We start from the raw sequence: 57032 nt of genomic DNA, 5'->3' as shown, positions 1-57032 counted from the left end.
CATCAACAGCGGGCCGGTGACTGCGTAATAGAGGCCGTAGGCCCAACCGGGATCAGCCACGTTCCAGAATACGTCGTCATCGCGCAGGTCGATGGCGTATTTCATGTAAACGTAGAACGCCAGCAACGCCTTGGCGGGCACGGCTACACCTTTGGCCTTGCCAACGGTACCGGAGGTAAACATCTGCAGGAACGGATCGTTGCCAGTGATCATTACCGGCTCGCACTGGTCTGACTGCTCCGCCAACACCGCATCGAAATCGCGCACATCCGCACCGGTGGCCGCCGCGTTCAGGCACAGTACCGGCGGGCAGTTTTTGACTTCTTCCAGCTTGGGGTAGTTATCTGGATCGGTCACCACCAGCCGGGTGCTAGCCTTCTCCAGGCGATACTCGATAGCGCCGGAACCAAAGGCGGTGAACAGCGGCTGGTACACGGCGCCCAGGCGCAGGGTTCCGGCAATCACAATCAACAGCTCCGGCCCCCTGGGCAGAAGGCCGGCTACCCGGTCACCTTTGGTGACTCCAAGAGACTTCAGGTAGTTGGCGAAACGTGCAGACGCGGCTTTGAGCTCAGCGAAGGTCAGGGTTCCGTCACCGCCGCCGATTTTTTCGTAGTAGAGCGCAACCTTTTGCGGATCAACGGCCCATCGGTCACAAATTTCGTGGCATACGTTCAGGCCACTCTCCAGGCGTCCGTCCAGGATGTCCGCTTCCAGTGCGGCCGCATCAAACTGGTTGTACACGTCATTGTATTGCGGAAGGCTCATCGTACACTCCGTTTGTTGTCGTTGTTGGTTGTACAAACTTCAATCAGGTTTAGCACAGCCTTCACTTTACGTAAAGGTAAACTTTTGGCTAAAGGACGACCAACAAACGGAAGTCTCCGACGGAAACTAATCCCTGTTTTAGATTATGAGCTGCGATTGAGGCGGATAGCCAAATCTCCTGGATTTGGTCGGCATCTGCCTGTTTATTATTCTCGAATCATATGACTGCCTCCGGAGAGGCTCATATGCCTTAGGTGTTTTTTGTCCAGGTGAACTCCATCTGATGCGCTGTCTTCTCCGCCAACTCAACACTGTGCAACCTGCTCACCAGATGCAGGCTCATATCAATACCAGCGGATATGCCGCCAGAACTTACAATACGACCCTCATCAACCCACCGAACACCCTCAAGCACATCGAGTTGGCCGAACAATCTTCTGAGCTCCGGAATGTCTTCCCAGTGCGTCGTCACCTTGCATGACAAGGACTGAACGGCATTGGCCAATAGAAAGACGCCGGTACAAACGGTAGCCATAGTCTCGACGGACTCAGCTTGGCGCTCAATCCAGTTGGCCACCGTCTTATTTTTCATTTCTGAAGTATGAACACCGCCAGAAATAATCAGTACATCCAGCGGCGGGTGATCTTTGATTGAATAATCTGGAAGGACCTTGTAGCCACCGCGGGCCGGTACGGCTTCGCTGCTCTCAGCAATCAAATAGACAGAAAACGGCGCTTCCGCCCCACACAGGCGCGACGCTGTTGAGAAAACTTCGAATGGTCCGGAAAAGTCCAGAACTTCAGCCTCAGGGTAGATATAAATGCCAATATTCACTTAGTTCTCCAAAACACAGAACGCCGGATGTTGGATGGTGCATTCCGCTGAAGGCTTACATGTGTTGGAAGCCGGACGTGTTGAGCCCGTTAATTTCCGTCATGATCCTTTCAATAACCTGTGTTCGCACCGCAGGTTTGATCCTTTCTTCTGGATAACACCTGACCAGATCAATATGACTTACGCCCTCGTGCGCATGGAACATGTGGTTTTCGACCCGTTGCGTTGCACTGCTCCCGAAAGCCTCGTTCATTTGGTGACTTTGGTCGCACCCGAGCAAGTCTCCCTGCGAGAAGAAATTAAGGCACACATCAACATTTGTCGGTACGTTACGAGGATCAAACCCCCACCGTCCGGGGAATACTCGCCCCAGCCCTCCTGCGGCGATGCTGACGAGCAGGGCAATCTCCACACCTCGTCGCTCAAGCTCGCGTGCAACCTTGACCGCATGAAACCCGCCCTGACTATACCCGAGAATCACGAGCTTCCGCCCCTCGCGACGTGATGCTTGCAATTCATCTGATATCGAATCAACCGAGTGCAGGTGGCCGTACATTGTCACGTCTGACAACCCCTTGCTTCTGAGGTAACGCAGCAGGTTGCGCTGCATCAGTCGTCGGGCCATGAAGCCGTGAATCACCGCAACTCGCGGACCAGCGTAGCCGCTGTTTGTCTTTGGTCGGTCAGGGATCTGCAACCGTTGAACTAAGCTCAGAAGTTTACTATCCAAGAAGCGTCACCTTGCATGCCTAACGCCCGCAATCGAGCGCTTGTCGCGTGGATTGATTTGTTATGCCACCTGAACCAAAATATACCAATTATTGGTACTAGCGAGATAGCATCATGCAAAAGAACACCAGCATCACTCTAGGCCAACATTTTGATGCGTTCATTGCGGAACAACTCAAAACTGGCCGATACAGCTCAACCAGCGAAGTTGTTCGTGCAGGATTGCGCCTGCTTGAAGAGTCCGAAACCCGCCTGACTACGCTCCGCAAACTTCTTAAGGAAGGCGAAGATAGTGGCTTTGAAGACTACTCTTATGACTCTTTCATTCGCGAACTGGACAACGAAGAGCGCTAATGCTGAATTTCAAGCTTTCCAGGAAGGCCAAAGCTGATCTCAAATCTATTGCACTGTACACGGAGCGTAAATGGGGCCGAGATCAACGAAACCACTACATTCTCCAGTTTGACCAGTGCTTCCACCTACTGGGCGAAAACCCGAATCTGGGGCAAACCTGCGATGGGATCCGCGCGGACTACCGACAGTATCCCCAAGGAAGTCACATCATATTCTATCGGGTAGCGACCGACAGTGTCGTTGAGATTATCCGTATTCTACACAAACGCATGTTACCAGATGGGCATCTCCTTTAGGGCATAACGCCCGCCAGGGTTCGCTGGCGCACGCCTCACCTATCGGCTTTAATTATCTGAGTTACTCATTCACAACAGCCAGGCGGTACTTGCCTGCCGGAGTTTTGGCTCTGGTGTATGTCAGCAAGGTGTGGGCATGACAGGAGGTCATTACCATGAAGCGCATCGCCATTTGCTTTGACGGCACCTGGAACCGGCCAGAGGAAAACATCGGCGAGGATTTCCCCACCAATGTTCTGCAGTTTGCCCGGGCTATTCGGCCCACGGATGACCAGGGCGTGGAGCAGGTGGTGTTTTACGATTGGGGCATTGGCTCTTATCACGACCAGCTTCGGGCCGGTGCGACGGGCAAGGGGCTGGAGAAGAATGTGATGGATGGCTACCGGTTTCTGGTTCACAACTACGAGCCGGGTGATGAGATCTTTCTGTTTGGTTTCAGCCGCGGCGCCTACACGGCTCGCAGCCTGTGCGGCATGATCAATAACTGCAGCATTCTGAAGAAGGTTCACGCCAATCAGATTGAAAACGCGTTCAAGCTGTACAAAACCAAGAAGCATCCCGCCAATGGCGAACATGCCATGGCCTGGAAGAAGACACATTCGTTAGAGCTGCGCACTCCTATCAAGTTTGTGGGTGTGTGGGATACCGTAGGTGCCCTGGGGCTGCCGTTTACCTTTTTCGGGCTGATTAAGGATAAAGACCTGTTTTATGACAGGGAGATTGGCAGCAACATCGCAACGGCCCGGCACGCGTTGTCTCTGGATGAGCAGCGGGAGGATTTTGAACCCACGCTTTGGGAGCCGAGGAACGGCACAGACATCCAGCAGGTGTGGTTTGCCGGGGTGCACTCGGATGTGGGCGGCGGCTACGGCCCGGACAAGTCGAATCAGATTCTGGCAGACATTCCGCTACTCTGGATGGCAGACGAGGCAAAGAAACAGAAACTGTTGTTCAATAACAATCTGCCCTCCCAAACCCATGTAACGGCCGAGCAGCACAATGAATACAAGGGCAAGTACCGGCTGCTGGGTAAGCTGGTTCGCACCATCCCCGTACCCGAGGCCAACCTGACCTACGTACACCCCAGCGTTAAGACGCGCTACAGCAGCGGTTACCGCAGCGAGCCGATTGAGCAGTACATCAAAAGCCATGGCCAGTGGCCACCACTCTGGGGCGGGTGATCAGCCCTTTGTGTTTCGTGCTAGTCTGGTGAGATTAACTGGAGCCCCAAGTTGGTTAATTAAAGCTGAGACCCACGCAATGCATCTTCCATTCTGGCTGACAACGGCCCTATTGTTTCCGGTATTGCTGTACCAGGGGAAACGCACCCGGCGTACCACGCCCCGATTACCGGAGGCCTCTGGCTCTCCGTGTGGGCAGTTTGGCGAGGGCGAGCCCGCCAGGCGCGTTCTGGTGATCGGAGAATCCACCGCCGCCGGCGTGGGTGTTGATAACCACGAACAGGGTCTGGCCAGCCAGTTGGCGAAGCAGATCCATGAACGCACCGGCCAGGCCATTGCCTGGCATACCTTTGGGGTGAACGGTATTCGCCTGGGAGCCTTGAACAAGCAGCTCGCGAAGGCGGACCTGCCAGAAGCAGACCTGGTGATCCTGAGCATGGGGGTGAACGACACTACCGGGTTTACCCCGAGGTATCGTTTCCGCCAGCAATTACTGGAGTTACGAGATTTACTCGGTACACGTTACCCAGCGCCGTTGGTGCTGCTCAGTGTTCCGCCCATGCACCTGTTTACCGCACTGCCCGCGCCGTTGCGGCACGTTATCGGGTGGCGGGCACGGTTGCTGGATCACCTGTACAAGACACTTGCCAGCGAAACGCCGGAGCGGTTCTCTTACGCTCACTACCCTGTCATTTCAGACCCGGAATTGCTGGCCAGTGATGGCTATCACCCCGGGGAGAAAGGTTACCGTTACATCGCGCAAGCCCTGGCAGCCCTTCCTTAGGAGTTTCATGGCAACACAATCCACGCCGTCATCCGATAAACACACCAAGTCACCTTCCGAGCGGGACCTGTACTTGGATGCCCTGCGTGCCGGTGCTTTGCTGGTGGTGGTATTCGGGCACTGGATAGCCACCCTGCCCCGGTTTGATGGTGGCCTGGAAATTCAAACAGAACACCTGCTAAAGATCTGGGAGCCATCAGGATTTATCACCTGGTTTGTGCAGGTGGTGCCGCTGTTCGTGTTTGTATCTGCCACCGTCAGTGCCGATGGTGTGGCGCACCGGATGGCTCAGGGGCACCGGCAGATGCATTGGTGGGCAGGGAGAGCGCTGGCGCTGGCCAGGCCTACGGTGACGTATCTTGCCGCCATTACCCTGATTGCCCTGCTTTCACTCTACACCGGCGGCCGGGTGTTGGGGCCGTTTAACCAGTCGCTCACCATACATTTATGGTTTCTGATCATGCTGCTGGCCGTGCAGGCGCTGTTGCCCCTGAGCGTGGAGGCCGACAGGCGCTGGGGCCTGGGGGCGGTCGTTGGGCTGGTTGTGGCAGCCGCGGTGGTGGATGTTGTGCGGGCCATGCCCGGCTCAGCGGCGGATATTCTGCGCCTGGGACACCGGGTAACGGATTCGGCAGACAGCATCGGCTGGATCAATGCCGTGCTGGTTTGGCTGTTACCCCAGCAGCTGGGCATCGCCTGGAAGCGGGGTCGCTTCAGGGGCGTGTGGACGGGTCTGTTTTTCCTGGTGCTGGGCGGCTTCTGGCTGGTGGCTGCCCTGGCCAGTGGATATCCCATCGGCATGGTAGGGCGGGATTTTCACGGCGACAGCAACATGCTGCCCCCCACACTGGCGCTGGTGGGCGTAATGTGGCTTCAGGTTGGCGCGGTTCTGTTCTTCGAGCGGCCGGGGCGCTGGCTGCTGGACAGGCGCAGAATCAGCGGGGCGGTCACCATGCTCAGCGCCCTGAGTATGCCCCTGTACCTCTGGCACAAACTGGCAGAACTGCCGGCCGCCTGGCTGGGCGACCGTTTCGGGTTGCCTGTCGACGCCGGTTTGCCCGGTGAACCCGGCTTCTGGATGGGGCGATTCTGGTGGATTGTTCTCTGCAGCCTGATGGTGGTGCCGGTCATCGCGCTGGTGGTGGCTTTTGAAATGCGACGCAAGCAAGGCGTTGTGACAACCTCCAGGCCCCGAATCATCCTGGCCGGCGGCTTCTCGCTGATGGCCGGGCTGGTTGTCAGCCTGGCACTCGGTGCGCTACCGGGCGCCCTGATTGGTCTGCTCGGAGTTGCGGCTGCGTCCTGGCTGTTGCGGGTGCATCCCCAGCCAGGACGATAACCGGATCGTTACAGCGCCGCCTTACAAAGCTGAGCCGCTCAGTCCCCCTTGTAGAGCCGGAGGATGCTGGAAAAATCCAGCTCACCATTACCCTGCCCCGCATGCAGCTGGAACAGGTTGCGGGCCAGTGAGCCCATGGGGATAGACGCCTGGTTCTTCACCGCGTTATCAAATGCCAGGCCCAGATCTTTCGTCATCAGGTTTACCAGAAAGCCACCCTGGTACTCTCGCGATGCCGGCACGCCCTCCATCACACCCGGCCAGGGGTTGTACACGTTCAGCGCCCAGTTGCCGCCAGAGCTCTGCTTCATGATTTCCGACAGCACCGCTGGGTCCAGGCCGTTCTTGGCGCCCAATGCCAGCGCCTCGCTGGTGCCTGCCATCAGGATGGCCAGCATCATGTTGTTGCAGATCTTGGCCACCTGGCCGGCGCCGTGGGGGCCGGCGTGGAAGATGTTTTTTCCCATGCCTTCCAGGACAGGTTTGGCGCGATTGAAAGTGTCTTCTTCGCCACCGCAGATGAAGGTGAGGGTGCCGGCTTTGGCACCGCCTACGCCACCGGACACCGGGGCATCGATGAACGCCAGGCGCCGTGCTGCAGCGGCTTCCGCCACGGCGCGGGCAGTCTCCGGGGCAATGGTGGAGGAATCAATCACCAGGGTGCCTTCCGGCAAGGCTGAGAGCAGGCCGTCCTCGCCCAGGTACACCGCTTCCACATGTTTGCCGGCCGGCAGCATGGTGATGATGCACTCTGCCCCTTCGGCCGCGGCCTTGCCGGAATCCGCGGTGCTGGCACCTTCGGCCACCAGCGCCGCAACGGCGGGCTGTGACAGATCGAATACGGTCACATCATGCCCGGCCTTGAGCAGGTTAGAGGCCATGGGCGCGCCCATGTTGCCCAGGCCGATAAAGGTAATCTTCGCCATGTTGCTTCTCCTTGTTGTTGTAGTGAAGCCAAGGGGCAGTGGTTAGCCCTCGGCTTCCTGGCTGAAAAACTCGTCTACCCAACTGTTGTCGATTTCCCCCAGCGAGGCGTAGCGCCAGCGGGGTTGCATGTCTTTATCAATCAGCAGGGCGCGGATGCCCTCGGCAAACTCACCTTTTCTCAGGCATTGCTTCGCCATGACCAGTTCGTTGTCCAATACCTGGGCCAGGCTTTGCAAACGGCTGCGGTGGTAATGCTGCCAATGCAGCGCCAGCGACGTCGGGCTGGCCGAGGCCAGGCCTTTCACAGATTTGCCCAGCCAGTCGTTGCGGCTGCCGAATTCCTGCAGGCGACCAACCACCTGTTCCAGGGAGTCAGCATCGGTGGCTTGCTGGATCTCGTCGTAATGCTGCCGCACCGGTGATTCCAGCACAGCATCCTGGCTTTGCTGCTCGTACCTGCGCAGTACCTGACTGACCACGGCGTGGCTATCGGCACCTTGCCAGTCGGCTGCAACCAGGGTGTCGACCACCTGCGCTTTAAGTTCCTGCTTCACGAATTGGTCCGCCATGCCGGTGAACAACGCGTCGGCAGCGTTCATCCGGGCGCCGGTCAGGCCCAGGAACAGGCCGATTCGCCCGGGCATGCGATTGAGGAACCAGCCGGCGCCGATGTCCGGGTACAGGCCGATGCTTACTTCCGGCATCGCCAGTTTCGAGTGCTCGGTAACCACCCGGTGGGAAGCGCCCACCATCAGGCCGATGCCACCGCCCATCACAATGCCGTGGCCCCAGCAAATGATCGGTTTCGGGAAGGTGTGAATCTGGTAGTCCAGCTCGTACTCTTCGGTGAAGAACTGGTCGCCCTCGCCGAGTTTTCCCGGCTCGGTCATGCTGCGGTACAGAGACACGATGTCTCCGCCGGCGCAAAAGGCCTTGTCACCCTCGGCTTCCAGCCAGACCGCGCACACCCTTTCGTCTTCCGCCCAGCGGGTCAGTTGGGGTTTAAGCAGGCGGATCATCTCCATAGACAACGAGTTGAGGTTGCGCGGTGTGTTCAGCCGCGCCACGGCAATCAGCTCACCACCGGTGGTTGTCCACTCTTCAAAAATAATGGGTTGCTCGCTCATAGCAGTCTCAACGGTTATTGGTTCTTCCAGGCTGGCTTGCGCTTTTCCAGGAAGGCATTCACGCCTTCTTTCTGGTCATCGGTGTGGAACAGTTCTACGAACAGTTCCCGCTCCATGCGCCAGCCGTCGCTGTGGCTGCGACCGTCACGGGCACTCATCACCAGTTGCTTGCAGCGCGCAATGGACGACGGGCTTTGCTTGCAGGCGCCTTCCGCCAGCTTCAGGGCCGCTGCCAGCCCCTCGCCGGAGGGCACGACTTCTTCCACCAGGCCAATCTGCAGGGCTTTCTGGGCGTCCACCCGTTCGCCACACAGGATCATGCGCTTGGCCCAGCCTTCACCCACCAGCCAGGGCAGGTTCTGGGTGCCGCCAGCACAGGGCAAGAGGCCAACGCTGGCTTCCGGCAGGGCCATCTGGGCGTGCTCCTCGGCAATACGGATATCGCAGGACAACGCACACTCCAGGCCACCGCCCATGGCGTAGCCGTTGATGGCGGCGATAGACACGCCCCGGAAAGCGGTAAGCGCGGCGAAGGCTTCGCCAAAACGCTGGGCCATGTCGTTGGCCCGGGCAAGATCCCCGTCGGCGAAGGTTTTCAGGTCCGCCCCGGCGGAGAAGAACTTTTCGCCCTGGCCGGTGACGACCAGGGCAAAGATGTTGCGGTCCTGGTTGAGTTCTTCCACCAGTTTCGCCAGTGCTGCCAGGGAATCCGCCGTCCAGGTGTTGGCCGGTGGATTGGCGATGGTCAGGATGGCAATGTGGTCGCGTTTCTCAAGTTGAATCAGGTCACTCATGATCGGTTCCTTGTTTTGTCTCTGGCCGGTTACTGGATGGCTTCTACCACGCCATCCTCCAGCAGCCGGCGGGCGATAATCAGGCGCATGATTTCGTTGGTGCCTTCCAGGATCTGGTGCACCCGCAAATCCCGCAGGTAGCGCTCGAGCGGATACTCACGGATATAACCATAGCCGCCGTGCAGCTGCAGGGCCTCGTTGGCCACGTCAAAACAGGCGTCGGTGGCGAAGCGTTTGGCCATGGCGCAATGCAGGGTGGCTTCCGGGTCGCCGCTGTCCAGCTTGAAGGCCCCCAAACGTACCATTTGCCGGGCCGCTACCAGGTTGGTGGCCATATCCGCCAGCTTGAACTGCAGGGCCTGGAACGCCGCCAGGGGTTTGCCGAATTGCTGGCGTTCATGCATGTAGTTGCGCGCCCGCAACAGGGCCGCCTGGGCGCCGCCAAGGGAGCAGGTGGCAATATTCAGGCGACCGCCGTCCAGCCCTTTCATGGCGATGGCAAAGCCGTCGCCTTCCTCACCCACCCGGTTACTGGCGGGAATGCGCACATCTTCCAGGGTGACCATACGGGTTGGCTGGCTGTGCCAGCCCATTTTCTCTTCGTTCTTGCCGTAGGAAATGCCTTCGGCATCGGCCGGAATCACGAAAGTCGAGATACCCTTGGCGCCGCTGTCGGCATCTCCGGTTCGGGCCATCAACACCAGAATATCGGTGGCACCGGCACCGGAGATAAACATCTTGCTGCCGTTGATCACATAGCTGTCGCCGTCTCGCACCGCACGGGTACGCAGGCTGGCGGCATCGGAGCCGGCCCCAGGCTCGGTCAGGCAATAGCTGGCCAGCCATTCGCCGCTGGCCAGTTTGGGCACAAACGCCTGCTTCAGATCGTCCGAGGCAAAGCTGGCTACCATCCAGGTGGCCATGTTGTGGATGGTGATAAACGCAGCGGTGGAGGGGCAAGCCATGGCCAGCTCTTCCACGATCACCGAGGTATCCAGGCGGGACAGCCCCATGCCGCCCAGGGCTTCGGGCGTGTACATGCCCATAAAGCCCATCTCACCCGCCTGCTTCATCACCTCCACCGGGAAGATGTGTTCGGCATCCCATTGGGCCGCGTGCGGTGCCATGGATTTCTCGGCGAAGGCACGGGCGGCATCGCGGAAGGCCAGTTGGTCTTCGGTCAGGTTGAAGTCCATTACCCGGCTCCTCCTTTAGCGAAGCTGAATTGAGAAGTTCGCCTCGGATGAGGTGGCTTCGCTGGAGAACCACCGGGATGTCACGGTTTTGGTTTCGGTGTAGAAGCGAACCGCCTGCTTGCCATAGGCGTGCTGATCGCCGTAGAAGGAACCTTTCCAGCCGGTGAACGAGAAGAACGGCAGGGGCACCGGAATCGGCACGTTGATACCCACCTGGCCCACATCAATCTCATGCTGGAACCGGCGCGCGGCGCCACCGTGGTTGGTGAAGATAGAGGTACCGTTACCGTAGGGGCTGTTGTTGATCAGCGCGATGGCTTCGCCCAGGTCGTTGGCGTTCATGCAGGTCAGCACCGGCCCGAAGATTTCCTCCTTATAGATATCCATCTCCGGAGTCACGTTGCCAAAGAGGGTTGGCCCAACCCAGTTGCCGTCGGGCAGGCCGTCCACGGTGCAATTCCGGCCGTCCAGCAGAAGTTGCGCACCCTGCTTCTCGCCGGTGGCAATCAGTTGCTCAATACGCTCCTTGGCCTTGGGGCTGATGACCGGGCCGTAGCTGGCACCGGAATCGTTCCAGGCACCGGGGCGCACTTTCGCCATGGCCTCTTTCAGTTCCGGAATCCACTCCTGCGCCGCGCCCACGAATACCGCGACAGAAATGGCCATGCAACGCTGACCGGCGGCTCCCACGGAGGCGCCTACCAGGGCATTGATCACTTGCTGTTTGTCGGCATCCGGCATGATCACCATGTGGTTCTTGGCGCCCGCAAAGCTCTGTACCCGCTTCATGTGGCTGGTGCCGGTTTCGTAGATGTAACGCCCCACCGGCACCGAGCCGACGAAGGAAATGGCTTTGATGGCCGGGTCTGTGAGCAAGGTATCCACTTGCTCTTTCGCGCCATGCACTACCTGTAGGACGCCCTTCGGCGCACCCGCCTGCTCGAACAGCTCGGCCAGGCGCATGGGGGTCATCGGGTCTTGCTCGGAGGGCTTCAGGATAAAGGTGTTACCGCAGGCGATGGCCATGGGGAACATCCACAGCGGGATCATCGCCGGGAAGTTAAACGGAGTGATGCCCGCACACACGCCCAGAGGCTGAACCCAAGAATGGGTATCCACTTCGCGGGCTACGTTCTCTACCGTCTCCCCCATCATCATGGAGGCGACATTGGCAGCGTGCTCCACCACCTCAATACCGCGCCAGACATCGCCCTTGGCGTCGTCAAAAGTTTTGCCGGTTTCCTGGGACAGGATTTCGGCAATCTCATCGTGGTGTTCTTTCAGCAGTGCCTGGTAACGCAGCATCACCCGGGCACGCTCGGACACCGGGGTTTCTTTCCAGCTCTTGAACACTTCCCCGGCGTTATCGATGGCCCGGCGCATTTCGGCTTCGGTGGCACAGGGCACCTGGGCGATCACTTCGTTGGTGGCGGGGTTGGTGACGTCGATCCAGTTTTCGGTCTGGCTCTGCGCAAATTCACCGGCGATGTACTGAGGTATCTTCTTCATGCTGATAATCCCTGTTTGTTGTTATGCGGGAACGCCGTTTCCCATCTGGAAGCGGCACGATATGAAAAGAGCGTAGCATGGGGTTTGGCAAAGGGTGATTGACTAAATTTCGCCCATGATGGATTATTTTTCGATGCCACAGGAACCGAGAACCCCGAAAACCACCCAAACCTCGCAATGGCCGGTGCCGCCAGACAGCGTGCGCTATGTGGTGCCGGAACCAATTGTGCGCTTGCTAGCCAAGCACCCATTAACCCGCGAGCTGTACCCATTGGCTTTTGGCCACTACCGCAGGGCCGCTGGCCATCACATGCACCGGGAACACCATCGTGACAATCTTTTGATCTATTGCACTGAAGGCCAGGCCTTCCTGAATGTCGCGGGCGAGCCCCTGACGGTTAACGCGGGGGATCTTCTGCTGCTACCCGCCGGTGCCAGCCATCGCTACACCGCCGCACCGGACAACCCATGGACCATTCACTGGGTGCACTACACCGGGCCGCTGGCAGAAGAGTTCAGAAACTACATGGGGTTTGATGGCAACAACCACGTTCGCCATCTGGGCCGGCAACCGAGGCTGCTGGTGGATTTCAACGGACTGTTGTCGGTTCGCCAGACCGGGTTTCGCGCCCGGGGGCTGATTCACGCCAGCAACCGTTTGCGACAACTGCTGGCCGCCGTGCCCCTGAATGCCGACGAAACCGGCCTGGCGCAACAGGCGGAGCTGGAAACCATCCATAACTACATGCGGGAACACCTTGAGGAACGGCTAACGTTGCAGCAACTGGCGGAACTGTCCGGCTTGTCGCCGGCGCACTTTGCCACCCGCTATCGGGCGCAGACTGGCACCTCACCCATTCAGCACTTCCTGCACCTGAAGGTGGAGCGGGCCTGCCAGTTGCTGGACACCACCAGCCAGAGCTTCGCCGACATCAGCCGGCAACTGGGTTATGACGACGCCTATTACTTTTCCCGGTTGTTCAAGAAGGTGATGGGCAAGTCCCCGAGTGACTATCGCCACACGGCACGACATTGACAGCCACCGGGGAAAGGGGCGCTACAGAGTGTTCTTGTGGACACGCCCGCCTTTCATGATTAGTCGCAGATTGGTATTCGGATCATTCAGAAATTCCAGCCCTTGCTCCGGATTGCCATCCACCACCAACAGGTCCGCCAGCGCCTCCGGCTCCAGGGTGCCAAGCTTGCCCTGATAGGGGCTTCTTGGGCCAGACATGGCGAGTAGTTCACCATTACGGCCGGTCGCCATGGCCAGTGTAGTAAGCGAGTCGTAAAAGCGCGTGAGTTTGGCCAGGTGTCGCAACTGGTTTTTGGTGTTCTGGGGGCTGAAGAGTATATCGGTGCCCCAAGCTGTCTTGACGTCAAAGCGTTGGGCCATCTCGTAGGCCCGCACGGTGCCTTCGGCCACCATACGTTGTGATTCGCGGCGCGCGGCATCGGGATAGACATTGGAATCTTCATCCTGCAGGAAGGGTTGCAGGCTCCACCAGGCGCCCTCGCCGGCCATCATCCGCACGCTTTCCTCATCAGCCAGCTGGCCATGCTCGATGGACTTTACCCCTGCGCGCAAAGATCGCTGAATGCCCTTGGATGTGTAAACGTGTACGGCCACGTAGGTGCCCCAGTCGTCTGCTGCCTCTACGGCGGCGCGCAGTTCCCGTTCGGTAAACTGGGTGCTGTCCAGCGGGTCATAGGTGGAGGCCACGCCACCGCCGGCCATCAGTTTGATCTGGGAGGCACCCAGCATCAGCTGTTCACGGGTGCGCCGGAGCACTTCCGCTTCGCCGTCGGCAATCACGGCAACGCCCTGTTTTTCCTGCTCACTCAGAGGCGAGGCTGTCCCCCTCGGCACTTCGTGCCGCATGCGAAAATCGCCATGGCCGGAAGTTTGGGAAATCATGGCACCGGCCGGGAAAATTCTTGGACCATCCACAATGCCCTTGTCGATAGCGCGTTTTAGGGCGAACGAGGGGCCGCCTACGTCTCGAACCGAGGTAACACCACGCATCAGGGTGCGTTCGGCCTCTTTGGCTGCAACCAGATGCACGTAGCCTGGGTCTGCGGTCATGGCTTCCAGCTGGCTGATGCCCGCCAGCGTGGTGTGCCAGTGGGCGTCAATCAGCCCCGGCATGACAACACGACCGCCGCAATCAATGACCTCTGCATCACCGGCGTCTGTGCCGTTGGTTAGCAGGGCCTGAATACGGCCGTCCTGAATGCGAATGGCTACGCCGTCACGCAGTGGCCCGCCGCTGCCATCAAACAACCTCAGGTTTTTCAGCAGCATCGGCCGGTTATCATCTTTTGGCTGCTGGCTCAGTACGCTCGGGGCGTGCAATGCCGCAAACATCGCCATCACACCGGCCATACCTCCGATGAATTGGCGGCGACTGATGTCCGCCATCATGCGCTCATGGAACTGTGTCAATAAAGGTGAGCCACATTGGCAGGCGCCGTGGGCGTGGTGGTGATGCAACGGATGAAATTTAACGGCGTGGGGTGTCGCAGGCATCAGACAGCTCCTTGTGATTTGTACCCGATTATAGACAATCTGGGCTATGCTGCGAGCCGGCCTGGCCGCCTTTGAATCCATCTACACAGCGATCTCTGCATGCAGCCACTGGATAGTAAAGTTGTTGAACAAGCCTTGCACTGGTGTGATGAGGGGCATGACTTCTGGTTCTGTACGGTGGTGAGCACCTTTGGCTCCTCACCCCGAGCGCCGGGTTCCTGGTTGATCGCCCGGCAGGATGGTGCCCACTGTGGCTCGCTTTCTGGCGGGTGTGTGGAAGAAGATTTTCTGGCCCGCCTGCAGGACAACACCTTCAAAGGGCGCATTAATCGCATTCGCTACGGCGCTCCGGACGGCCCAAACAATCCCCGCGTAACCCTCCCCTGTGGCGGAGTACTGGATGTTCTGATTGAGCACTGGCCAGCATCTTCGGCTTCCCGAGAGCATTTTCTGGCGCTGCAGTCAGCACTATCGGGAGACGGGCCGATTGCCCGGGTGGTATCACTGGAAACCGGAGACATTCACCTGGAACCAGAGAGCGAGTTGGGCGCACGGGTTACCGAAGAGACAGACCGGGCCCGCCTGAGATTGCGTGTTGGCCCGGTTTCGCGATTGGTTATTGCAGGGTTGTCACCGGTTGCCACCGCCTGCGCAAGCTTTGCACACAGCTTGGGCTTTGAAGTCATTGTGTGCGACCCAAGGCCCGAGGAAGTTCGGCACTTCAACCTGGCGGACGTGACACTCCAACAGGAGCTGCCCTCGGTGTTTATTGCCCGTGAGGGCTGCCATCGCGCTACCGCAGTGGTCGCGCTCACCCATGACCCGCGCATTGACGATACCGCCATGATGGAGGCCGTGAAAACCGACGCTTTTTACATCGGCGTGATGGGGTCCATGAAAACCTCAGAAAAGCGGCGGGAACGTCTGGTGCGCATTGGCGGACTGACCGAGCAACAGATCCGCAGGATTCATATGCCCGTAGGTTTGAATATCGGCAGCAAAACGCCCGCAGAAATTGCCCTGGCGGTGATGGCAGATATTATTCGGGTGCGGCAGGGCATCTCGCGCCAACAACTTTGATCTTGCTTGTCTGGCCGTTGCATCGCTTCTACAGTTAAGCTCAAATGCTCTTTAGCCCCCTATTCAGCGAAGGAACCGATTGATGGTCAGAAACACAACCACGGCTCTCGTTATTACTATGGCGAGCGCGGCACTTGCCGGATGCAGCAGTTTCCAACCTGTTACCAGTGGTACGGAAGATCCCTGCGCTACCCTTCAGAACATAGTGGCGGATTATCCCACCGGCTTCGCTGATTACCGGGGAAGCAGCAGCAACTTCAATTCTGTGACCATCTACCGGGCAAAAGAGCAACTGATCAAGGGCCATTGCGAGATCTGGGCCTGGGGCAACGGAGACTCCGCCTATACCTGCACAGTGTCTGCTCCGGATAAGGAGGTTGCGGAAACCATGCACGCCCGTGCCGCAAGCGAACTGTCTGAGTGCCTTGGGCCAAATTGGCAAGCCGAAAAGGGCGTTCGAGAGCGTGATGGCAAGCCCGCGGGCGAGCGAATTCAGTTCACAAGTGGCGAGCCCAAGGCACCGGCTGTCGCCTTGCACCGGGTAGAAGACCACCGCCGACATTCCGTGTACCTGTTCATCGGGACCGACGCCCGCTCCCCGCAACAGACTGACTGAGGCGCGCATGTACTCTGACTCACATCAGCCAGACGCGTCTCCCGGCGCCAGTGACTACCTTAGCACTGATCAGGACGGCAGCTCCGGTATCACCCGGCTCCTGCACCGGGTTGCCCAGCAGGACCGAAAAGCGTTTGCCGAGTTATACGAAGCCACCGCCCCGAAACTTCTGGCCACCGTGCTGCGTATCCTCAAGGACCGGGCTTGGGCAGATGATGTGATTCACGACACCTATGTCAAAGTCTGGCATAAGGCGAACCAGTTCGATGCGGAACGTTCCTCACCGATCACCTGGCTTGCAGCCATTGCCCGGCATGGCGCTATCGACGAACTGCGGCGGCATCCGGCAAGGCGGGAGACCGCAAGCGACGAACTGGACAGTATTGCGGACCATTCGCCGACTGCCCATGAACAAATCTCAGATCAACAAACGGTAAAGCACTTGAACCATTGCATTGACCAACTCGAAAAAGATCGCCAGGACATGGTTCGTCTGGCGTATCTGAACGGTTGGTCCCGGGATCAGTTGGCGAAGCATTTTGACCAGCCGATCAACACTGTGAAAACCTGGTTGCACCGAGCTTTGAAACAGATCAAAAGGTGTCTTGAACCATGAACGAACGCGACGACCTGGATATGCTGGTTGCAGAGTTCGTTCTGGGAACTCTGCCAAAAGAAGAGCGGGATGCCTTGCAGGCTCGCCGTGCCCGCGAACCCGAGCTTGAAGCGTTGATTCAGCAATGGGAGGCCCGGCTGGCTGGCATGCTTGATGGGGTTGAACCTGTAGCGCCCGGCCCGGAGCTGTTTGCACGAATTCAGCGAACGATCGAGCAGCAACCATCCGCTCCCAAATCCCCAAGTGCGGTGCCAGACAATGTGATCAGTCTCCGGAAACAGCTGACCCGCTGGCGCTGGAGCACGGCCATTGCTTCGGCAGCGGCGCTGGTACTGGTTGCCGTGCTGGCCACCCAGCCGGAGCCGGACCCACAAGCGCAATCCTTCGTGGCGGTATTCCAGCACAACGATGAACAGCCTGCGTTCCTGTTGACGGTGGACCTGACCAGCCGCCAGCTGAATATCCAGCCGGTAACCGCCGAACCTCAACCAGACAAATCTTACCAGCTGTGGATGGTGGCAGAGGAGTATGGCCCCAACCCACGATCGGTGGGCGTGATCGGCGAAAACTTCACCCTGGACCAGGCTGCACTGCGTGATTACGACCCGGAAACTCTGCGTGGCGCCACCTTTGGCATCAGCCTTGAGCCGAAGGGTGGTTCACCCACAGGGCAACCGACTGGGCCGGCTATTCACGGCTTCCTTTATCCCACCTCTGCCGACCAAGGCAAAGGTCGCAACTAAATTGTGATGGCGCCTGAAACTTTTCAGGCGCCGCTCCGTAGCTGCTTGTACTCCCATCAAAAACAAGGTGATGGATGGGTACACCCGAACCTAAGGAGCACACAATGAAGAAGCACATCAAAACCACTGCATTCCTGGCGGCCGCCCTGGTTTCCGGCGCATTCGCCTCCGGCTCAGCGCTGGCGATGGATCACAGCAACAAAGTGGGTGTCTGGGGCGATGACCAATCTGTATCCGAAGGCACGGTAACCGCCAAGAAAGTGGTGACTGAAGAGAACGGCTGGCTGGTTGTGCACCGCACGGACGAAGCCATGAAGCCCGGCCCTGTGGTAGCCTACGCTCCCCTGAAGAAAGGCAAAAATATGGATGTCGCGGCCATCCTGACCGAAGAAGTCGCCAGCGGCGACAAGCTGATGCTGATGATTCACAACGAGGAAGGCGGCAGCAAGACCGGTATTTTTGAATACACCCTGGGTGCCAAGGAAGACGGCCCGATTCGCCGGGATGGCAAGCTGGTAATGACCGTGATTACTGCGAAATAACGGATTCAGGTCATCGCTTACGTTCCGATAAGGCCTGAAGAAAAGCCCCCGACAGCTTTCGCTACCGGGGGCTTTTTCATTTCACCTTAAGACAATGACCATCACGGAGTTGCTGGCTCATTCAGCCGGACAACCACCCGTGCCGGGTCCTGTCGGATCTCCTGCTCTGTGTAGGGGAACCGAATCCACTGTTTGTTGGAATAGGCTTCCGTCATATCCCGGTAGTAAGGCGATGCAGGATCGGTCGACTGGGAGTAAGTGACAAATCCCTCAGCAATCGGGTTGCCATCGTCACCCCAGGTCACCGTCTGGATGTAGCTGTTGCCATAGGTCACAGAGTAGCCCTGAGCTTCCTCCAGGTTGGAGTCTCGGCTGGACGCGATAGTAAACGCCCCCTCAGAGCTTTCACCGCCAAATACAGGAATGGCGGTACCCTCGTGAATCCCGGAACGCTGAAGGTCTCCCAAGCGGGCATCGAAGGGGATGCCGGCAGACTGAATCGCCTGAACCGCGCCTACGAAAGCCTGAATGGTGAGGGGGTCCGCCACGTTCAACATTCTGGGGGTGTTTACCGGATCGTTAGCATCAAATGGCACCAGCCACTGCAGGGGCGAAGGCACCGGCAGCGGGTTCAAACGTGCCCAGAACTCCCGCCAGATATGGCCACCCCGTGAATCCAGATTATAGGTGCCATCCCAGGCTTCGAGCGCGTCGCAGGCCTCGGCAATCCCGGTTTGGGTCACGCCGCTGAGCAAATCGGACACCGGGTTACAGTAGGCTGTGACAACTGACTCTCTGGCCAGTCGTTCCGACATCAGGCTGCTTTCCAGAACCACATCCTGAAGGTTGTCCATGTCGAACCCCAGGCTGCCAGAACGGCCATCAGTGCCGTCCAAACGTTCCTCTACATGCGCAATGCACAACCGGGTACGCAACGTTCTTGCTGTGCCCTCATCCCCGATGATGCTGGCAAAACCGGTCAACGGTTCATCGGGGTTAGTCAGCCAATAGCTGTCGTTACAGTTGTGCACCCAATCGTTCCGGGACAAGGTGGGCAGGTTGCCAGGGCCAAACACGCCAGGCGCCGGGGCGTCGGCATCTATCCCCCAGTCACAGTCTGAACGGCTGCCATCCAGTATCGGCAACCCCGGCATCAATGCGCCCAGAACCGGCGTAAGTGCGGTCGGGCACTGCATGGCCAACTCATCCGTTACGTTGGGAACCACCGTCAAGTCACCGTAATACGCGGGCTTGCCCGGGCCGGTAGCAATGGTGTTCACCCAGGGCACCCCCAGCACGCTGCGATGAAGCTCCACAAACTCCTCAAAGCTGGACGCCTGGTTCCACCGGAAGAACTGGTTCAGCAAGCGGTCGTTCTCGGCGTTGGCATCACGAAGGGTATACGCCTTCAACGGCGACCAGGACAAGACCGGCACACCGGACACAGCAAACTCCAGCATGGGGCCATAGTGCGAGTGGTAGAGCGTGCGGGTTTGCTCAGAAACCGCCCCATCCGCTTCAAGCACCTCCACGGTAATGTCCTCAGAGGTCATGTCTACAAATTCGCCGTCGAACAGGTATTGCGTGGGGTCTGCCGGGTTCAGAGTCAGCTCGTAGAACGAGAAACGGAAAGCGGTAGACACCGTGTGGCTCCAGGCGAAGTTCTCGTTGAAACCGATGAGCACCGCCGGCAAGCCGTACAGGGCAGCGCCCATGATTTCCGCCTGATCACCCACTTTGAGATGAGCGAGGTACAGTCGTTCGGTCTTCTCCCACGGGAAATGGGGGTTGCCGAACAGCAGGGACTGGCCATCGCGGGTGGTCTCGGAACCAAACGCGTACATGTTGCTGCCGATGCTCAACTCCCGTGAGAGCGGGAAAGGCAGAGGCCCTTCGAGGGTGTTTAGCAGGGTATCAATCAGCCCTTCATCCGGCCCGTCGCCACCAATGAAATCCAGGGCCGGAGGTTGGGCATTGGCAACGCCCTCAACAAACACCGACGAACTGGCCAGGACCGCAAGCCGGAAGTAGCGCCGGAACATGTCATCCAGGGTTAACGGCAACAGCCAGTCTGAATCACGGCATGCCTGGTGCCGCCCCGGGTGCTCGCCACGACGGATTTCATCAACGTAGCGATTGAATCCGTCCACATAGCCCTGGGATGCTTCGATCACCTCTGGATCACTGTTGCTGCGCTGTGATTCCAGAGCGGCGTCTGTGATGGCGGTGCGCCAGAAGAAATCGGCATCCACGTTGCTGGCCACGGCACCGTTGGCAGGAATGGTGTATTGCCCTTCCCCACCCAGGTAACGCGCGCGCAGGCCCCGAACCGTCAGGGTGTCCTCAGCCAACAGGCATAGGTTGTCCTCCGCCTGAACATAACCGTAGGCATAGCCCATGCTGGCGAAGTCTGGCGCTTCAATATGAGGAATACCGAAAGAAGTCCGGGTAACGGTCGCGCGGTAGCGATCAAGCCCGGGGGCATCTGCAGCGGGGCCCGTGAGGTTATCCGATGCGGAATTACCGCCAGAGCTCAGGCAGCCGGTTGTACCAGCCACCAGCGCCGCCAGCAGCATGGCACGCTTTATTGTCATCATGTGGGTTGCTCCATCGTGTTTGGATTTGTTGTTTTGGTCACTGACCAACTGGTCAGAATTTATCCATCACACACTTAATTTATAGCATAACACATATTATGCCAATCACTTGTGGCCAAATCCTGCACCAAAGAACTCACGAGCGAAGCAGGTAAAAAGTTGTAAAACCCGCTTTTTTCTAATAATTTGAACTTATAACCTTTGGCCGTGATACGACGCGAGCCGAATCTAGCGCAACTGGAGGAAGGCCCAGCGTGCAGCGTATGACCAAGCTTCTCTCGTTCACTATGGCCATCGTTTTCTGCGCTACTGCACAAGGTTATGAAGAACCTGCCTCGCTGACCCTGCCCGACTCCTGGCAAGCACTTCTCCAAAACGACGATCTGCTGTCCGCAAATCAGTCAGCCAGTCTTCGGGCGGAAGCCTTGGCATCAACGGCGAACAGCTTGTATCTGCCCCAAGTTGACCTAGCGGGGTCTTACACGCGGCTCGACTCCCAGATAGAACTGGATGCGCTGTCTCTGACCCCCCTCAACAGCGCATCGGAAACCATACCAGGGCAATTGCTGATCGACTTGATTGGCGGCCCCGGAGCCTTCCAGACACCCGTCACAAGCCGCAACATAACTCGAAGCTCAATAAACACTCTGTGGCCGATTTATACCGGCGGAAAAATCACGGCCAAGAAAAATCTGCTTCAACTCGAGCAGACCGAAGCATCACATGTCCTGGAGGAAGTCCGGCGGGCCCGGTTTACGGAGCTGGTTGCGACCTACTTCGGTTTGGTAATGGCGGAGCGCGCGTTGAACACTCAGCAACAGGTAGAAAGCGCTCTTGCCAGGCATCTGCATGTGGCAACAGCCCTGGAGGATCAGGCACAGATTTCCGGCGTGGAGCGCCTGGCTGCGGAAGCCGCTTATGACAGAGCCAGGATTACCACCCGAGCGGTTGAGGAACAACGAGACACGGCGCACAACGCGTTTGCGTCGTTGATACATATGGATTTCCAGGATAACGGGCACCGGGTTGAATCGCGCCGGCTGGATCCAACAACGCCTCTGTTCACCCTCCCGCAATTACCTCCGCGGGATACGTTCGAGGCAGGGTTAAGCGAACACCCGAGCCTGCGGATTCTGTCCACCAAGCATGAGCAGGCGAAGAACATTGCCCAAGCGAGCCGGGGCCTGTATCGCCCGGACGTTTTTCTGTTCGGCAGCTACAACGTGTATGAGAACGATTCTTTGGCGAGCGATCTCACGCCGGATTGGCTGGTTGGCGTGGGCGTCCGAATCGCGCTGGTGGATCGTAGTGGCCGCAACGGCAAGGTAGGCGCAGCCGACAACACCGTTCGTGAGGTCGATTCACTGCAAAAGGCCACTCAACGAAGGCTGGAGTTGCTACTCGACCGGAACTACCGTGAAGCCCGGCAGGCCCTTGCTGAGCACCGGGACCTGGCATCGACCGTGGCCCTGGCAGAGCAGACCTTAAGATTGCAGGAACGCGCATTCGCTGAAGGGCTCGGGCGCTCGCTTGATGTCATCGATGCCCAAACCTTCCTGGCGACCACACAGACCCGTCGTGATGCAGCGGCTCTCCGTTTCGTGCTGGCATTTACTCAGTTACTGACCCTGAGCGGCGACTATGAAAGCCTGTTTTCCTACGTGCTTGAAGGAGATGAAATTCAGTGACTGCGAAACGAATTGCCATTCCTCTTATCGTTGTTGTCATCCTGTTAGGTATTGTCATCGTCTTCTGGAAAGCCTACGCACCTGCCCCCATCCAGTTACAGGGGCAGATTGAGGCCAGGCAACATATGGTGGCGTCCAAAATTCCGGGGCGGGTTGCAGACATTAGCGTCCGCCGTGGGGATCGCGTAGAGGCAGGCACTGAGGTTTTCCGCATCGACAGCCCGGAGCTTGAGGCCAAACTGACTCAGATAGAAGCGCTTGAAACCATAAGCCAATCTCTCGCTCAAGCCGTTGAGGGTGGAACGCGTGAAGAACGTATCGCCGCAGCTCGCAGCGAGTATGAAAAAGCACTGGCCGCCGAGGCACTGGCAAAAACCACCTTTGAACGTATTCGTGCGCTTGCAGATGAGGGTCTGGTTGCCAGGCAAAGAGCCGACGATACGTTCACACTGTGGAAGGTGGCCGAGAAAACACGGGTTACGGCATCTGAGATATTGAAACTGGCCGAAGCAGGCCCACGGCAGGAAGCCCGCACCGCGGCGCAAGCCGGTGAAGCAGCCACCTCAAGTTTGAGAGACGAAGTTGCTGAACTGCTGGATGATACTGTGGCGCGGGCCCACAGAGGTGGCATTGTCAGTAATGTGCTGTTGAACGAGGGAGAGCTTGCCCCCCAGGGTTTCCCGGTGATTATTGTCACTGATCTTGATGATTCGTGGGCATTATTCAACGTCAGGGAAGATTTGCTCAGCCGAGTCACGGAAGGCAGTGAATTTGATCTGAAAATCCCTGCCCTTGATCAATCCGCACGATTCCGTGTCAGCCATATTTCTGTGCTCGGGGACTACGCAACATGGCGTGCAACAACGCCAGGGCGCGGATTTGATATGAGAACGTTCGAGGTAGAAATGCAACCTGTGGAGCCAATCGCTGGATTAAGGGCGGGCATGAGTGTTCTTCTTGAGATGGCACCATAAGCTCGGAAACGGACCGGAGAGCCCGATGGGTCGTGAGCATCTGACTGGATGGAAAGCTCTGCGGGAGCAGCCCTGGCTGCTTGCGGTGGTCGTTTGGCTACCGCCGGTTCTGTTCGTGTTGTTGATCAGTATCTTCCGGATTGGAACACCGCAATCTCTTCCCGTGGGTGTTGTCAATCTGGACCATAGCCATGAATCCTATACGGTTGAACGTCAGTTGGACGCAAGCCCGGGCCTGAGCCTGTTAAGGTCATACGCCTCAGCGTCCGCTGGCGCAGATGCCCTTCAGCGATCTGAAATCCTTGCCCTTGTTATCATTCCGGAAAATTTTGGCCGAGACCTTCGGCTTTCGATCAGCCCGACGGTGACCGCCTTTTACAACAATCAATATCTGTTGTCCGGAAAATTCATCAATTCATCGTTAATAAGCGCCTCCATGGATCTGGCCGCGCGCACGGGTGTTGGCCTTAAGATCAGCCATGGCCAGACTGCCCCTGAAGCCATCACCTCGGCAGTGCCAGTGCGCCCGCAAGTCACCTCGCTATATAACCCCAACATGAGCTACGCGCGCTTTCTGGTGACGTCAATATCGCCGGCTCTCTGGCAAATTATCATCGTTATCTCAACGGTTCTGACGTTAAGCTGGCGACTCGAAAAACAAGCCATCCCGGCACCATTGACTGAGCGGAGCAAAGCGATCACTGCCGCGCTTGCGCCTGTCAGCCTGCTCCTCTGGCTCCAGGGGTTGCTGATGCTCGTATTGTTCCGCCTCTTTCTGGGGTGGCAGCCATCCGGCAACATCGTCTGGCTTCTTCTTGGTTTGGCCCTGACCATCTCCAGCGTTCAGGCCATGGCAGTCCTCATTGTCGCTCTCGTTCGGGACCGGGTAAAAGCAATGAGTGTTAGCGCTGCGTATCTTGCCCCTGCGTTTGCATTTATGGGTATTACCTTCCCCCGAGGTGATATGAATGTGATCGCATGGGCCTGGGGAGGCTTGATGCCATCCACTCACTACATCAAGTTGCAGGTGGACATTGCCGACCACGGCGCCTCCCTGCCGCTCATTGTCAGTTCACTGATTGCGTTGCTGCTTTTCCTACTCGTCTTGCCAATAGCGCTGAAGCTACTTCCGGCAAGGCTTGACCCCAAACTTGAAGAGCAGGTGAGCTGATGATCCGCAACACCAGTCTGTGGGGTGCCTGGAAAGCCGAACTGTCGAATATCATCCACGACAGATCGGTGATGCTGGTTATGATCGGTGGCATCTTATTCTATGCACTGCTTTACCCGCTGCCCTACCAGAAGAACGTTCCGGGGCAACAGGCCCTGGCGGTTCTGGATCAGGACCGCTCAGCGCTCGCCCGGCAATTGATACGCATGGCCGACGCAACGCCCCAGTTGCGCGTGGCGGCCCTCCCACAAAGCATGATTGAGGCAACCGCCCTGTTGGAGAACGATGTCGTTCACGGGCTGCTGGTCATCCCCGCCAACTTCGAGCGAGACGTCTATCTCGGGCGCCCGGTGAATATCGCGTTCGCCGGTGACGCCAGCTATTTTCTGATTTATGGGAATATTGTCGAAGGCCTGCTGAAGGCAACAACCACGCTTTCCGTTGAAACACAGATTATCAGCAGCTTCCGAAAAGGCAGCAGCCCCGCCAACATTCCCGGTGAAATCATGCCGTTCAGGATGTCTCCACATGGGGTGTTCAACCCAACGGGCGGATACATCAACTATATTGTGCCTGCCGTCTTTGTTCTGATCCTGCACCAGACGCTGTTGATTGCAGCAGGCACGGTCACCATCAAGGATCGGGCCCGCCGGTTATCAGGGCTTGTCACTACCCCGCTCCGACAGGCACTTCCGATCAGATTAGTAACGTTTGTGTTCGCCTACCTGATCCTGGCGCTTTTGTATTTCGGCTTTTTCTATCAGCTTTATGGCGTCCCGCACGCTGCACCGCAGTTCGCATTAATCGGTTTCAGCCTGTTGTTCCTCACTGCAACAACACTCTTTGCAATCCTGCTCGGTTACCTCTTGCCCAGGCCCGAACTGACGACCGTTATTGTTCTGCTGTCGTCGTTGCCCATCGCCTTCACGGCAGGGTTTGCCTGGCCGGCGTCTAATCTCCCGGAGTGGCTAGACTCACTCACCATGATGATTCCCGCCAAACCCGGCATTCAGGGCTTCCTGTCCCTCAATCAGATGGGGGCCCCAATCCAAAGCCTGACCTCCGAGATTGCGTACCTGTCCGGCCTCTCGTTGTTTTTTGGGCTGGGCATCCTGCTGCTCGTAATGTCAGAAAGAAGACGCAGCAGCAACCGGATGAATGCTGAATCAGCCGCCCGCTCCTACTAGGGAATGGTAGTCCGCCCGAAAACGGGCAAAGCTCAGGTATCGCCCCCGATGGTCCACCAGCTCCATGGCATCAAACGCCTCCACAAAGGCCCGTGATTCGCCCGAGCTGATCACCCCGCGGTAATCGCCCGTCCAGTCCATAAACTGGACCAGATCCAGCAGCAGCGTCATCTCCAGAGCGCCGTTGGCCCGCTCCAGATAGCGGTATGCCAGTGCATAATGTTCGAAACGGTAGCTGACATTGCTGGCGTCGTTTCTGGTGGCGTCTCGCAGGGGGGCATAGTCGTAATGCCGATAGGCAGATGCTACGGGGTCACCCGCCACCAGGGCTGCCTGGCCTTCCGCAAACCAGTACGGCAGCAAAGACGTGGAGGCAGTGTGGCGGCTCAGGTTTTCCTGAACGTAGTGGGCCAGTTCATGGGTGAAGATCTGCCCGGCCTCGTAGGGCCAGCTTCGGTGATAGGGGGCGACGGCCACGGCGGCGAGGGTGCCTGAGGCAAGATTGCTGTTGCTGACTCTCGGGCTCAAGCAGGCGATGACCTGTTCCGGGTACGGCACGGCTGAGCTGCGCTCATCGACGAAATCACGCCAGCTCATTCTGAACCGGTTGAGCACGCCGTCTATGCGAGTGCTCACCTCTGTTGCGGCGGCACGAAAGGTATTTTCGCTGTAGGCGGGCGAGCCATAGACACGCACCCGTCGGTCCGCTGTTTCAAAATACAGGGTGTCGCCAATGCACACTTCTGTCTCGTAATTCAGGCTCCATCGGCCCTCAGGGAAATAGCGCCCGGTGTCTCGGGCATCCAGGAAATAGCCGCGGCTAAAGTGTTGCTCATCGCGGTCATAGTAGCGATCCCCAGATGTGGCGCTCACCTTGCAACCAGACAGCGTCACGGCCGCCAGGGTCAGCACCCCCACTACCCACAACCTGCTCGTTTTTTCCATCGTTATGCTCCAGGACCTGTTGTTTGCATCTATATTCCCGCAGACCGGGCGCTGTGTCCGTCAACCCATGTAAAGACCAGGTAAAGGCGTACAAAACCAAGGGCTTGAGCAGCATGGATTAGGGTACGCACAACCCCTAATCCCAATATTGAAATTTTTGTAGCGCGCGCCGGGTTCTCGTGTTAAAAATCGCTCGAATCCCACCAAGAACTGCGTGCGTCCTGCGCGCTTTGTATCCATCCCTTTTCAGTGAGGGACACCATCCAATGTTCAAGTTGTGTAAGCCACAGGCGCTTGCCGCCGCTGTTGCGTTGTCTCTGGGTGCCTCTTCGGTTTTTGCCGCCGGAGAAGTGCGTGTTTATAACTGGTCTGACTACATCGCCGAGGACACCCTGGCGAAGTTCACACAGGAAACCGGCATCAAGGTTGTCTACGATGTGTACGACAGCAACGAGGTGCTGGAAGCTGCGCTGCTTTCTGGCCGCTCCGGTTACGACCTTGTGGTGCCCTCCAACCACTACGTGGCCAAGCAGATTACTGCCAAGGCCTTCGTGGCGCTGGACCACAGCAAACTGCCGAACATGGCCAACCTGAACCCGGACCTGATGGACGACCTGGAAAAAGTAGACCCAGGCAGCCAGTTCTCCCTGCCTTACCTCTGGGGCACCAACGGCTATGGCTACAACGAAGGCCGTATCCAGAAGATCCTGGGTGACGATGCGCCCGTGGACTCCTGGGCCCTGGTGTTTGACCCGCAAGTAACCGGCAAGCTGGCCGCTGGTGGCTGTGGCATTGCCATGCTGGATTCCGGCGAGGAAATGGTGCGCGCCGCCATGGCCTACATTGGCCTGGACCCGAACAGCAACAACGCTGATGACATCAAAAAAGGCGGTGATGTGATCCGGGCTGTGCGCCCGAACATTACTTACTTCCACTCATCTCGCTACATTGGCGACCTGGCCAACGGTGACCTGTGTGTGGCTGCCGGTTACTCCGGCGACATCCTGCAGGCCGCTGCCCGCGCTGACGAAGCAAAGAACGGCAACGTGATCCGCTACACCATTCCGAAGGAAGGTGCGGTGCTGTGGTTTGACATGATGACCATTCCGGCCGGCGCGCCGAACGTGGAGAACGCCCATAAACTGATGGACTTCCTGATGCGCCCGGAGATCATCGCAGACGTCACCAACTACGTGTGGTACGCCAACCCGAACAAGGCGGCAGACGAGTTTGTGAACCCGGAGATCCTGGAAGACACCAGCATCTACCCCACTGATGAGGTGATGAAAAATCTCTACATCATGGAAGGTCGGCCCCAGGACGCCCAGCGCCTGATGACCCGCACCTGGACCAGCGTGAAGTCTGGTCGCTGACGGTGGCCGTAACCAACAGCACCTCCGCGCAAGCGGAGGTGCTTCTCAGCATCAAGGGCATTTCCAAGAGCTTTGACAGCACCCTGGCGGTGGACGATGTCAGCCTGGACATCCACAAGGGTGAGATCTTCGCCCTGCTGGGTGGTTCCGGTTCCGGCAAATCCACCCTGCTGCGCATGCTGGCAGGCTTTGAAACTCCGGATTCGGGCCGCATCGTGCTGGACGGACAGGACATCACAGCCCTGCCCCCGTACCTGCGGCCCACCAACATGATGTTCCAGTCCTATGCCCTGTTCCCCCACATGACGGTGGAGCAGAACATTGCCATGGGTCTGAAACAGGACAAGCTGCCGAAAAACGAAATCGCCGACCGCGTGGCGGCCATGCTCAAACTGGTGAAAATGGAAGCCTACGGCAAGCGCCGGCCACAACAGTTGTCTGGCGGACAGCAACAGCGCGTGGCCCTGGCCCGATCCCTGGCCAAACGCCCTAAACTGCTGTTACTGGACGAGCCCATGGGCGCGCTCGACAAAAAACTGCGCACGGAAATGCAGCTGGAGCTGGTGGATATCCTGGAAAAGGTGGGCGTAACCTGCCTGATGGTCACCCACGACCAGGAAGAGGCCATGACCATGGCCAGCCGCATTGCGATCATGTCTCACGGCCGGATTGCCCAGGTGGGTTCACCCATTGATATCTACGAGAGCCCGAACAGCCGCATGACGGCAGAGTTCATCGGCTCGGTGAATATCTTTGAGTCGAACATTCTGGAAGACAACTCTGACAGCATCTCACTGACCAGTGAGCTGCTGGATGCACCGGTGTTTATTGACCGGGGCGTAACCACGCCCGCAGAAACCACGGAAACCCTGATTGCCCTGCGCCCGGAAAAGATCTACCTGACCACAGAGAAACCGGAAGGTGACACCAACTGGAGCTGCGGTACGGTCGACAACATCGCCTATCTGGGTGATATCACGTCTTATTACGTGAAGCTCGCCAGTGGCAAGCGGGTTCAGGCCACCATGGCCAACGTGGAACGCCGTGGTGAACGGCCCACCTGGGGCGACCGGGTCTATGTGTCCTGGGAAGCCTCCAGTCCGATCCTGCTCTGGAACTGACGCGATGAATCGAAAGCTCTTTCCTGCCCCGGTGGTGGAGCGGGTGCGTGCGGTGCTGTTCCATCGCCGGGTGGTGTTCGGCGTACCGTTCGCCTGGCTGCTGCTGTTCTTCCTGCTGCCGTTTGCGCTGGTATTGAAGATCAGCCTGACCTCGGCGGTGATGGCCATTCCGCCCTACGAGCCGGTGTTCCGCTTTGTCGACAACACCCTGTCGGTGGTGGTGAACTTTGGCAATTACCTGTTCCTGGCCTCCGACAGCTTGTACGTGGCCGCCTACTGGGGCTCGGTGAAGACGGCGTTCCTGGCGACCCTGTTCTGCCTGCTGATCGGTTATCCCATGGCTTACGCTATCGCCCGGGCACCCAAGCACTGGCAACTGGTGTTCCTGCTGATGGTGATGCTGCCATCCTGGACCTCATTCCTGATTCGGGTATACGCCTGGATGGGCATTCTCGGCAATCAGGGCCTGCTGAACACGTTCCTGATGTGGCTGGGGCTGATCGACTCGCCCCTGAAAATGCTGAACACCAACTTCGCGGTGATTCTGGGCATTGTGTACGCCTACCTGCCGTTCATGATCCTGCCCATCTACACCAACTTGGTGAAGCTGGATATACGCCTGCTGGAAGCGGCGTCGGATCTTGGCTGCCGCAGCCTGACCACCTTTTGGGCCATCACCCTGCCGTTATCCAAGGCCGGAATCCTGGCGGGCTCCATGCTGGTATTTATACCCGCCGTGGGCGAATTCGTGATTCCGGAACTGCTGGGTGGGCCGGATACCCTGATGATCGGCAAGGTGCTGTGGGAAGAGTTCTTCAACAACCGTGACTGGCCGGTGGCCTCGGCCCTGGCGATTGTGATGCTGGCGCTGCTGCTGGTGCCCATTGTGCTGTTCCACCGCTTCCAGGCACGGGAGATGGAAAAAAATGGTTAGGCTAAGAGCTCCCGGTTTCTCCAAGACCATGCTGGTGCTGGGCATGCTGTTCCTGTACCTGCCGATGGTGGTGTTGATCGTGTATTCCTTCAACGCCTCCCGGTTAGTCTCGGTATGGGCCGGTTTTTCCACCAAATGGTACGGCGCCCTGTTTGCCAACGAGCAGATCCTGTCTGCCGTGTGGATGAGCCTGCGCATTGCCTTCTACTCCGCCAGCATGGCGGTGTGCCTGGGCACCCTGTGCGCGTTTGTGATTGCCCGGTTCAAGAAGATGCGCGGCCGCACCCTGCTGTCCAGTATGATCACCGCGCCTCTAGTGATGCCAGAAGTGATCACGGGCCTGTCGCTGTTGCTGCTGTTTGTGCAGATGGCGCAGTTGATTGGCTGGCCAACGGACCGTGGCATGGCCACCATCTGGATTGCCCATACCACTTTCTGCAGTGCCTATGTGGCAGTGGTGGTGAGCGCGCGGCTACGGGAAGTGGATCGCTCCATCGAAGAAGCCGCCATGGATCTGGGCTGTACGCCGCTGAAAACCTTCTTTGTGATCACATTGCCGGTGATTGCGCCGGCGCTGGTGTCGGGTTGGTTGCTGGCGTTTACCCTGTCCCTGGATGACCTGGTGATTGCCAGCTTTGTCTCCGGGCCCGGGGCGACGACTCTGCCGATGGTGGTGTTCTCATCTGTGCGGATGGGGGTGTCGCCGGAGATCAATGCGCTGGCGACCATCATTATTGCCGTGGTCTCGGTGATCGCGTTTATCGCGTGGTTCTGGATGCGCCGGGCGGAGAAGCGGCGATTGCGGCCTCGGTAGGTTTGGGCTCCTATCCATTTGGTTGTGGGGGCGGGCTGGGAGGTGGGGAAGGATCTTCTTCTGGAAAAAACAACTCGCTTCGCTCAGACATCTTTTTTCCTGCCAGAAAATCCTTCCCCACCTCCCGCCGGCGTTACTGCGTTCTCCTAGGTTGCTTACCTGCGGGATAGGTTCTGCAGGTTAAGCACCCCCCTCTGATTTGAGGATGTGAGTCAGACCGTTGCATTTCACCATCGGGTCATCACAGTTCACCACGATGTCGGAACGGGCGATGACATAGGCCTTGCCGGTTATGTTGTTTTTGACCACCTGATATTCCCCTTCCTGTTCGACCGCCGTGAACTGCCCAATAAACCCGGTTTCCCGCAGAGAGATGGTTTCCAACTTGTCGCCGGGTTTGATTCGGCCTTCGTGGTTCATGAGTGCCAGTCTTGCCGAGGTGCCGGTGCCGGTGGTGCTTCGGCAGATGACGCCGGGGTGCACGTAGGTGGCTGAGCGGGAGCGGTAGTAGCCTTCGGCCACTTGTTCTACCGGGCCCATGAAGTGCAGGAACGGCAGCGGGCCTACGTCGCCCAGAGTGTAATGGGAGAAGCCCCGTTCGGCCTGGATGGCCTCAACGATGGCATGGGCGGTTTCCGCTAACCGGCGTTCTTCATCCAGGGTCAGGTCGAAGCCCAATGATCTAGCATCTACCAGGGCGTAAAAGCCGCCACTGTAGGCCACGCTGTAGTTGACCTTGCCGATGCCGGGCACGCTGATACTGGCGTTATGGGTGTGAATATAGCTGGGCAGGCCTTCGCAGGTGATGGCTTCCACCACGCCGTCATGCACGGTGGCCTCAATGCTCACCAGGCCGGCGGGGGATTCCAGTTTGAAGTGTTGTTTGCCTTCCTGTTTGCGGACGATACCGGCTTCCAGAACCGCCGTTGCCGTGCAGATGGTGTTAGAGCCGGAGTAGATGGGGTAGCCCATGACTTCCATGATGATATATCCGGCGGCGGCTTCCGGATGAGTGGCGGGCACCAGCAGGTCGACAGACATTTCGGGGATGCCATAGGGTTCTTCCAACAGCAACCGGCGCAGGCCGTCGGCATCATCCCGCAGATACTCCATCTGGGCTCGCACGGTATCGCCAGGCAGAGCGGTGATGCCACCGGTCACAATACGGCTGACATCACCGCCGGCGTGGGTATCCATCAACTGAATAGTGAGTTCCGGTTTCATCCGCCTACCTCCAGCGCAAAAGGTTGGCCGTGCGCCTGCCATTGGGCATCCGGCACGATGACGATTTTGCCCAGATAATTGCCGCCACGGTTTACGAAGTATTCCTCGGCCCGGTGCAGGTCCGACAGTTTGAAGGCGCCGTGTAGCACCGGTTTTAGATGGCCGTCGCGTATCCAGGTCATCAGCTGGTTTGCTTCTTCACGGGTGCCGTGGGAGACCCCGAAAATCTGCACCTGATACAGGTAGATTCGGGTCCAGAGGATTTCGCTGATATTGCCGCCGCTGGCCCCGGCAATGCTCAGGCGCGGGTAGGTACTGCGGGCGTTCATGTCAAAGATCATGACGTCTATGAATATGTCCGTCATTTCGCCGCCCACCAGATCCATCACCGCATCCAGGGGTTTGCCGCCGGTTTCTTTCTTCACCCGGTCTACAAAGGTACTCATGTCGCTGCGATCCAACACCGCTTCGGCGCCCAGATCGAGCAGGGTTTGGGCCTTGTCTTTCTGGCTCAATGCGTAAGGGACAGCGCCGATGATCCGGCAAAGCTGGATCAGTGCGGTGCCCACGCCGCCGCTGGCACCGGTCACCAGCACCCGCTCACCCGCCTGCACGTTGGCGGAGGTGAGCATGTGGTAGGCGGTCTGGTAGGAACACATGCCCATGGCCGCCAGTTCGGCATCGGCAAGATCCGGGTTTGGGATATGGTGAAACTGATCGGACGGCAGGGCCACGTATTCGGCGTAACCGCCATCGGCACCATGGCCGTAGTAGTCCGGGGTCAGGTTGATATCGGTGCGGTCGTCGGCGTAGATGTTAAAGTCCAGGAGGCCCCGCTCTCCGATACGGGTTTCACTGACGCCCTCGCCCACCGCCACCACTCTGCCGGCGATGTCGGCGCCCTGAATACGCGGGAACGTCAACGTGGGCTTGCCTCCCATCTGGAACGACGTCATCTCGCCTTTTTTGGTGGGGTAAAGTCCTTCCCGGGCTTTGCGATCGGTGTTGTTCTTGGCGGTGGCGGTTACCTGCACCAGTACCTGACCGGCAGCCGGTTTGGGCACTGATATGTCCTGGTATTCGAGTTTGTCGATGCCGCCATGGCCGGTGAGGACCATGGCTTTCATGGAAGCCGGGATCTCGGACATTGGCTCCTCCCTGTTCTGGTGGTTTCAGTGATCTTCAGAGCATAGGAGAGATATGGGGTTGTGTCAGGGGGTGTTGGCTCTTGCTTTTATTGCCCATCCGTTGGGTTTGGGGGCGGGCTGGGAGGTGGGGCGTGTTTTTCTTCTGGAAAAAATAACTCGCTTTGCTCAGACATCTTTTTTCCTGCCAGAAAAACACGCCCCACCTCCCGCCGGCATAACCTTGTTGGAAAGGAAGCGTAGTTTGTGACCTGGCGGTTGAGTTTGACGCCAGTTATCGTGCAATCACTTTGTACATTGGGCGCAACCGGGGTATTTGTTTGAGGACGACCTGAATGACCGTCATCAGCGGCACCGCCAGCAGAACACCGACCGGGCCCCAGAGCCAGCCCCAGAAGAAGATGGATACGAAGATGATGACCGGGTTGATGGCCATGCGAAAGCCGTGAATCCAGGGTTCCAGGAAGAAACCAACAATGGTGGTCAGCAGGATAAAACTCAGCGGCGCGATGGCCATCATCCAAAGGGTATCCAGGGTAATGGCGGAAACCACCGCCAGCAGTGCAATCGTGAGCATATTGCCGAGATAGGGTATAAACCGGGCGAGGCCAGCGATCAGCCCCCACATCGCCGGGTCTGGCAAACCGATGGCCCAACAGATGAGTCCGGTAAGCACACCAACGGATAGGTTACTCAACCCCAACACGGCGAGATACTGGGCAATCTGTTGCTGGGAATCGTGGGTGATTCTCAGAACCGTCTTGCGCTGCGGCCTTGGTAACTGTTTGACGAAGTTAAAGATCAACCTGTCACCGCTCACCAACAGAAAGTAGGTTAATGCCAGTGCCAACGCCAGGCCTGCCACTCCGTTGCGGGCTTTGGACATCAGCTGGCTCCTCCAGGATTCCGTTTGCAAGACGACCGTTGTGGGCTTCGACTGGTCGTTCTCCGACAGCTCATCCACGGACTTTTCAACCTGCTCCGCTGACTGGCTGACCTTATCGAGCTGGCGCATGATTTCACTGTCACCCACCAACAGCCTGGATATGCCCTCAGGTGCTTTCTGGGCCCACTCAAGGGCCGGGGTTGCAACGGCAGCGCCAATACCCACGATACCTGCAAGCACAACCAACACCAGTACCAGCGAGCTCACCACCTTTGGCAACCGCCAATTCAGGTAGGCTTTCTTCACCAACGGTGAGAGCAGCAAACTGGTCAGCACCGCCAGAACAATAGGCAGGATAATTTGGTGAGCAAGATAGAGTGTGTACAGGATGCCCAGGATAAACAGACCATAGATGGGCGTAGAGAGCTCAGCCAGCACACTCTTCCCGGACGGGTTTTCGGGAGAGCGGTTATCTGTTGGGGAATCATCCATGCTGTTTCAATACCTTCAGATCAGGATGGCGCCGTGTCATCGACAACGCCGGTTAGGCCCGCAGAAGCGGGTTGCAGGTAGCTTGCTAGTGTAGCGTTCCAACATCTTGCTTGCATTATCAAACAATTACCATTCGCCCGAGCACAAAACTGAACCGGGGGCATTGCCGACAGCGTATACAAAGGCACGAAGCCTGAGTTGAACCGGAGAACCAGATGCCACCACGTTACGACACCCTTTTCTACGACGGACGCTGCCCACTGTGCGCCAAGGAAATCCGTACGCTCAGAAAGTTACAACGTGGCGACCTGATCTTTGCCGATATCCACGAGCAGAATGCGCACAACGCACAGTTGCCAACACGTGAAGAACTTCTTAAACGATTGCACCTGATGACCTGGAGTGGTGAATGGGTGATCGGCTTGCCGGCCAATGTTCGTGCCTGGTCTCACACACCGTTTGGCTGGTTGCTCAAGCCTCTGTTGTGGCCTGTTTTATATCCGCTCGCAAAACGGGTTTATGAAACCTGGGCAGATCGTCGGTTCGAAAAGAAGTATGCGTGTTCGGTTGGCCCATCGTGACCAGTATTTAATGCATTATGCATTGAACTTGAAATATTAACGCATGCATTATGCTCTACGATAAAAACAAAAGTCATCAAAGGAGCTACCATGCGTTTTTCTCTGAACACCGGTCCCTGCGCACTTGCCGCCGCGATCGTTCTCTCTACCACACCGCTGCACGCCCAGGCCAGTCTTCTCTCAGGGCTGCTCGGGACATCTTCAACAACGGAATCCACCAGCACAACCGCCAGCACAGAAAACACCATTGCCCAAAGATACATAGTAACTGTCGACCCAACCCTGCCCTCGCTTCTGGGCGTTGGTGGTGATCTGTCTGCCGGTATTCAGGCGCTATTAACAGCCGTTGGCGGCGGGAACATTCTGTTTCTGTATGAGAACGTGATGACCGGTGCAACGGTGCAGCTCACCCAAAGCCAGGCCGACCTGCTGCCCGCCCTGCCCGGAGTGCTCGCAGTGGAGCCGGACACCTGGATGACAACGTCCTCCACGCAAACCCAACAGGATGCCACCTGGGGACTGGACCGGATTGACCAGACCACCCTGCCCCTGGACACCCAGTTTACCTACCCCACCGTTGCCGGGCAGGGTGTCAACGTTTATGTTCTGGATACCGGCATCCGAACCACCCATGCCGACTTTCAGGGCCGGGCCAGCGGCGTGAACTTCCACGATGACAGCGGCCTGGGCGGCGTGCCGCTGATTGGCGGAATCATCGATCTGTTGTTGGGCGGGCTGATTTCCTTCGGCGACGAGGACACCATCTCAACCTACTCCGCCGAAGACTGTAACGGCCACGGTACCCATGTTGCCTCTACCGCAACCGGTTCACTGTTCGGTGTCGCCAAGGAAAGCCAGGTGATCGGCCTGCGCGTGCTTGGCTGCAGCGGTTCCGGCGCCACCAGTGCCATTATCGAAGCGCTGGACTGGATGGTAGAGAACGCCGAGAAGCCGGCGGTTGCCAACATGTCCCTGGGCGGTGGCAATTCAGCAGCACTGGACAACGCTGTTCGTGAAGTCGTCGCCTCCGGCATTCCGGTGGTGGTCGCTGCGGGTAACAGCAACGCCGATGCCTGCAGCGGTTCGCCCAACCGTGTAGCAGAAGCCGTGACCGTAGGTTCTACCGACAATCAGGACCGTCGCAGCAGTTTCTCCAATCACGGTTCCTGCGTGGACATCATGGCGCCAGGCACCGACATCACCGCCGCATGGCACACCGGCGACACCGCCTTTAACACCATCAGCGGCACCTCTATGGCCTCTCCCCACGTGGCAGGAGCCACCGCGTTGCTGCTCAGCCTGAACCCAGGGCTGACACCGGAACAGGTTGCCCAGACGCTCCGCAACCAGGCAAGCCAGAACCAGCTGACCAACCTGAACGGGTCACCGAATTTGCTGGTGAATGTGAACCCTTGAGGTAGAGAGCCCGCCAGCTACTTTGGCTGGCGGGCGTTACTTTCGTTTTGTGCGATGAGCAGGGTTCACCGGGATAGCGACAGTACACCTACGCCAACTGGCTGATCTCTGCCCCTTCCGGAATCAGAGACGGCGTCTGTGGCTCCCGGCCCTTAAGCATATTCGCGAGGCGCCGCTCACGAACCGTATGAACGGAAGGGTCAAGCCTCAGAACTTTCAGCGGCATCGGATCCCCTTCCTTGAGCTTGTCGAATAGCTCAGCCTTATTCAGATAGAAAGCACCACTGCAATTTTCACCGTTAAACTGAAAATCAAACTCAACCAACAGGTTGCATTGGTAGTGTCCCTCGCCCAATGGCCGGTTGTATTTGTCATACTCCTGATGAAACTGGCAGTCCGCCTCTTTTCTCGTCAGAATGCCATCCACCTCCACGCCGTGTTTACGCAAAAGGGCCTGTTCGTAGTAATAGCCGATGCTTGAGTACGTGGCGACAAATGAGAAAACGAACAAGGCCAAACCGATCAGCGCGAAAAAGGCTCCGAAGATCATGGCGCCCCATTCGCCAAAGCCAGAGTAGAAAACGCCTCCTCCTACAATACCGAAACAAAGCCCCATGCCCAGTAAAGTGAAAAAATCACCAAGATTATCTTTGACTGCGGACCACAGAAGCGGCCAGTCGGTGGTGCCTTTTCTACGCATGTTGCTCTCCGTCGGGACCGAAAAAACTAACCGGCTAACTTGGGCAGAAATGACGTATTCACCCAATACCGTTTGAGGTTGGATTCATCCACCAGAACCGGCACGGTCTCCTGGTGAATGTGGTCGCTGGGATCAAACCACAGGTTGTCGCTTCGAAACACATGCAGCTCCCCGGTTTGCGGGTGTTGCCACTGGCAGACAATGCGGAATGGGTTGCGGCCGTTAACCGTGAGGCTGGTGTTCTGCTCAACCGACGCAAACTTTGCGAGCACTTCGGTGCCATGCTGTTCCAGGTAGGCTTTTGATCGCCCCTTCAGAACACCAAACAGCACCATCCCGCCACCGACCAACGTAAACACCAGGCCGAGCCCACCAACGATCAACGACATCCCCCACAGGGAAAAGAAGCTGTTGATCTGCGCATTCTCCGGCGCCGAGGGCTCATAAAGTACAGAAACCCGCTCACCGCGCCTGAAGGAGGGAGGGTTTGAACCGGCACGGGACTGAAACACGATCTCTCGGCCACTGGCATCCTGAAATGCCACGACCGGATAGTAGCTGGTGGAATCGCTGGAACGGGAGAGCACCAGTTCGGTCACTATCCCGCTGGTTTCGGTAGCCCGGTCGATGAAAGCGGAGGTGCTGTTGTAGCTGGCAAGGGCGCCAAATAGCATGGCTACGCCGATGACAGTGAAGGTGTACTTGAGGATTTTCAGAGTTTTCATTTTTTCGTTCCTTGAAAATTGTTGCTTCCGTGTTTTGAGCTGGCTTTTGATAAAACCTGAGCGTTAAACCGGCAGGATTATACCGCGCCCCCAGCAGAAATGGAGTAGATGGGTAATATTCGCGTCACATCATTATAAAAAAGTCTCCCTATCCGAATATGGGGTTTTCTTCATAGAGCTTAAGTACTGATTCCGTTAGTATATGCCCACGTTAAAGTTCAATGGCGGAAAGGAAGCCGACGGCATGCCGAGATCTAGATATTTCATACACTTTCTCCCTGTCGCATTAATCACCTCTGTAAACTTGGTTGGTTGTAGCGGATATTCCGACTCAAAAAAAGACGATATGGTTCACAGGCAAATGGAGGCCATGGTCTTTGTTGAGGGTGGCGCATTCATGATGGGCAACCCTGGTGGCTGGGCAATGGGTGCGGATACCATTCCCGCCCATGAAGTGGTGTTGGATGATTTCTTTATCCAGAAGTATGAGGTGACTCAAGGAGATTACGAGATATTTTTAGACGCATCCGGCCACTCTATGAAAGCTCGCTTCTACGACGACAAACGCAAAGAATCCCCAGAACGCTTCAGCGCAGAGCTTCCCGCCCCAGTATCATGGCACGATGCAAAAGCTTTCTGCCTTTGGCTCGGAGAACAGTCTAACCAACCCGTTGACTTACCGACAGAAGCTCAGTGGGAGTACGCGGCGCGCTCTGGCGGAAAACCTGTTCGGCACGCTACAGATAATGGAGAAATAGAACCGGGACGTAACGTCAGCATTGCAAGCGGCCCGAAAGCAGCGCTCTACGGTGATAAACGAGCAATGCCGGATGCTCCCGGTCGTTATCCCCCTAACCCAGCTGGATTGCATGACATGACCGGCAATGCTGCAGAATGGGTCAACGACTACTATGCACCAGACTATTATCAGAACTCCGAGCGGATGAACCCACAGGGTCCAGAGTCAGGAGAGCCTGTCACTATCGCGCCAGGCCTCCAAGAACCTGAAAGGGTAATGCGAGGAGGTGACTACCAAGGCCCCATCATCAATAGCTCAACAGTGTCTCGCAGAGTGGTTCCAGAGTCGAGCATGCCCCTGAGTAGTGGATTCCGTTGCGTAAAAAACTAGACTCCGAACCACTCTAGATTAGGCGTATAAACCCGAAAGCCACTCTTCAGTCTCCTGAGACTTCGACGACCGATACAGAAAACGCAACACTAGATCAACATAGTTGCTCTTCAGATCAACCACGCCCCCTTTGCCGTTATCTGCACGCCCCATACGTCGAAGCACCTCCATAAACTCGCGATGGGACTGGATCGTACCCAGAACAAAAAATGCTGCGGATGCGAGCCGTTCAAGGTCTTCATTATTTTGTCGCATAGCTCTCGAGGCGTTGACTGAAAACATATATAGAACTTCTGCCTTAGTCTCGGGTGTATAGTTGGAAACCTGACCCTCACTCATAAGTCCACTTGCCGCTTCCAATGATTCCAAATAGCTTTCCTGAACCGATCTCCAATAATCTTGAAGGCGATCCAGAGGCCAGGCCGCAACTCCAATCAGATCTTCTCCACTGACCGCCTGAATCCGCTGAATCAAGGACAACATGGCAAACGCCCTGACATCCATCCATTCAAGAAACCGGAAATCCGATTGCTCCAACGACCAACGAACAAACTTAATAAGTTCAATCACCTGCGGACCATTCAGCTCTGCAGCTACCCCACCGCCACCTCCAGGGCCAAGAACCAGGTGCCCTTTTAAGGTCAAATAGAGCCGATTGCTTTCCGATAATCCGACCTTGAAATCAAAGCCCGCACCGACCCCTGCTGAAAGTGAAATCTCAGGTTTCACCTCTAACAAGGACTTGAACGCTTCATCGGCCTTGCCCCTCCGTTCTTGTTCTTGCGTCGAAACCTGCTCATCCTCCCCCGAGGACTGCCTATCTTGAACTGCGGCATACGCTGCCTTCCACTTAACACTAAACGCCGCCTCGTTCTGTAACGACGCCCCAGCAAATACCTCACCGTTGGCGTCGCCGGTAATACCTACATTTCCTGGAGCACTGGAGGCTCTAACATTAGCGGCCAAAGAAGCACAAGCTCCGGCAAATCCTTGAATTGAGTACTCCGCGTCGACCCGAAATAGTCCGCAATGCAGTGGAACAAGATCCCCCTTCTGATCCTGATATTTCAGGATAAGGGGCCTGCCGTTCACATCTGGCAGTTGAGCACTGAGAGATGCTTTGCCTTCAAGAAGACTGTAGGTCCCCTCCACCTTGCCCCCAATATACGCTTCTTTTTTGGCTGGATTGTAGGATGCGGCCAGTCCAGCTTGCGAGGCAAAACGGAACATTTGGGCCTCAGCCGCTGCTGAGAAACGACCATCCTCAGTAGAGATGTCTTCTTTAAACAACTCGATATTGAGCTGATTGAAAAAATTATCCTCCTTGCTTTTCCACTGAGCTAGCTTCAGTTTCAGCTCAGGGCTCGCACGAACTGCATCCCGCGCCTGCTCACTCGCTTCCCGGAATCGACTGGAAGACATGGCTTCCTTTACGTCAGCCATCGTCATAGGCCGCCAGCCCTGACGAAACTGCTGAAGACTCTCACGGGTAATATAGCGGTACCCAGGTTCTCCCGTTCGCTTGATCTCAACTACATTCCAGCTTCGTGTGTCGCCGACGTTCGGACTGGCGAAAACATCGTTGGAGGGAGGCGGGCTAGTTCCAACAATACGACTAAGCGCCGCTTCCTGCTCTACAAGAAGGCGTTTTTTCTCGCGCTGGAGTTCACGGTATTGATCCACTTCGCGTGTATCAATAAGGCTCCACAAGGATGGTGTTGGGTCACTGGTAACCAAGTAATGAACTGTTTCGCGCCACCATGCCGGAGCAGGCGCTGCTTCAATTTCCGCCAATCGCTGCTGCCGCTGCACCAATGCTCCAATCTCAGAATCTCTGATAAATTCAGGCCACTGAGTTCTCTCCCTTAGAACTGCAGATTCATGGGCCAACTGGGCCATCGTGTCCGAATCATAAGAATCGGATGCCTGAGCTACCCGATACGCAACTTCTGCCTCCAAGGCAGCTCGAAGAAACTGGAGTCGTTCATCAAGCGATTCATAGTTTGCCCGCTCGGCGCTCACCTCTTGACTGCGCGCATCCAAGACCGTTTCGATATCGGATAATGTCTGTTCGAGTTCATTCGACAGAGTCCGAAAGATCCTAACAGTAAGTAAATCCTTGGACTCATTAGACGGCCGACGGTGAAGTGGACTGAGAACGTCACGGCGCACTTGGTTCAGTTCACTTCGAATGCGTTCTCTTCGCCGCTCCTGCCTATGCAGACGCTCTTGAGCGAGCTGCCAACGAGCTCGATACTCCGCAATCAGCTCCTCGACCGTGGTGCTAGATGCAATTGGGGGAAGGGCATTGAGATCCTTTAAGGCCTGCCAGGCTTCAGTCTTAGCCTCCGCTACTCGCTCATCCGATTGGCCCTCTGCGCTCTGCAAGCCTATCAAGGGCAGTTGTAGTTCTTCGACCGCCGAAATCAAATCATTACATTGACGTTCCGTGAGAGCATGTACAGCCCCCTCCTCACCTGTGATGTGCACCAATTCAACGTACTCCAACTGGCATTCAGTGCATGAAGCATCGGTAGAGGTATTATCATTGGCAGATCTGGATGGAGGTAGGTTGCCCGGATTATGGGCGTCGCCATTTTCGGCGGGAAGATCCAATTTCCAACCTTCCTGAATTTGATCGGGATTCTCAATCATTGGATTGAGCTCCTGAATTTGCGATACCGATACGTTATGGAGCTGCGCAATCTGCGAGAGAGTATCACCGAATTGCACTTCATACTGTCGTGACATTAACTATCTTCCTCATACCTTCCATGGCTTCGAGCCGTTCACTGGCGGACAAATGCTCTTGACTCAATACCTCACGAAACCCAGTAGCGCAGTGAAATGCATCACCATGAAGGAGCGCTAGCCTTAACCAACGTTCCAAGCTTGATAGTTTCGAAAATCCAAAATTCTTCGCTTCAAGAAAACGCTCCAGAACCCACACAACAGGGTCTTCGTATCCGCTCAACTGATTTTCATAATAGAATGCATAGCCGCGTGATTCCGCCGCCAAACGGTATGCGGGCACAAGCTGAAGTTGCTCATCACTAATAACAATATTGTTAGTCTTGGAGGCAAAGCCCCCCTTACGTGATGGAGCCGATGAACGCCACACTTGGCCGTCATGCCAAATCAATCGCTCATCGGGCAACACAAGGCTCTCTCGTTGAGAGTTATCCATTACACAAAGCAGCGCCGCCAACATCCGAGGTTCGTAAAATCTGAGTAGTCGCTCCTGCGATGAATCCATGCAGAAAAGCCATTGCTGACTCCGCTGGAGCAGATCCGATGCCCCCAATGAAGACCCAATTAATACACCCAGGGAACGACGCTCCATGCGGGAAACAACCTGCTTACCAAACGCCTCACTGGATCGTAGATCAACCAAAACCGGTCCGTTGAACCAACTTGCCTGCCAGCAAGAACCCTCGAAAAGGCTCCACCATTCAATCGGCTCTTGATTCTGGCCACCATAAAGAAAGCTCATAAAATCAGGATCCGATGCCAAATCAATAATTGCGTAACTCGCCTCTTTCGGCTGTTCCCCTATGGGTGCGACACTATCCAGTGTGCTTATGTAGTTTGCAGCGTCCATTCTCATCATACTCGCAGCTAGAAACAGACAAACTGCCAGCGGCGGCAGCCTCTCTTAATAGGCTAATCCTCGATGGATTAATGCTAGCCTCAGGCCTCAGTGAGGGCGTTGCTAATTTCGGAGATTCGGCAACAGATTGTTCGTAAATCGCGGGTGATGCAGCCAACTCGGGAAGCTTCACCCCAACCCCACTACCACTCCCAGGCCCACCCCCGGAGTTCATCCGCACCAGCGGCCCAGAAATCGTCACCCCACTCGGGTCCACCTTCACAAAGCTGCCGCCGGCTTTAAGCGTTACCTCAGCGCCGGCTTCAATCACAATCTTCATACCGGCTTTGTGGTGAATCTCGGTACCGGCTTCCACCAGTTGGTTTTTGCCCTGCTTGCTGTGGTGGCTTCCGTTGATAGTGAGGCTGTAGTCGGCACCGATGCTTTCCCGGTGTTCGCCTTCGGTGGTGTGGTGGCTGTTGCCTTTGGTGTGGCTGAAGCGGTTGTTCTCTACCGTCAGGTGGCTGTCGTTCTTGATGACTTCCGTGCGGTTGTTTTCCGTCAGCAGGTCCAGGTCTTTCTGGGCGTGAACGTAGATTTGCTCTTGATCAGCTTCGTCTTCAAACCTGAGTTCGTTGCTGCCCTCACCCTTGTGGGTTTTGGTTTTTAATGTGGTCCGGGTTCTGTGTTCCGGCAGCGCGTAGGGCAGTGTGTTGGTGGCGTGGTAAGTCCTGCCGGTAATAATGGGCTGGTCCGGGTCGCCGTCCAGGAAGGACACAATCACTTCGTTGCCGATTCTGGGCAGGGCCATAAAGCCGTATTGGCCACCGGCCCAGCCTTGGGCGACGCGTAGCCAGGCGCTGGAGTGTTCGTCGTTTTTTGAGTAGCGGTCCCAGGGGAAACGGACTTTCACCCGGCCGTACTGGTCACAGTGGATCTCTTCACCCTCGGGGCCGGTGACGATGGCCATCTGGGGGCCGTCCATCATGGGTTTGTGTTCACACACTGGCCGCCATGTTTTATCGGCCGGAATGGCGGTGAAGTCATTGTGGTAGCTGGTGGGTTCACTGCCACCCTCTTCTTCCATCGCCTGGGGCTGTTTGCCGGTGTGGGTGATGGCGGTCAGCAGCCATTCCCGGTTCAGGCTCTGGCTGTCGTGTTCCTGCAGCTCGACTTTGGCGCCGGGGGTGAAGTCCGGACGGTTGCTTTCGCCCTGGGCTAGGGAGGCGTCGTTTCTCAGGGCGTCCAGTCTGGCCTGGGTGAAGGGCTGGCCACTGGCATCGGCCTTGTAGCGACCGGGGTAGTCGTAGTGTTGGTAGTCTTCTCGGTGGTTCACACCGCCCGCGCTGTGTTCGTGCATCAGGGCGTAGGCGGGGTTTTTGAAGGTGTAGTCCTTCATGGCCACGGAGGCGGCTTTGATGCGCTCTTCGTAGGCGAAGCTGAACACACAGGCCTGTTTGCTGCTGCCGCCGGCCTGGGTGTTGCAGGGCACCGGGTCCAGTTTCGGGGCGTCGCCGTGGTGGTCAGCGATGATTAATGCTGGTTGTTCTTCGCCATCCACGCTGCCGTGCTGGTAACGGTAGTGCCAGCCTTCTTCGGCGGCCAGTCGCTCAATGAACTGCAGGTCGCTTTCCCGGTGCTGGACGCAGTATTCCCGTTCTCCAGGGGGGCGTTTGAAATCAAACACGGTGTCGATAATGCCCCGCTCTTCGAGCAGGGTGCGCACGATGGCGTCGGTACTCTGGGTCTGGAAGATGCGGCTGTTGTGCATCAGGTCCAGGCGCCAGGCCGGGGGCTGGATGACCACTTCGTAGGCGGTGCGGCGGTGGCCGGTGTTGCCGCGGACGAATTCGTTGACCACACCGGTAAAGCGCCGCAGGGGTTGGCCATCTTGCCACACCACCAGGTCCACCGGCTGTTCCAGAACGTCAGCAGCGGCCACATCGGGGTCGGTGCTCGCCAGTTCTAACCGGCCATGAAACAAGGAAGACAGCTGTTCGGCCAGCTTAAAGCCAACTACCGAAAAGTGATCTGAGGGGAATTCGCCTACACGGGCGGTGAACTGCAATCCGCTTGCCTGGGGCATGACTTCGGTCCCTGAAGATTAATGATGAACTGCTTACTCGTCCTGAGCGTGCATGAGTATAACCAGTGTGGATTGTAAGGCCAACCTTGCATCTGCCCACATCTGCGACTTTTGTTGAACTCTGTGAACGGTTACTCTTGTCCCAATGCCTACAACAAGAGAGCAACCATGGCTATGTACACCATTGAAATCAATGAGACTTTTAATGTCCCTCGCAAAAAGGTATTCGCCCTGTTTGCAGATCACCAGCGTTTCGGAAAAATGCTTGGCGCACCGGTCAAACGGATCAAAGACAGTGACCAGGCAGACCCGAACGGCCTGGGCTCTGTTCGCAAGATCGGCATTGGCCCCCTCTCACTTGAGGAAACCGTACTGAACTTCGAGCCCGATACGCTGATTGAGTATGCCATCACCAGCATGAGCCCGATCAAGAACCATCTGGGCAGGATTCGCTTTTCGGAGACTCCGGATGGCCAAACCCAGCTCAACTACACCATCACCTTTGAAGACATAGTGCCGTTTTCCGGGAAGGTGGTCAGCGTTGCTCTGGAGCAGGGCCTGCGCCGAGGGATCAAGCGGGTCCCCAAGCTGGCCTGATGCCATGAGAGCCCCGGCCCGGGCAGCCGGTGTGACAAACCGTTACTTGATGAATATCAGATAATTGACCTGAGGCAACACTTCACATTTGTCAATTCTGTAACCTCCCGCGCAACTTGCAATATCCGGCCATCAGGGGGCCTGACCGGGCTTCCTGATGGCACAACCAATCCTCTGCGGGAGAGCGAAATGGCGGCTGAACCGATTGTGCTTTTCGACAACGGACACCACAAGTGCCTGATGTTTGATTCACTGGTGACTGGCGAAGGCGTCCAGTCGAACCAGTTCCTGGTTGTCGATGGCAAACATGAAGCCCTGATTGATCCCGGCGGAGACCTCACTTACACGCCGCTCTCGGTAGCTGCTTCGAAGTATATGAACATCCGCGATATGGATTATGTTTTTGCGTCTCACCAGGACCCAGACATCATCGGCGCCATCGATCGCTGGATTGTTCACACTCGCGCCAAGATTGTGACTTCCAAGCTGTGGGCCAGATTCCTGCCGCATCTGGTGTCCAGCTATGTCACCAATCAGCTCAGCGGAAGCGTTTACGACCGCATCGTCAGCATTCCTGATGGCGGCGCTAACGTCCGGTTCGGTGACAGCTACCTTCAGTGCCTGCCTGCGCACTTCATGCACTCCGTGGGCAACCTGCAGTTCTATGATCCGGTCTCCAAGATCCTGTTCTCAGGCGATCTTGGCGCCTCTATGGGTGGTGAAGATGACCACGAGCCGGTCAAGGATTTCGACAAGCACATCCCCAACATGATCGGTTTCCATCGGCGATATATTGCCTCCAAGAAGGTGTGCGGCCTTTGGGCCAATATGGTTCGCGGCATGGATGTGGCTATGATCGTGCCCCAGCACGGCAAGCGTTTCGAGGGACCGGTGATGGTCGACCGCTTCCTGAACTGGGTCAGCGAGATGGACTGCGGAATTGATCTGGTTTCACAGGATAACTACCGACAGCCGGTGGAATACGTCTGATTCGCTCTGTTTATCGTTCCGTGAATCACGGCTGGCGCGCAGCCCGTGCTCGTGCCAGCCATTCATCGGCCAGGTTTTCGTCTCTGGGTACACCCAGGCCCTGGCGATAGGCACTGGCCACTTCCTCCATGCCGATGGCGTCTCCGGCTTGAGCTGCTTCCAGATACCACTCGAACGCCTTTTCCAGGCTCTTCTCAGTTCCGAGACCGGCGGCATACATGTTGGCCACATTCAGCATGCCCTGGCTGTTGCCCCGCTCAGCCAGCTCGCAGTAACGATCAAACGCCTCGTCATATTGCCCCATTTTGTATACAGCATAGGCCTGCAATGCCTTGACCATATCCCGGGCTATGCGGGTTTGTTCATCATTTTCCTGGGCACTGATCCCCGTAACGGGTGCCAAGGCCATGACAATAACCAGTAAAACCGTTGGCCGGACAACGTTCATAGCGAAACTCCACCGAGACTGATACACCATGACACGCTAACAGCCGGTGCCCACCACGTCGCCGCTACCAAAGCATCATTCAACTGGTACCTTCGAATCACCAGCCAGCAAAATAGGCTGTCACCGAGGCCGCTAGTTGAGTAAAATCCGTCCTTTTACCGAGAGCACGAGAGGCACCACAGATGGGCAGAGCCTACCAGAACCGCAAAGAATCCATGGCCAAGACGGCCGCGGCAAAAACCAAGGTCTACAGCAAGTACGGCCGGGAAATCTACATGAGCGCCAAGTCTGGCGGCACAGATCCCCAGGCCAACCTGTCGCTTCGCGGACTCATTGAGCGGGCAAAGAAGGACCAGGTTCCCGCACACGTGATTGAAAAAGCCATCGACAAAGCCAAGGGTGGCGCGGGCGAAGATTACTCCCCGGCTCGTTACGAGGGTTACGGCCCCGGCAACTGCATGGTGATTGTCGACTGCCTGACCGACAACCCCAACCGCACTTTCGGCGATGTGCGCCTGGCCTTCACCAAAACCAAGTGCAAAATCGGCACCCCTGGTGTTGTGGCACACATGTTTGACCATTGCGCCATTTTCGCCTTTTCCGGCCAGGATGAAGAGGCCGTTCTGGAAGCACTGATGGAAGCCGATGTTGATGTAACCGACATCGAAAACGAAGATGGCAAGATCACGGTCTTTGCCCCCAACACCGAATACGCCAAAGCCAAACAGGCCCTGGAATCGGCGTTTGAAGGCATCGAGTTTGATGTTGACGAAATCCAGTTCCTGCCCAAAACCACCACCGTGGTGGAAGGCGACGATATTCCGATGTTCGAGAAGTTCCTCGACATGCTGAACGATCTGGACGACGTTCAGAACGTGTTCCACAACGCGGAACTCCCGGAAGAGTCATAAGAGTTGGAGCTGGCTATGGCTGGAACACAAACAACCCACAAAGCCCGCGTGGTGATCCTGAAAACCGGGTCTACCTACCCGCAGATCAGGGATCAGTTCGGGGACTTTGATGCCTGGTTTGCGCGGGCACTTTCCAGCCATTTAGAACTCACGATTGCAGACGTCACTCAAGCACCGCCGCCCGGGAAACCTGGTGACTGGCAAGGCATCGTCATTACGGGTTCACCGGCGATGGTGAGCGATCGTGCGGCCTGGAGTGAAACGACGGCAGCGTGGGTTCGGCAAGCGGTTGAAGCGGGCGTCCCGCTTCTGGGCGTGTGTTATGGGCATCAATTATTGGCCCACGCGCTTGGCGGCAAAGTGGATTATCACCCTGACGGCCGGGAGACCGGTACCCAGTCGGTTACCCTGTTTGACAGCGCCCAGCACGACCCACTGTTCAGCCAGCTGCCGAAACAGTTCCCGGCCCAACTGACCCACAAGCAGTCAGTAATAGAACTGCCACCGGGCGCTGTGCTTCTGGGCCGCTCCACCTTTGAACCCCATCAGGCCTTCCGGGTTGGCAAGAATGCCTGGGGCGTTCAGTTTCATCCGGAATTCGACGAACAGATCATGAAAGCCTACCTGGAAGTCCAATACCCTGATCTTGAGTCCGAAGGCCTGGACGCAAACGCCTTGCTGAGTTCCGTTCAGCCAGCACCGGAGGCCAGCCAATTGCTCCGACTTTTCGCCGACTGGGTGAAGACACAACAGCACTGAACCAGCACTCATGCCCATTCGATGGAACGAACCCACCATGATCCTCAAATTCATTGTCGGCGTTGTCCTGCTCAGCCTGATCGGCCTTGGCCTCTGGCACTCCTTCAAACCACTTCCGCCCGGCATTCGCTACCAGGGCGATGCGGCACCGCTGGAAGACGCTGAACTGCTGACAGACACCACCCGACATTTCAGTGACGGGCAATCAACGCTGGATCATGAGATATTCGACGAAATCTTCCGCCTGATCGAACAGGCTGAAACCTTTATCTTGTTGGACATGTTTCTGTTCAACAGCACCGGCCCCGAGGACATCCACCTTCGCCCCCTGGCCGAGCAGCTCACCCAGGCTTTGCTTGAGCGTAAGAATGCTCAACCAGACATGGATATTGTTCTGATTTCAGACCCCTTGAACACCTTTTACGGGGGCACCCACTCACCTCACTTTGATACGCTGTCTGCCGCTGGCATTGAGGTTGTTGTCACTGATCTCGAACCGCTGCGCGACAGCAATCCCGCGTGGTCATCCCTGTGGCGATTGTGTTGCCGGTGGCTGGGCAACAACCCGGATGGTGGCTGGCTGCCCAATGCCCTTGGCAACCAACCCGCCACCATCCGAAGCTACCTGGCGCTACCGAATTTCAAAGCCAATCACCGGAAGCTTCTGGTGGTCGACGAAGGCGACCGGTTACGGGCGGTTGTCACCTCCGCAAACCCACACAACGGCAGCAGCCGGCACAGCAATATCGGGCTGGCCTTCAGTGGCCCCGCAGTTATGGATGTTATCCGTAGCGAACAGGCGGTTATCCGGATGTCCGGTGCCGACAGCAGCACACTCGAGCGCTGGCTGGAACGGATGACTCAAGACAGCCAGCTGCCCGACCATTCACAGGGCACCCTCAAGCTTCTGACCGAATCCGCCATCCGGGACGCTGCTCTGGATATGATCAATCGAAGCCAGCCGGGAGAGCAGTTAGACATGGCCATGTTCTATCTTTCCCACCGCCCAATCATCAACGGGCTGCTGGAAGCACAGCACAGGGGCGTCGAGATCCGCCTGCTGCTGGATGCCAACAAGGATGCCTTTGGCCACGAGAAGAACGGCATTCCCAACCGACCTGTTGCCCGTGAGCTGCACGAGGCCGGCATTCCGGTGCGCTGGTGCAACACCCGGGGCGAGCAGTGCCACAGCAAACTTGTCATCTACCGTGGGCAGAATGAGCAAATCGAACTGCTGCTGGGCTCCGCCAACTTTACCCGTCGTAATCTGGATGACCTGAACCTGGAATCCAACGTGTGGCTGGCCGTGCAACAGGATGACCCTGTCGCGCAGAAGGCCAACGCCTTCTTTGACGACTACTGGACACACGGCCCGGACAACGAACAGGCCCTGAGTCTGCCCTATTCAGCCTGGGCCGATCACTCCAGGCTCAAATACTGGCAATACCGGATTATGGAAGCCACGGGACTCTCCACATTCTGAGCTTTAGCATGAAAGCGTGAACGTTTTGTATGTTGAATCAGTACACATTCCCATCTAAGGTTTTCTGATAACCCAAGAACCAAGGAGTCTGATATGAACAGCCTGAGACGTCACATGAAGCAGCTTTCCCTGATCATGGTCATCTTGATGTCATTCGCAACCACCTTCTCCGTTTCGGCCCATGCCGGCATGGTGGGCACAGGCGAGCTGATTCAGCAGCAACAGACCGACCTTGACCGCCAACAACTGCTGGACATGCTCGAAGACCAGAACGTGCAGGACAAACTGGCCCAGATGGGTGTCAGCGAAGCTCAGGTTGCCGAACGTATCCAGAACCTGACACCGGCTGAACTGGCAGACTTCGAGCAACAACTGGCTGAGGCACCCGCCGGGGAAGGCGTTGTTGGCGTTATCGTGCTGTTCCTCCTGGTATTCATCATCACTGACATGCTGTGTGCCACGAACCTGTTCTCCTTCATCAATTGCATTCGTTGACACCTTCCGCCCCCGCCAACAAGCCCGGCCTTGCCGGCAGGTTTGCAGCCCTTCTGGGGCTGATCCTGCTGGCAGGCTGTGCCAGCACACCGCCCTGGCCAGAAACACCAGCCCCCACGCCACAAGGCGATACGGTGCTGGACCAGGCGTTGCTGGATCATGTCCCTTTCTATCCTCAGGAAAAGTACCAGTGTGGGCCGGCCTCATTGGCAACCATGCTGAACACACAGGGCCTGGCAACGGACCCTGAAATCCTGAAAGAACTGGTTTACCTGCCCGGCCGCCAGGGTTCACTGCAAGTTGAAATGGTCGCTGGCGCCCGTTCCCACGACATGGTGGTGTACCCACTGAAGCCCAACCTTGAGGCGGTACTGGGCGAGGTGACCGCCGGCAATCCGGTTCTCATTATGCAGAACCTGAGATTTAACTGGTGGCCACAGTGGCACTTTGCCGTGGTGGTGGGCTACGACAGTGAAGAGGAAGTCCTGATACTGAACACAGACACCCGGCGCCATTACCGGATGCCCTACAAGGTGTTTCACGCCACCTGGAACCGGGCCGACCGTTGGGCGGTGGTCGTTCTGCCGCCAGACACACTGCCAGCAACCGCGGAAACCCTGCCCTACCTGCGAGCGGCCCACGATCTGGAAAGCACCGGCCACACCCGGGCCGCTCAGCAAGCCTATCAGGCCGCCGAACAGCAATGGCCAGACCAACCCGCACCGATCATGGCCCAGGGCAACCTGGCTTACGACCAGGGCAATGCCGAGAGCGCGGCATCACACTTCCTGCGCGCCGTTAACCGCTTTCCTGGCTTCTCGGAGGCCTGGAATAACCTGGCCTACGCCCTGAGCGCCCGGTCTTGCCCAGAGCAGGCCAGCAAGGCTCTGGCCTGCGCGGCAAACCTGAACCCGGAACGTTTTGGCCAGGCACCGGAGCTGCCAAAAGGCACAACCGGAGGTAGCCGAAGCTCGTGCCCGCCGATACCGGATTGCCCCGCTGACACGACAGAGCGCTAGCCCGGCTTGCGAATCAGCACCACGTCTTTACGAGGCACTTCATACTGCCAACCGTAGCGGCCAGCCAGCCAGGCGAACGTCTGTTCCCGATAAAACACCACGTGGGTTGGGTCGCGCCGATAGTGCCATTGATCAAACCGATCATCGTCGGTCTGGAAACACGTCATAATCCCCAGCCAGCCCCCCGGCTTGAGCAACGAATCCAGTTGCCTGAACACCTCAGCGGGGTGGTAAAGGTGCTCTACCACCTCGGTACAGGTGATGAAATCGTACTGTTGCTCAAGAGCCGACCTGGCAGGGTGGAAGAACGGATCGTACAGGGTCATGTCAAAACCCGCTTCCCGCATCATGTCCGCAAGCGCCGGCCCTGGCCCACAGCCGAAGTCCAGCCCCCGGGCACCATCAGCCAGCTTCGCCAACAGGGGCTCTGACAGCTTCGACAGAAACCGGCGATAGCCGGCGTCCCCGGTGTCATTGTTATGCAGCGCGTATATGGCGCGCTCCTCATCTGCCGTCAGGTGACACTCAGGCGCCATGACCGTTGCCAGGCATTGCCCGCAGCGCAGGTAGCGTTTTTCCATAACCGTGCGAAACGTCTGCAAAGTGCCCGAATCACACACCGGGCACAGGAGCCGGCCGCCATCACCCTCTACCATTTTGGCAATTCCCAACCTGTCGAAAGTTTCATTGTCATATCCGGCCATGAAACCAGTTTGTGACCAGCTGCCGGAAAGCCACTCCCTTACGGTGCCTATACTGGCGCCTGAAGCAGCCTGTAAAAGGCGTGAATAATAACAACTGTATGGTTTATGACGAAACGCCGGGGTAATCCGGCCCAGAGACAAAACATGGATACGTTGAACAGTCTTGCCCTGGAAGTGCCAATTTTGTCGGCCCGCTATGCTTACCGGTTCATCCGGTTCATGGAAAGCCGGGGCGTAAAGCGCCACACCATTCTTGAGGATACCGGCGTTACTGAAGACATGCTCGAAAGTCCTGAGGCCAGCCTGTCGATGAACCAGGTTCTGGCGGTGCTCGGTAAAGCGGACTGGTTAATGACCGATGAACGAGCCGCCTTCGAGTTCGGCCAGCAGCTGGATCTCCCAAGCCATGGGCTGCTGGGGTTTGCGGTGCTCGGCCAGGAGAATCCGCGGCGGTTGATCAGCATGATCGTACAGTATCTCCGGGTGGGGCTGCCGTTGATGGATATGGAACTGGCTTCCACCGGCTCTACCTTTCGAATCCGGCTGATTGACACCTGGGGGCTTGGGAACCTTCGCCCCTGCCTGACCAAAATTTACATGGGTAGCATTCACCGGGTATCCAGCCAGGTGTGCAGCCATTTCAGTTTCCAGTTCGACTTCCCCAGTGCCATACCCGAAGAGGACTGGAAACGGCTGGCGCCAGGCTGCGAGTTTGAATTCGATGCCAACGTAAGCCAGGTCACCATGCCACTCAATGGACTACCGATCCGAAAAGACGACGCCAGCCTGGAATTCCTGGTGGCCCGCACCCGCCACGACCGCAAACAGCAAACCCTGGAGGCCGACGAGACGGTCATGCAGGTGCGGGAACTGATCATGAGCCAGCCCGGCCGCCCCTGCACCACTGAAAACATTGCCCGGCGCCTGGACATCAGCCCGAGGACGCTCAGGCAACACCTGGCCAGCGCAGGCACCTCGTTCCGCGAACTGAGAAACGACATCCGGGAAAGCTTTGCCACGCTGTACCTGAAAGACACCAATGTGCCACTGGAATCCATTGCTGAAAAACTGGGCTTTAGTGATCAGGCCGGCTTCACCAAAGCTTACCGGTCATGGACCGGCCATACGCCCGGCGACGTTCGTCGCAAGGCACGCAAAAAAAAGTGAACAGGGTTCAGCTATTAGGTTGATGCTGTTCACGCTTTAGGCAATCCCTCCCCTCTTCTCCGTTTTGGACAAAAACCCTGCCGGGGCAAGCAATGACCCACGCCGCCCCAAGACCGTTAAATGACCCTGCACTCATGCGTGCCCCGCACGTGTGGCAAAGGGATCTTTGCAAGTCCGATTGAGCTGTCCGTCATCGGTGTTGTCTGCAACCCGACTACAACAACTACAGATAGACAGAGGACGAACTCATGAAACTCAGGAACCTCAATACGAGTGTCCGCAAGCTCGGCCCGGCCGTTGCGGCAGCGGCCTTGATGGCCGGTGGTGCAAGCAACGTAGCCGCAGAGCCGGTATCCATTGAACTGGCGTTCGAATGCCCGTTCCCCCTGATCGGAACCCAACCCATCCGCGCCCAGATCAGCGCAGACATTCCCACAGTGGCCAACGTTGGTGAGCCCACCCCGCAGTTTGAAGTCACCGCCATTACCGTAGTGAACGACGACGCCCGCACCGGGCTCAAGCTGGTTGGCTCGGAAACGGTCGAAGGCATCGCAACCAGCTTCAACACCGTGGTGACCGCCAATCGCAGTCTGGAACAGATTGTCGAACTGACGATTCCGCCCACATTCGTTCCCAATGTAAGCGGCGAATTCGATGTTCCAGCCTCAGGCCAGGCGCCTGAAGTGCTCTTTACCGAAGACGATATCGGTGAAGCTGAGATTCGCGTTGGCGGGCTTACCCTTGACCTGACAGCCCGCACCCCGAATGGCGATATTGCGCCGGCCCCCATCGGCGAGATTCTCACCGACTGCGTGCAACTTCCGGATCAGGACAATCTGCTGCAAACCATTCTGGTTAGCGGTGAGGTGTCCGAAGCGCCGCGTATTGGCGTAAACCGGGAAGACCTGGCCTTCGGAAACGTGCAAGCGGGTTTGACGGCAGAGCAAACCGTCACCGTTTCCAACACCGGTAATGCCGCGCTGGGCATTAACAACGTTGTCATCAGCGGCACCGATGCCGACGCCTTCCTGCAGACCAACAACTGCGCAAGCCTGGCTCCGAGTGAATCCTGTGACGTGAACGTGACCTTCGCTCCAAGCACCGAAGGCACTCGCAATGCAACCCTCACCATCGAGTCGACCGATGCCGACAACCCTGCGGTTGATGTGGCGCTGACCGGCCGTGGTGTACTGGCCCCGACACCTGAAATCGGCGTTAATCCAGACGCTATTGACCTGGGCCGAATCCAGCTGGGCCAGAGCGCATCGGCGGAAGTGACCATCAGCAACAGCGGTAACGAAGTCCTGCTGATTGACAGCATTGCGCTTGAAGGTGCCGGCGCTGCAGACTTTGTTCAAACCAACAACTGCACAACCATTGCCGCCAACGAAAGCTGTACCGTTGAGTTGAGCTATACCGCCAATGCGGTTGGCGTCAGCAACGCCAACCTGGTGATCCGTTCAGACGACCCGGAAACACCGGAAGTCAGCGTTCCTGTCTCCGCTGAGGCCTTTGAGCAAACCGGTTCAGAACTTGAGCTGCTACTCGGCCTGGAAGGCTCTACCTTCATTAAGTCCTCGGGCGGCACCCTGCCCCTGAACGGTTCCATTGCCACCCTGCTGGATCTGGCGACGGGCACCTTCGAGGCCGACCTGGAGCTGGACCCAACCTATGGCAACTTCTCCATCAAACTGCTTTTCAGCAGGCTGAATGCCTCAGCCAATGTTGAATTTGAACAGGCAGACGTCACCACCGGCACGCTGATCAACGGCAAGCTCACCGCCAACTCACAGCTGTACGTGAAAGTGCCCAAGGTGGCTATCAAGATTCTCGGCCTGCCGCTTCGGGTTGGAGGGGGTTCCGAGTGTATGACTCGCGAGCCCGTCAGCATCGACCTCGCTTCGGTTGAAGGCTCCAACTTCTCGCCAGCGACCGGCGGCACCGTCAACGGTGTCTACGATCTGCCACCGCTGGAGAACTGCGGACTGCTGACTGGTCTGCTCAACCAGTTCCTCACCGGTTCCGGCAACACCATTGAACTGGAGTTGACCCCGGAACAGTAAGGAAATCCGGCGTAGCCGGATAACACAGCCACAGCTGGCGATAGCCGGCTGTGGCTACGTCGTTGGAAACGTCGAATAACAAAACCAAAAAGGAACAATACAATGAAAAGCCTGAAAAAAACTGCGTTAGTGCTGGCCATGGCGGGCTTGCCGTTTGCCGCACAAGCCGACCTCAAGCCTCTTGACGACGCCCATATGGGCAACATCACTGGTCAGGCCGGTGTCACCATTGAGCTGGAAACCCGGGTGGACATCGGCGAATTCCGGTACACCGATGAAGGCTCACTATCCATCAAAGACATCAAGATTGGTGGCGCCAACCGTACAGATCTGTTCGAGGAGATCACCGATTTCCGCGACGCCCTGTTCGGTCAGACCAGTGATTTGATCGACAACATCAAGATCGATATCGACATCGCGGATGACGGTGACGCACTGATCAACATCTTCCCGATCACCGCGGCGCCGATCGATTTCGGTATCAGCACCGGTGACTGGACGCTGGAGGGTCATACCGATTCGACCTTACTGGCCAGCAACTTCAACATGGTGGGTGCCTTCACCAAGGTTGGCATCCGCGTTGATACCGCCACCGACACCCTCAACCTGAATACCCAGGTGGGCATCTCCGAGCTGAACGTTGATTTCGACTTCCTGGCCTTGGGCATCCGCGGCCTGAAGATGACCGGCGCTGACTACATGGGTACCCGGCTCGACGGCTCCGCCGCGAACCCGGGCGTTCTGACTCTTGGAGCCACCATTGATATGGACGTGTACAAGGGTACCCGCCTGGGTGGTGCCGGCGACGCCCTGGCCATCGACCTGAACACCTTCGCGGCGGACATGTCGATTGACCAGGTGTTGGTGGGCGGCACCTCTATCGGCTCGGTGATGATGGACAACCTGGTGGTTCAAGACACCACCATGCGCATCTACGGCCACTAAAACCGAAAAGCCCGGCGCTTGCCGGGCTTTCCCTCACTTTCTGAAAAAGCGTGGATTACGCTCGATAAACGAATCAATCCAGCGTTCCAGGAACGAGTTCCGTTCAGGGTTTTTCAGGTACCGCCAACCCAGAATTGAAATGATCAGCGCGCCCAGTGCGTCAACGATCAGATCCCACATGGTATCGGTCAGCCCGGAAGGGTCGCCCAGCATTGGCTTCTGCATGTTCATGCCAAACAGGCTGTCCATGGCAAATTCGAAGATCTCCCACAAGGCACCAACACCCAGCGCGAACATAAAGGCAAAGAACGCTACAAACCCGGGCTTCATGTGAACGTGGATCTTCTCGGTCTCGTTCATGATGTGAACCAGCAAGAAACCGAGAATCCCCAGCAGGAAGCCAGACATGGTATGCAGCGCCATGTCCCACCACCAGAACCGGTTGTAGTAGTCGTGAATCTCCCCAAGGAACAGTGACGCGAACACGAACCCAATGGCCGCCAACTGCAGTTCCGGGGGAATGTGAATACGGAACCGCCGCTCAAACAGTATCGGGAACAGCGTGATCACAATGATCATGCTGGTCAGGAAAGCGGTAAACCAGCGCTGCCCCCAGATCGCAAGCACCGCCTCAAGCAACAGAATGGATTGCAGAAACAGGGTGATTCTCTGATGAGTAATCCGAATTCTCATACCTTAATCCTGGTC

At 57.2% G+C, this 57032-nt stretch carries 55 protein-coding genes (2 of these 55 only partly in view); 32 read left to right on the top strand and 23 right to left on the bottom strand.

From position 1 onward, the window contains the following. The 3 genes from QUE75_RS06140 to QUE75_RS06130 form a co-directional block, all read right to left on the bottom strand. Positions 1–768, bottom strand: partial view of an AMP-binding protein gene (locus QUE75_RS06140; RefSeq protein ID WP_286254390.1) — the 5' portion only. 882 nt of this gene lie to the left of the window's left edge; the window shows 768 of its 1650 coding nt (coding positions 1–768); the start codon lies at positions 766–768; the stop codon falls past the left edge of the window. Between the two features lie 250 nt (positions 769–1018). Beyond that, positions 1019–1603 carry a DJ-1/PfpI family protein gene (locus tag QUE75_RS06135; RefSeq protein WP_286254388.1) on the bottom strand — a complete coding sequence of 195 codons (585 nt, stop codon included), beginning with the start codon at positions 1601–1603 and terminating at the stop codon, positions 1019–1021. Positions 1604–1658: 55 nt separating this feature from the next. Next, positions 1659–2333, bottom strand: a complete 675-nt coding sequence (locus QUE75_RS06130) for an alpha/beta fold hydrolase (protein ID WP_286254385.1) — start codon at positions 2331–2333, stop codon at positions 1659–1661. Between the two features lie 113 nt (positions 2334–2446). Between QUE75_RS06130 and QUE75_RS06125 the strand changes: the two genes are divergently transcribed. From QUE75_RS06125 to QUE75_RS06105, 5 genes are all read left to right on the top strand, one after another. Further along, entirely contained in the window at positions 2447–2686 is a 240-nt protein-coding gene (locus QUE75_RS06125; RefSeq protein WP_058091653.1) for a type II toxin-antitoxin system ParD family antitoxin, read from the top strand. After that, on the top strand, positions 2686–2982 hold the full coding sequence (locus QUE75_RS06120) for a type II toxin-antitoxin system RelE/ParE family toxin (protein ID WP_286254382.1): 297 nt from the start codon (positions 2686–2688) through the stop codon (positions 2980–2982). The genes QUE75_RS06125 and QUE75_RS06120 overlap by 1 nt, the downstream gene beginning before the upstream one ends. A gap of 155 nt (positions 2983–3137) precedes the next feature. Then, positions 3138–4163 carry a DUF2235 domain-containing protein gene (locus QUE75_RS06115; protein WP_072677782.1) on the top strand — a complete coding sequence of 342 codons (1026 nt, stop codon included), beginning with the start codon at positions 3138–3140 and terminating at the stop codon, positions 4161–4163. A 79-nt stretch (positions 4164–4242) separates the two neighbouring features. After that, positions 4243–4947 (top strand): SGNH/GDSL hydrolase family protein, encoded by a 705-nt coding sequence (locus QUE75_RS06110; protein ID WP_286254379.1) that lies wholly within the window; start codon positions 4243–4245, stop codon positions 4945–4947. Positions 4948–4954: 7 nt separating this feature from the next. Further along, the gene (locus QUE75_RS06105) at positions 4955–6286 is read left to right on the top strand and encodes an acyltransferase family protein (protein ID WP_286254377.1); all 1332 of its coding nucleotides are present in this window, start codon (positions 4955–4957) and stop codon (positions 6284–6286) included. 38 nt (positions 6287–6324) lie between these two features. On the opposite strand, the gene mmsB is transcribed toward QUE75_RS06105, so the two are convergent. Genes mmsB through QUE75_RS06080 form a run of 5 tightly spaced genes read right to left on the bottom strand, consistent with a single transcriptional unit; the run spans position 6325 to position 11839 of the window. Continuing rightward, positions 6325–7212 (bottom strand): 3-hydroxyisobutyrate dehydrogenase, encoded by an 888-nt coding sequence (gene mmsB, locus QUE75_RS06100; RefSeq protein ID WP_286254374.1) that lies wholly within the window; start codon positions 7210–7212, stop codon positions 6325–6327. A gap of 42 nt (positions 7213–7254) precedes the next feature. Then, on the bottom strand, positions 7255–8340 hold the full coding sequence (locus QUE75_RS06095) for an enoyl-CoA hydratase/isomerase family protein (RefSeq protein WP_286254372.1): 1086 nt from the start codon (positions 8338–8340) through the stop codon (positions 7255–7257). Positions 8341–8354: 14 nt separating this feature from the next. Further along, the gene (locus QUE75_RS06090; protein WP_286254370.1) at positions 8355–9134 is read right to left on the bottom strand and encodes an enoyl-CoA hydratase; all 780 of its coding nucleotides are present in this window, start codon (positions 9132–9134) and stop codon (positions 8355–8357) included. Between the two features lie 29 nt (positions 9135–9163). Further along, positions 9164–10330, bottom strand: coding sequence for an acyl-CoA dehydrogenase family protein (locus QUE75_RS06085; RefSeq protein WP_286254368.1), 1167 nt, complete (start codon positions 10328–10330; stop codon positions 9164–9166). 15 nt (positions 10331–10345) lie between these two features. Continuing rightward, positions 10346–11839 carry a CoA-acylating methylmalonate-semialdehyde dehydrogenase gene (locus QUE75_RS06080; protein WP_286254366.1) on the bottom strand — a complete coding sequence of 498 codons (1494 nt, stop codon included), beginning with the start codon at positions 11837–11839 and terminating at the stop codon, positions 10346–10348. A gap of 115 nt (positions 11840–11954) precedes the next feature. Between QUE75_RS06080 and QUE75_RS06075 the strand changes: the two genes are divergently transcribed. Continuing rightward, entirely contained in the window at positions 11955–12875 is a 921-nt protein-coding gene (locus QUE75_RS06075; protein WP_061333501.1) for an AraC family transcriptional regulator, read from the top strand. 21 nt (positions 12876–12896) lie between these two features. Here the strand turns inward: QUE75_RS06075 and QUE75_RS06070 are convergent, their stop codons facing one another. Continuing rightward, positions 12897–14369: a metal-dependent hydrolase family protein gene (locus QUE75_RS06070; RefSeq protein WP_286254363.1), complete on the bottom strand. Its 1473-nt coding sequence runs from the start codon at positions 14367–14369 to the stop codon at positions 12897–12899. Positions 14370–14468: 99 nt separating this feature from the next. On the opposite strand from QUE75_RS06070, the gene QUE75_RS06065 reads away from it, so the two are divergent. The 5 genes from QUE75_RS06065 to QUE75_RS06045 all read left to right on the top strand — a co-directional run bounded on the left by QUE75_RS06065 (position 14469) and on the right by QUE75_RS06045 (position 17966). Next, the gene (locus QUE75_RS06065; RefSeq protein WP_286254362.1) at positions 14469–15449 is read left to right on the top strand and encodes an XdhC family protein; all 981 of its coding nucleotides are present in this window, start codon (positions 14469–14471) and stop codon (positions 15447–15449) included. A gap of 82 nt (positions 15450–15531) precedes the next feature. Further along, positions 15532–16065 (top strand): hypothetical protein, encoded by a 534-nt coding sequence (locus QUE75_RS06060; RefSeq protein WP_286254359.1) that lies wholly within the window; start codon positions 15532–15534, stop codon positions 16063–16065. 7 nt (positions 16066–16072) lie between these two features. Continuing rightward, positions 16073–16681: a sigma-70 family RNA polymerase sigma factor gene (locus QUE75_RS06055; RefSeq protein WP_286254358.1), complete on the top strand. Its 609-nt coding sequence runs from the start codon at positions 16073–16075 to the stop codon at positions 16679–16681. Beyond that, positions 16678–17424: an anti-sigma factor gene (locus QUE75_RS06050; protein WP_286254356.1), complete on the top strand. Its 747-nt coding sequence runs from the start codon at positions 16678–16680 to the stop codon at positions 17422–17424. The genes QUE75_RS06055 and QUE75_RS06050 overlap by 4 nt, the downstream gene beginning before the upstream one ends. Before the next feature lie 104 nt (positions 17425–17528). Further along, a complete protein-coding gene (locus QUE75_RS06045) occupies positions 17529–17966 on the top strand; it encodes a DUF7282 domain-containing protein (protein WP_286254354.1) in 438 nt (145 codons plus the stop codon). Between the two features lie 101 nt (positions 17967–18067). Here the strand turns inward: QUE75_RS06045 and QUE75_RS06040 are convergent, their stop codons facing one another. Further along, positions 18068–20563: a penicillin acylase family protein gene (locus QUE75_RS06040; protein ID WP_286254352.1), complete on the bottom strand. Its 2496-nt coding sequence runs from the start codon at positions 20561–20563 to the stop codon at positions 18068–18070. 263 nt (positions 20564–20826) lie between these two features. Between QUE75_RS06040 and QUE75_RS06035 the strand changes: the two genes are divergently transcribed. Genes QUE75_RS06035 through QUE75_RS06020 form a run of 4 tightly spaced genes read left to right on the top strand, consistent with a single transcriptional unit; the run spans position 20827 to position 25583 of the window. After that, positions 20827–22251, top strand: a complete 1425-nt coding sequence (locus tag QUE75_RS06035) for a TolC family protein (RefSeq protein WP_286255614.1) — start codon at positions 20827–20829, stop codon at positions 22249–22251. Further along, complete coding sequence (locus tag QUE75_RS06030; RefSeq protein WP_061333495.1) at positions 22248–23225, top strand: HlyD family secretion protein; 978 nt, start codon at positions 22248–22250, stop codon at positions 23223–23225. Before QUE75_RS06035 ends, QUE75_RS06030 begins: the two co-directional genes overlap by 4 nt. A gap of 25 nt (positions 23226–23250) precedes the next feature. Continuing rightward, positions 23251–24396, top strand: coding sequence for an ABC transporter permease (locus tag QUE75_RS06025; RefSeq protein ID WP_286254350.1), 1146 nt, complete (start codon positions 23251–23253; stop codon positions 24394–24396). Further along, the gene (locus QUE75_RS06020; RefSeq protein WP_286254348.1) at positions 24396–25583 is read left to right on the top strand and encodes an ABC transporter permease; all 1188 of its coding nucleotides are present in this window, start codon (positions 24396–24398) and stop codon (positions 25581–25583) included. The genes QUE75_RS06025 and QUE75_RS06020 overlap by 1 nt, the downstream gene beginning before the upstream one ends. Here QUE75_RS06020 and QUE75_RS06015 read toward each other — a convergent pair. Further along, positions 25563–26528, bottom strand: a complete 966-nt coding sequence (locus QUE75_RS06015; RefSeq protein WP_286254346.1) for a hypothetical protein — start codon at positions 26526–26528, stop codon at positions 25563–25565. The two genes, QUE75_RS06020 and QUE75_RS06015, sit on opposite strands and share 21 nt — an antisense overlap. Before the next feature lie 266 nt (positions 26529–26794). Between QUE75_RS06015 and QUE75_RS06010 the strand changes: the two genes are divergently transcribed. The 4 genes from QUE75_RS06010 to QUE75_RS05995 are packed head-to-tail and all read left to right on the top strand — an operon-like array spanning position 26795 to position 30770. After that, positions 26795–27901: a polyamine ABC transporter substrate-binding protein gene (locus QUE75_RS06010; protein WP_286254344.1), complete on the top strand. Its 1107-nt coding sequence runs from the start codon at positions 26795–26797 to the stop codon at positions 27899–27901. Between the two features lie 38 nt (positions 27902–27939). Then, positions 27940–29022 carry a polyamine ABC transporter ATP-binding protein gene (gene potA, locus QUE75_RS06005; protein ID WP_374787662.1) on the top strand — a complete coding sequence of 361 codons (1083 nt, stop codon included), beginning with the start codon at positions 27940–27942 and terminating at the stop codon, positions 29020–29022. Positions 29023–29026: 4 nt separating this feature from the next. Continuing rightward, a complete protein-coding gene (locus tag QUE75_RS06000; protein ID WP_061333489.1) occupies positions 29027–29956 on the top strand; it encodes an ABC transporter permease subunit in 930 nt (309 codons plus the stop codon). After that, positions 29949–30770: an ABC transporter permease subunit gene (locus tag QUE75_RS05995; RefSeq protein ID WP_230713589.1), complete on the top strand. Its 822-nt coding sequence runs from the start codon at positions 29949–29951 to the stop codon at positions 30768–30770. The genes QUE75_RS06000 and QUE75_RS05995 overlap by 8 nt, the downstream gene beginning before the upstream one ends. 180 nt (positions 30771–30950) lie before the next feature. Here the strand turns inward: QUE75_RS05995 and QUE75_RS05990 are convergent, their stop codons facing one another. From QUE75_RS05990 to QUE75_RS05980, 3 genes are all read right to left on the bottom strand, one after another. After that, positions 30951–31994 carry a proline racemase family protein gene (locus tag QUE75_RS05990; protein ID WP_286254337.1) on the bottom strand — a complete coding sequence of 348 codons (1044 nt, stop codon included), beginning with the start codon at positions 31992–31994 and terminating at the stop codon, positions 30951–30953. Then, positions 31991–33142, bottom strand: coding sequence for an alcohol dehydrogenase catalytic domain-containing protein (locus QUE75_RS05985; protein ID WP_286254335.1), 1152 nt, complete (start codon positions 33140–33142; stop codon positions 31991–31993). The genes QUE75_RS05990 and QUE75_RS05985 overlap by 4 nt, the downstream gene beginning before the upstream one ends. A 271-nt stretch (positions 33143–33413) precedes the next feature. Further along, entirely contained in the window at positions 33414–34517 is a 1104-nt protein-coding gene (locus tag QUE75_RS05980) for an AI-2E family transporter (RefSeq protein WP_286254333.1), read from the bottom strand. 215 nt (positions 34518–34732) lie between these two features. Here QUE75_RS05980 and QUE75_RS05975 point away from each other — a divergent pair, with 215 nt between their 5' ends. Both QUE75_RS05975 and QUE75_RS05970 read left to right on the top strand, forming a co-directional pair. Further along, complete coding sequence (locus QUE75_RS05975; protein WP_061333315.1) at positions 34733–35098, top strand: thiol-disulfide oxidoreductase DCC family protein; 366 nt, start codon at positions 34733–34735, stop codon at positions 35096–35098. A 90-nt stretch (positions 35099–35188) separates the two neighbouring features. Further along, positions 35189–36514, top strand: coding sequence for a S8 family peptidase (locus tag QUE75_RS05970; protein WP_286254332.1), 1326 nt, complete (start codon positions 35189–35191; stop codon positions 36512–36514). A gap of 88 nt (positions 36515–36602) precedes the next feature. Here the strand turns inward: QUE75_RS05970 and QUE75_RS05965 are convergent, their stop codons facing one another. Next, complete coding sequence (locus QUE75_RS05965; protein WP_286254330.1) at positions 36603–37214, bottom strand: DUF3592 domain-containing protein; 612 nt, start codon at positions 37212–37214, stop codon at positions 36603–36605. 26 nt (positions 37215–37240) lie between these two features. Continuing rightward, positions 37241–37939, bottom strand: coding sequence for a DUF3592 domain-containing protein (locus QUE75_RS05960; protein WP_286254328.1), 699 nt, complete (start codon positions 37937–37939; stop codon positions 37241–37243). A gap of 361 nt (positions 37940–38300) precedes the next feature. Between QUE75_RS05960 and QUE75_RS05955 the strand changes: the two genes are divergently transcribed. After that, positions 38301–39068, top strand: coding sequence for a formylglycine-generating enzyme family protein (locus tag QUE75_RS05955; RefSeq protein ID WP_171040063.1), 768 nt, complete (start codon positions 38301–38303; stop codon positions 39066–39068). Positions 39069–39086: 18 nt separating this feature from the next. On the opposite strand, the gene QUE75_RS05950 is transcribed toward QUE75_RS05955, so the two are convergent. The 3 genes from QUE75_RS05950 to QUE75_RS05940 are packed head-to-tail and all read right to left on the bottom strand — an operon-like array spanning position 39087 to position 44743. Continuing rightward, positions 39087–41819, bottom strand: coding sequence for a LysM peptidoglycan-binding domain-containing protein (locus tag QUE75_RS05950; protein ID WP_286254324.1), 2733 nt, complete (start codon positions 41817–41819; stop codon positions 39087–39089). Then, entirely contained in the window at positions 41803–42669 is an 867-nt protein-coding gene (locus QUE75_RS05945; protein ID WP_286254322.1) for a DUF4123 domain-containing protein, read from the bottom strand. Before QUE75_RS05945 ends, QUE75_RS05950 begins: the two co-directional genes overlap by 17 nt. Next, positions 42635–44743 (bottom strand): type VI secretion system Vgr family protein, encoded by a 2109-nt coding sequence (locus tag QUE75_RS05940; protein WP_286254320.1) that lies wholly within the window; start codon positions 44741–44743, stop codon positions 42635–42637. Before QUE75_RS05940 ends, QUE75_RS05945 begins: the two co-directional genes overlap by 35 nt. A gap of 168 nt (positions 44744–44911) precedes the next feature. On the opposite strand from QUE75_RS05940, the gene QUE75_RS05935 reads away from it, so the two are divergent. After that, on the top strand, positions 44912–45340 hold the full coding sequence (locus QUE75_RS05935; protein ID WP_058091690.1) for an SRPBCC family protein: 429 nt from the start codon (positions 44912–44914) through the stop codon (positions 45338–45340). Positions 45341–45529: 189 nt separating this feature from the next. Further along, entirely contained in the window at positions 45530–46330 is an 801-nt protein-coding gene (locus QUE75_RS05930; RefSeq protein WP_058091691.1) for an oxygen-binding di-iron domain-containing protein, read from the top strand. A 25-nt stretch (positions 46331–46355) separates the two neighbouring features. On the opposite strand, the gene QUE75_RS05925 is transcribed toward QUE75_RS05930, so the two are convergent. Then, positions 46356–46778: a tetratricopeptide repeat protein gene (locus QUE75_RS05925; RefSeq protein ID WP_106693641.1), complete on the bottom strand. Its 423-nt coding sequence runs from the start codon at positions 46776–46778 to the stop codon at positions 46356–46358. A 182-nt stretch (positions 46779–46960) separates the two neighbouring features. Between QUE75_RS05925 and QUE75_RS05920 the strand changes: the two genes are divergently transcribed. From QUE75_RS05920 to QUE75_RS05900, 5 genes are all read left to right on the top strand, one after another. After that, positions 46961–47689 carry a YebC/PmpR family DNA-binding transcriptional regulator gene (locus QUE75_RS05920; protein WP_058091693.1) on the top strand — a complete coding sequence of 243 codons (729 nt, stop codon included), beginning with the start codon at positions 46961–46963 and terminating at the stop codon, positions 47687–47689. A 15-nt stretch (positions 47690–47704) separates the two neighbouring features. Beyond that, positions 47705–48448: a glutamine amidotransferase gene (locus tag QUE75_RS05915; protein WP_286254314.1), complete on the top strand. Its 744-nt coding sequence runs from the start codon at positions 47705–47707 to the stop codon at positions 48446–48448. A 37-nt stretch (positions 48449–48485) separates the two neighbouring features. Further along, complete coding sequence (locus QUE75_RS05910) at positions 48486–49931, top strand: phospholipase D family protein (RefSeq protein WP_286254312.1); 1446 nt, start codon at positions 48486–48488, stop codon at positions 49929–49931. 135 nt (positions 49932–50066) lie between these two features. Beyond that, positions 50067–50426: a PA2779 family protein gene (locus QUE75_RS05905; protein ID WP_227510261.1), complete on the top strand. Its 360-nt coding sequence runs from the start codon at positions 50067–50069 to the stop codon at positions 50424–50426. Then, complete coding sequence (locus QUE75_RS05900; protein WP_286254310.1) at positions 50423–51445, top strand: PA2778 family cysteine peptidase; 1023 nt, start codon at positions 50423–50425, stop codon at positions 51443–51445. Before QUE75_RS05905 ends, QUE75_RS05900 begins: the two co-directional genes overlap by 4 nt. Here the strand turns inward: QUE75_RS05900 and QUE75_RS05895 are convergent. Further along, positions 51442–52101 carry a class I SAM-dependent methyltransferase gene (locus QUE75_RS05895; protein ID WP_286254308.1) on the bottom strand — a complete coding sequence of 220 codons (660 nt, stop codon included), beginning with the start codon at positions 52099–52101 and terminating at the stop codon, positions 51442–51444. The genes QUE75_RS05900 and QUE75_RS05895 overlap by 4 nt on opposite strands. A 192-nt stretch (positions 52102–52293) precedes the next feature. Here QUE75_RS05895 and QUE75_RS05890 point away from each other — a divergent pair, with 192 nt between their 5' ends. The 3 genes from QUE75_RS05890 (at position 52294) to QUE75_RS05880 (ending at position 56324) form a co-directional block, all read left to right on the top strand. Continuing rightward, the gene (locus QUE75_RS05890; RefSeq protein WP_286254306.1) at positions 52294–53316 is read left to right on the top strand and encodes a helix-turn-helix domain-containing protein; all 1023 of its coding nucleotides are present in this window, start codon (positions 52294–52296) and stop codon (positions 53314–53316) included. A 248-nt stretch (positions 53317–53564) separates the two neighbouring features. After that, a complete protein-coding gene (locus QUE75_RS05885) occupies positions 53565–55379 on the top strand; it encodes a choice-of-anchor D domain-containing protein (protein ID WP_286254305.1) in 1815 nt (604 codons plus the stop codon). Between the two features lie 102 nt (positions 55380–55481). After that, a complete protein-coding gene (locus QUE75_RS05880) occupies positions 55482–56324 on the top strand; it encodes a DUF6160 family protein (RefSeq protein WP_138437703.1) in 843 nt (280 codons plus the stop codon). 33 nt (positions 56325–56357) lie between these two features. Here the strand turns inward: QUE75_RS05880 and QUE75_RS05875 are convergent, their stop codons facing one another. After that, the gene (locus tag QUE75_RS05875) at positions 56358–57017 is read right to left on the bottom strand and encodes a hypothetical protein (protein WP_058090601.1); all 660 of its coding nucleotides are present in this window, start codon (positions 57015–57017) and stop codon (positions 56358–56360) included. 3 nt (positions 57018–57020) lie between these two features. Next, positions 57021–57032 carry the 3' portion of a CobW family GTP-binding protein gene (locus tag QUE75_RS05870; RefSeq protein WP_286254299.1) on the bottom strand. It continues 993 nt past the right edge of the window, so only the last 12 of its 1005 coding nucleotides appear in the window; its start codon lies beyond the right edge, outside the window; it ends in the stop codon at positions 57021–57023.

Source organism: Marinobacter shengliensis, assembly GCF_030297115.1.
Classification (GTDB): Bacteria; Pseudomonadota; Gammaproteobacteria; order Pseudomonadales; family Oleiphilaceae; genus Marinobacter; species Marinobacter shengliensis.
This window is presented reverse-complemented; position numbering and strand designations above follow the sequence as displayed.

Coding starts and splice junctions, on each gene's coding strand:
- QUE75_RS06125 (WP_058091653.1), top strand. CDS start 2,447: ATGCAAAAGAACACCAGCATCACTCTAGGCCAACATTTTGATGCGTTC.
- QUE75_RS06120 (WP_286254382.1), top strand. CDS start 2,686: ATGCTGAATTTCAAGCTTTCCAGGAAGGCCAAAGCTGATCTCAAATCT.
- QUE75_RS06115 (WP_072677782.1), top strand. CDS start 3,138: ATGAAGCGCATCGCCATTTGCTTTGACGGCACCTGGAACCGGCCAGAG.
- QUE75_RS06110 (WP_286254379.1), top strand. CDS start 4,243: ATGCATCTTCCATTCTGGCTGACAACGGCCCTATTGTTTCCGGTATTG.
- QUE75_RS06105 (WP_286254377.1), top strand. CDS start 4,955: ATGGCAACACAATCCACGCCGTCATCCGATAAACACACCAAGTCACCT.
- mmsB (WP_286254374.1), bottom strand. CDS start 7,212: ATGGCGAAGATTACCTTTATCGGCCTGGGCAACATGGGCGCGCCCATG.
- QUE75_RS06095 (WP_286254372.1), bottom strand. CDS start 8,340: ATGAGCGAGCAACCCATTATTTTTGAAGAGTGGACAACCACCGGTGGT.
- QUE75_RS06090 (WP_286254370.1), bottom strand. CDS start 9,134: ATGAGTGACCTGATTCAACTTGAGAAACGCGACCACATTGCCATCCTG.
- QUE75_RS06085 (WP_286254368.1), bottom strand. CDS start 10,330: ATGGACTTCAACCTGACCGAAGACCAACTGGCCTTCCGCGATGCCGCC.
- QUE75_RS06080 (WP_286254366.1), bottom strand. CDS start 11,839: ATGAAGAAGATACCTCAGTACATCGCCGGTGAATTTGCGCAGAGCCAG.
- QUE75_RS06075 (WP_061333501.1), top strand. CDS start 11,955: ATGATGGATTATTTTTCGATGCCACAGGAACCGAGAACCCCGAAAACC.
- QUE75_RS06070 (WP_286254363.1), bottom strand. CDS start 14,369: ATGCCTGCGACACCCCACGCCGTTAAATTTCATCCGTTGCATCACCAC.
- QUE75_RS06065 (WP_286254362.1), top strand. CDS start 14,469: ATGCAGCCACTGGATAGTAAAGTTGTTGAACAAGCCTTGCACTGGTGT.
- QUE75_RS06060 (WP_286254359.1), top strand. CDS start 15,532: ATGGTCAGAAACACAACCACGGCTCTCGTTATTACTATGGCGAGCGCG.
- QUE75_RS06055 (WP_286254358.1), top strand. CDS start 16,073: ATGTACTCTGACTCACATCAGCCAGACGCGTCTCCCGGCGCCAGTGAC.
- QUE75_RS06050 (WP_286254356.1), top strand. CDS start 16,678: ATGAACGAACGCGACGACCTGGATATGCTGGTTGCAGAGTTCGTTCTG.
- QUE75_RS06045 (WP_286254354.1), top strand. CDS start 17,529: ATGAAGAAGCACATCAAAACCACTGCATTCCTGGCGGCCGCCCTGGTT.
- QUE75_RS06040 (WP_286254352.1), bottom strand. CDS start 20,563: ATGATGACAATAAAGCGTGCCATGCTGCTGGCGGCGCTGGTGGCTGGT.
- QUE75_RS06035 (WP_286255614.1), top strand. CDS start 20,827: ATGACCAAGCTTCTCTCGTTCACTATGGCCATCGTTTTCTGCGCTACT.
- QUE75_RS06025 (WP_286254350.1), top strand. CDS start 23,251: ATGGGTCGTGAGCATCTGACTGGATGGAAAGCTCTGCGGGAGCAGCCC.
- QUE75_RS06020 (WP_286254348.1), top strand. CDS start 24,396: ATGATCCGCAACACCAGTCTGTGGGGTGCCTGGAAAGCCGAACTGTCG.
- QUE75_RS06015 (WP_286254346.1), bottom strand. CDS start 26,528: ATGGAAAAAACGAGCAGGTTGTGGGTAGTGGGGGTGCTGACCCTGGCG.
- QUE75_RS06010 (WP_286254344.1), top strand. CDS start 26,795: ATGTTCAAGTTGTGTAAGCCACAGGCGCTTGCCGCCGCTGTTGCGTTG.
- QUE75_RS06000 (WP_061333489.1), top strand. CDS start 29,027: ATGAATCGAAAGCTCTTTCCTGCCCCGGTGGTGGAGCGGGTGCGTGCG.
- QUE75_RS05995 (WP_230713589.1), top strand. CDS start 29,949: ATGGTTAGGCTAAGAGCTCCCGGTTTCTCCAAGACCATGCTGGTGCTG.
- QUE75_RS05990 (WP_286254337.1), bottom strand. CDS start 31,994: ATGAAACCGGAACTCACTATTCAGTTGATGGATACCCACGCCGGCGGT.
- QUE75_RS05985 (WP_286254335.1), bottom strand. CDS start 33,142: ATGTCCGAGATCCCGGCTTCCATGAAAGCCATGGTCCTCACCGGCCAT.
- QUE75_RS05980 (WP_286254333.1), bottom strand. CDS start 34,517: ATGGATGATTCCCCAACAGATAACCGCTCTCCCGAAAACCCGTCCGGG.
- QUE75_RS05975 (WP_061333315.1), top strand. CDS start 34,733: ATGCCACCACGTTACGACACCCTTTTCTACGACGGACGCTGCCCACTG.
- QUE75_RS05970 (WP_286254332.1), top strand. CDS start 35,189: ATGCGTTTTTCTCTGAACACCGGTCCCTGCGCACTTGCCGCCGCGATC.
- QUE75_RS05965 (WP_286254330.1), bottom strand. CDS start 37,214: ATGCGTAGAAAAGGCACCACCGACTGGCCGCTTCTGTGGTCCGCAGTC.
- QUE75_RS05960 (WP_286254328.1), bottom strand. CDS start 37,939: ATGAAAACTCTGAAAATCCTCAAGTACACCTTCACTGTCATCGGCGTA.
- QUE75_RS05955 (WP_171040063.1), top strand. CDS start 38,301: ATGGAGGCCATGGTCTTTGTTGAGGGTGGCGCATTCATGATGGGCAAC.
- QUE75_RS05950 (WP_286254324.1), bottom strand. CDS start 41,819: ATGTCACGACAGTATGAAGTGCAATTCGGTGATACTCTCTCGCAGATT.
- QUE75_RS05945 (WP_286254322.1), bottom strand. CDS start 42,669: ATGGACGCTGCAAACTACATAAGCACACTGGATAGTGTCGCACCCATA.
- QUE75_RS05940 (WP_286254320.1), bottom strand. CDS start 44,743: ATGCCCCAGGCAAGCGGATTGCAGTTCACCGCCCGTGTAGGCGAATTC.
- QUE75_RS05935 (WP_058091690.1), top strand. CDS start 44,912: ATGGCTATGTACACCATTGAAATCAATGAGACTTTTAATGTCCCTCGC.
- QUE75_RS05930 (WP_058091691.1), top strand. CDS start 45,530: ATGGCGGCTGAACCGATTGTGCTTTTCGACAACGGACACCACAAGTGC.
- QUE75_RS05925 (WP_106693641.1), bottom strand. CDS start 46,778: ATGAACGTTGTCCGGCCAACGGTTTTACTGGTTATTGTCATGGCCTTG.
- QUE75_RS05920 (WP_058091693.1), top strand. CDS start 46,961: ATGGGCAGAGCCTACCAGAACCGCAAAGAATCCATGGCCAAGACGGCC.
- QUE75_RS05915 (WP_286254314.1), top strand. CDS start 47,705: ATGGCTGGAACACAAACAACCCACAAAGCCCGCGTGGTGATCCTGAAA.
- QUE75_RS05910 (WP_286254312.1), top strand. CDS start 48,486: ATGATCCTCAAATTCATTGTCGGCGTTGTCCTGCTCAGCCTGATCGGC.
- QUE75_RS05905 (WP_227510261.1), top strand. CDS start 50,067: ATGGTCATCTTGATGTCATTCGCAACCACCTTCTCCGTTTCGGCCCAT.
- QUE75_RS05895 (WP_286254308.1), bottom strand. CDS start 52,101: ATGGTAGAGGGTGATGGCGGCCGGCTCCTGTGCCCGGTGTGTGATTCG.
- QUE75_RS05890 (WP_286254306.1), top strand. CDS start 52,294: ATGGATACGTTGAACAGTCTTGCCCTGGAAGTGCCAATTTTGTCGGCC.
- QUE75_RS05885 (WP_286254305.1), top strand. CDS start 53,565: ATGAAACTCAGGAACCTCAATACGAGTGTCCGCAAGCTCGGCCCGGCC.
- QUE75_RS05880 (WP_138437703.1), top strand. CDS start 55,482: ATGAAAAGCCTGAAAAAAACTGCGTTAGTGCTGGCCATGGCGGGCTTG.
- QUE75_RS05875 (WP_058090601.1), bottom strand. CDS start 57,017: ATGAGAATTCGGATTACTCATCAGAGAATCACCCTGTTTCTGCAATCC.